This is a genomic window from Spirosoma utsteinense, assembly GCF_014282275.1.
Classification (GTDB): domain Bacteria; phylum Bacteroidota; class Bacteroidia; order Cytophagales; family Spirosomataceae; genus Spirosoma; species Spirosoma utsteinense.
Genome location: NZ_VFIA01000003.1, coordinates 173,015 through 230,685 on the forward strand (window position 1 = coordinate 173,015; position 57,671 = coordinate 230,685).

General features: G+C 52.7%; 54 protein-coding genes (2 of these 54 running past the window's edge). 28 read left to right on the forward strand and 26 right to left on the reverse strand.

Going from position 1 to position 57,671, the window contains the following annotated elements:
- The 5 genes from FH603_RS03175 to fusA all read right to left on the reverse strand — a co-directional run.
- Positions 1–575, reverse strand: the 5' portion of a protein-coding gene (locus FH603_RS03175) for a rhomboid family intramembrane serine protease (RefSeq protein ID WP_186735999.1). 349 nt of this gene lie to the left of the window's left edge; 575 of the gene's 924 nt are visible here — the first part of the coding sequence; it begins with the start codon at positions 573–575; the stop codon falls past the left edge of the window.
- Between the two features lie 2 nt (positions 576–577).
- Positions 578–1,357 carry a rhomboid family intramembrane serine protease gene (locus FH603_RS03180; RefSeq protein WP_186736000.1) on the reverse strand — a complete coding sequence of 260 codons (780 nt, stop codon included), beginning with the start codon at positions 1,355–1,357 and terminating at the stop codon, positions 578–580.
- A gap of 35 nt (positions 1,358–1,392) precedes the next feature.
- Positions 1,393–3,414 carry a DNA mismatch repair endonuclease MutL gene (gene mutL / locus FH603_RS03185; protein WP_186736001.1) on the reverse strand — a complete coding sequence of 674 codons (2,022 nt, stop codon included), beginning with the start codon at positions 3,412–3,414 and terminating at the stop codon, positions 1,393–1,395.
- A 258-nt stretch (positions 3,415–3,672) separates the two neighbouring features.
- Positions 3,673–3,978 (reverse strand): 30S ribosomal protein S10, encoded by a 306-nt coding sequence (gene rpsJ, locus FH603_RS03190; protein ID WP_077922220.1) that lies wholly within the window; start codon positions 3,976–3,978, stop codon positions 3,673–3,675.
- A 110-nt stretch (positions 3,979–4,088) separates the two neighbouring features.
- The gene (fusA, locus tag FH603_RS03195; protein ID WP_186736002.1) at positions 4,089–6,206 is read right to left on the reverse strand and encodes an elongation factor G; all 2,118 of its coding nucleotides are present in this window, start codon (positions 6,204–6,206) and stop codon (positions 4,089–4,091) included.
- A gap of 269 nt (positions 6,207–6,475) precedes the next feature.
- Here fusA and FH603_RS03200 point away from each other — a divergent pair, with 269 nt between their 5' ends.
- Positions 6,476–8,284, forward strand: a complete 1,809-nt coding sequence (locus tag FH603_RS03200; RefSeq protein ID WP_186736003.1) for an ABC transporter ATP-binding protein — start codon at positions 6,476–6,478, stop codon at positions 8,282–8,284.
- 43 nt (positions 8,285–8,327) lie between these two features.
- Here FH603_RS03200 and FH603_RS03205 read toward each other — a convergent pair whose 3' ends face one another.
- Positions 8,328–9,038, reverse strand: coding sequence for a LexA family transcriptional regulator (locus FH603_RS03205; RefSeq protein ID WP_186736004.1), 711 nt, complete (start codon positions 9,036–9,038; stop codon positions 8,328–8,330).
- Positions 9,039–9,160: 122 nt separating this feature from the next.
- Here FH603_RS03205 and FH603_RS03210 point away from each other — a divergent pair, with 122 nt between their 5' ends.
- Positions 9,161–10,426 carry a DNA polymerase Y family protein gene (locus FH603_RS03210; protein WP_186736005.1) on the forward strand — a complete coding sequence of 422 codons (1,266 nt, stop codon included), beginning with the start codon at positions 9,161–9,163 and terminating at the stop codon, positions 10,424–10,426.
- 56 nt (positions 10,427–10,482) lie between these two features.
- Here the strand turns inward: FH603_RS03210 and FH603_RS03215 are convergent, their stop codons facing one another.
- Entirely contained in the window at positions 10,483–11,337 is an 855-nt protein-coding gene (locus tag FH603_RS03215) for a pirin family protein (RefSeq protein WP_186736006.1), read from the reverse strand.
- An 80-nt stretch (positions 11,338–11,417) separates the two neighbouring features.
- Positions 11,418–12,239, reverse strand: a complete 822-nt coding sequence (locus FH603_RS03220) for an Fpg/Nei family DNA glycosylase (protein WP_186736007.1) — start codon at positions 12,237–12,239, stop codon at positions 11,418–11,420.
- A 336-nt stretch (positions 12,240–12,575) separates the two neighbouring features.
- On the opposite strand from FH603_RS03220, the gene FH603_RS03225 reads away from it, so the two are divergent.
- Positions 12,576–13,511, forward strand: a complete 936-nt coding sequence (locus FH603_RS03225; RefSeq protein WP_186736008.1) for a hypothetical protein — start codon at positions 12,576–12,578, stop codon at positions 13,509–13,511.
- 75 nt (positions 13,512–13,586) lie between these two features.
- Here the strand turns inward: FH603_RS03225 and FH603_RS03230 are convergent, their stop codons facing one another.
- The 3 genes from FH603_RS03230 to FH603_RS03240 all read right to left on the reverse strand — a co-directional run bounded on the left by FH603_RS03230 (position 13,587) and on the right by FH603_RS03240 (position 15,372).
- Entirely contained in the window at positions 13,587–14,024 is a 438-nt protein-coding gene (locus tag FH603_RS03230) for a hypothetical protein (protein WP_186736009.1), read from the reverse strand.
- A 4-nt stretch (positions 14,025–14,028) separates the two neighbouring features.
- A complete protein-coding gene (locus tag FH603_RS03235) occupies positions 14,029–14,907 on the reverse strand; it encodes a transglutaminase domain-containing protein (protein WP_186736010.1) in 879 nt (292 codons plus the stop codon).
- A gap of 78 nt (positions 14,908–14,985) precedes the next feature.
- Positions 14,986–15,372 (reverse strand): hypothetical protein, encoded by a 387-nt coding sequence (locus FH603_RS03240; protein ID WP_186736011.1) that lies wholly within the window; start codon positions 15,370–15,372, stop codon positions 14,986–14,988.
- Between the two features lie 389 nt (positions 15,373–15,761).
- On the opposite strand from FH603_RS03240, the gene FH603_RS03245 reads away from it, so the two are divergent.
- Positions 15,762–16,376, forward strand: coding sequence for a hypothetical protein (locus tag FH603_RS03245; protein WP_235985223.1), 615 nt, complete (start codon positions 15,762–15,764; stop codon positions 16,374–16,376).
- A 24-nt stretch (positions 16,377–16,400) separates the two neighbouring features.
- On the opposite strand, the gene FH603_RS03250 is transcribed toward FH603_RS03245, so the two are convergent.
- From FH603_RS03250 to FH603_RS03265, 4 genes are all read right to left on the reverse strand, one after another.
- The gene (locus FH603_RS03250; RefSeq protein ID WP_186736014.1) at positions 16,401–18,029 is read right to left on the reverse strand and encodes an OmpA family protein; all 1,629 of its coding nucleotides are present in this window, start codon (positions 18,027–18,029) and stop codon (positions 16,401–16,403) included.
- 92 nt (positions 18,030–18,121) lie between these two features.
- Entirely contained in the window at positions 18,122–18,337 is a 216-nt protein-coding gene (locus tag FH603_RS03255) for a type II toxin-antitoxin system HicA family toxin (protein ID WP_235985240.1), read from the reverse strand.
- A complete protein-coding gene (locus tag FH603_RS03260; RefSeq protein ID WP_186736015.1) occupies positions 18,324–18,563 on the reverse strand; it encodes a type II toxin-antitoxin system HicB family antitoxin in 240 nt (79 codons plus the stop codon). The genes FH603_RS03255 and FH603_RS03260 overlap by 14 nt, the downstream gene beginning before the upstream one ends.
- Before the next feature lie 38 nt (positions 18,564–18,601).
- Entirely contained in the window at positions 18,602–20,896 is a 2,295-nt protein-coding gene (locus FH603_RS03265) for an ATP-dependent helicase (protein ID WP_186736016.1), read from the reverse strand.
- 461 nt (positions 20,897–21,357) lie between these two features.
- On the opposite strand from FH603_RS03265, the gene FH603_RS03270 reads away from it, so the two are divergent.
- The 3 genes from FH603_RS03270 to FH603_RS03280 are packed head-to-tail and all read left to right on the forward strand — an operon-like array spanning position 21,358 to position 23,632.
- On the forward strand, positions 21,358–21,933 hold the full coding sequence (locus FH603_RS03270) for an RNA polymerase sigma factor (RefSeq protein WP_186736017.1): 576 nt from the start codon (positions 21,358–21,360) through the stop codon (positions 21,931–21,933).
- A 12-nt stretch (positions 21,934–21,945) separates the two neighbouring features.
- Entirely contained in the window at positions 21,946–22,590 is a 645-nt protein-coding gene (locus FH603_RS03275) for a hypothetical protein (protein WP_186736018.1), read from the forward strand.
- A complete protein-coding gene (locus tag FH603_RS03280) occupies positions 22,574–23,632 on the forward strand; it encodes a hypothetical protein (RefSeq protein WP_186736019.1) in 1,059 nt (352 codons plus the stop codon). The genes FH603_RS03275 and FH603_RS03280 overlap by 17 nt, the downstream gene beginning before the upstream one ends.
- A gap of 17 nt (positions 23,633–23,649) precedes the next feature.
- On the opposite strand, the gene FH603_RS03285 is transcribed toward FH603_RS03280, so the two are convergent.
- Both FH603_RS03285 and tpiA read right to left on the reverse strand, forming a co-directional pair.
- A complete protein-coding gene (locus FH603_RS03285; RefSeq protein ID WP_186736020.1) occupies positions 23,650–24,159 on the reverse strand; it encodes a cupin domain-containing protein in 510 nt (169 codons plus the stop codon).
- Positions 24,160–24,262: 103 nt separating this feature from the next.
- The gene (tpiA, locus tag FH603_RS03290) at positions 24,263–25,027 is read right to left on the reverse strand and encodes a triose-phosphate isomerase (RefSeq protein ID WP_186736021.1); all 765 of its coding nucleotides are present in this window, start codon (positions 25,025–25,027) and stop codon (positions 24,263–24,265) included.
- Between the two features lie 236 nt (positions 25,028–25,263).
- On the opposite strand from tpiA, the gene FH603_RS03295 reads away from it, so the two are divergent.
- Positions 25,264–26,526 (forward strand): aspartyl protease family protein, encoded by a 1,263-nt coding sequence (locus FH603_RS03295; RefSeq protein WP_186736023.1) that lies wholly within the window; start codon positions 25,264–25,266, stop codon positions 26,524–26,526.
- Positions 26,527–26,536: 10 nt separating this feature from the next.
- Here FH603_RS03295 and FH603_RS03300 read toward each other — a convergent pair whose 3' ends face one another.
- Both FH603_RS03300 and FH603_RS03305 read right to left on the reverse strand, forming a co-directional pair.
- The gene (locus FH603_RS03300; protein WP_186736024.1) at positions 26,537–27,571 is read right to left on the reverse strand and encodes a sensor histidine kinase; all 1,035 of its coding nucleotides are present in this window, start codon (positions 27,569–27,571) and stop codon (positions 26,537–26,539) included.
- Positions 27,572–27,698: 127 nt separating this feature from the next.
- The gene (locus tag FH603_RS03305) at positions 27,699–28,406 is read right to left on the reverse strand and encodes a response regulator (protein ID WP_186736026.1); all 708 of its coding nucleotides are present in this window, start codon (positions 28,404–28,406) and stop codon (positions 27,699–27,701) included.
- A 305-nt stretch (positions 28,407–28,711) separates the two neighbouring features.
- Between FH603_RS03305 and FH603_RS03310 the strand changes: the two genes are divergently transcribed.
- Positions 28,712–29,863 (forward strand): AI-2E family transporter, encoded by a 1,152-nt coding sequence (locus tag FH603_RS03310; protein WP_186736027.1) that lies wholly within the window; start codon positions 28,712–28,714, stop codon positions 29,861–29,863.
- 81 nt (positions 29,864–29,944) lie between these two features.
- On the opposite strand, the gene FH603_RS03315 is transcribed toward FH603_RS03310, so the two are convergent.
- From FH603_RS03315 to FH603_RS03335, 5 genes are read right to left on the reverse strand one after another with little or no spacing between them, the layout of a single operon-like run.
- Complete coding sequence (locus FH603_RS03315) at positions 29,945–30,574, reverse strand: LON peptidase substrate-binding domain-containing protein (protein ID WP_186736028.1); 630 nt, start codon at positions 30,572–30,574, stop codon at positions 29,945–29,947.
- A gap of 20 nt (positions 30,575–30,594) precedes the next feature.
- Entirely contained in the window at positions 30,595–31,380 is a 786-nt protein-coding gene (locus FH603_RS03320; RefSeq protein ID WP_186736030.1) for a cysteine hydrolase family protein, read from the reverse strand.
- 7 nt (positions 31,381–31,387) lie between these two features.
- Entirely contained in the window at positions 31,388–32,503 is a 1,116-nt protein-coding gene (locus FH603_RS03325; protein ID WP_186736032.1) for a phosphotransferase family protein, read from the reverse strand.
- A gap of 36 nt (positions 32,504–32,539) precedes the next feature.
- Positions 32,540–33,784 (reverse strand): acyl-CoA dehydrogenase family protein, encoded by a 1,245-nt coding sequence (locus FH603_RS03330; protein ID WP_186736034.1) that lies wholly within the window; start codon positions 33,782–33,784, stop codon positions 32,540–32,542.
- A gap of 31 nt (positions 33,785–33,815) precedes the next feature.
- Positions 33,816–34,022 carry a hypothetical protein gene (locus tag FH603_RS03335; RefSeq protein ID WP_186736036.1) on the reverse strand — a complete coding sequence of 69 codons (207 nt, stop codon included), beginning with the start codon at positions 34,020–34,022 and terminating at the stop codon, positions 33,816–33,818.
- 269 nt (positions 34,023–34,291) lie between these two features.
- On the opposite strand from FH603_RS03335, the gene FH603_RS03340 reads away from it, so the two are divergent.
- The 19 genes from FH603_RS03340 to FH603_RS03430 all read left to right on the forward strand — a co-directional run bounded on the left by FH603_RS03340 (position 34,292) and on the right by FH603_RS03430 (position 50,979).
- Positions 34,292–34,765, forward strand: a complete 474-nt coding sequence (locus tag FH603_RS03340; RefSeq protein ID WP_186736038.1) for a DUF2141 domain-containing protein — start codon at positions 34,292–34,294, stop codon at positions 34,763–34,765.
- A 176-nt stretch (positions 34,766–34,941) separates the two neighbouring features.
- The gene (locus FH603_RS03345) at positions 34,942–35,808 is read left to right on the forward strand and encodes an SDR family oxidoreductase (protein ID WP_186736039.1); all 867 of its coding nucleotides are present in this window, start codon (positions 34,942–34,944) and stop codon (positions 35,806–35,808) included.
- Positions 35,809–35,910: 102 nt separating this feature from the next.
- Positions 35,911–36,498: a gluconate 2-dehydrogenase subunit 3 family protein gene (locus tag FH603_RS03350; protein ID WP_186736041.1), complete on the forward strand. Its 588-nt coding sequence runs from the start codon at positions 35,911–35,913 to the stop codon at positions 36,496–36,498.
- Between the two features lie 27 nt (positions 36,499–36,525).
- Entirely contained in the window at positions 36,526–38,067 is a 1,542-nt protein-coding gene (locus FH603_RS03355) for a GMC family oxidoreductase (protein ID WP_186736042.1), read from the forward strand.
- Between the two features lie 86 nt (positions 38,068–38,153).
- The gene (locus tag FH603_RS03360) at positions 38,154–39,485 is read left to right on the forward strand and encodes a family 1 glycosylhydrolase (protein ID WP_186736043.1); all 1,332 of its coding nucleotides are present in this window, start codon (positions 38,154–38,156) and stop codon (positions 39,483–39,485) included.
- Entirely contained in the window at positions 39,485–40,267 is a 783-nt protein-coding gene (locus FH603_RS03365) for an alpha/beta fold hydrolase (RefSeq protein ID WP_186736044.1), read from the forward strand. The genes FH603_RS03360 and FH603_RS03365 overlap by 1 nt, the downstream gene beginning before the upstream one ends.
- A 231-nt stretch (positions 40,268–40,498) precedes the next feature.
- On the forward strand, positions 40,499–41,938 hold the full coding sequence (locus FH603_RS03370; RefSeq protein WP_186736045.1) for an anthranilate synthase component I family protein: 1,440 nt from the start codon (positions 40,499–40,501) through the stop codon (positions 41,936–41,938).
- A gap of 93 nt (positions 41,939–42,031) precedes the next feature.
- On the forward strand, positions 42,032–42,598 hold the full coding sequence (locus FH603_RS03375) for an anthranilate synthase component II (protein ID WP_186736046.1): 567 nt from the start codon (positions 42,032–42,034) through the stop codon (positions 42,596–42,598).
- A gap of 49 nt (positions 42,599–42,647) precedes the next feature.
- A complete protein-coding gene (gene trpD, locus FH603_RS03380) occupies positions 42,648–43,634 on the forward strand; it encodes an anthranilate phosphoribosyltransferase (protein ID WP_186736047.1) in 987 nt (328 codons plus the stop codon).
- A 93-nt stretch (positions 43,635–43,727) separates the two neighbouring features.
- Positions 43,728–44,534, forward strand: a complete 807-nt coding sequence (trpC, locus tag FH603_RS03385; RefSeq protein WP_186736048.1) for an indole-3-glycerol phosphate synthase TrpC — start codon at positions 43,728–43,730, stop codon at positions 44,532–44,534.
- An 11-nt stretch (positions 44,535–44,545) separates the two neighbouring features.
- Entirely contained in the window at positions 44,546–45,190 is a 645-nt protein-coding gene (locus FH603_RS03390) for a phosphoribosylanthranilate isomerase (RefSeq protein ID WP_186736049.1), read from the forward strand.
- A 56-nt stretch (positions 45,191–45,246) separates the two neighbouring features.
- Positions 45,247–45,465, forward strand: coding sequence for a hypothetical protein (locus tag FH603_RS03395; protein ID WP_186736050.1), 219 nt, complete (start codon positions 45,247–45,249; stop codon positions 45,463–45,465).
- The gene (locus FH603_RS03400; RefSeq protein ID WP_186736051.1) at positions 45,462–45,854 is read left to right on the forward strand and encodes a PIN domain-containing protein; all 393 of its coding nucleotides are present in this window, start codon (positions 45,462–45,464) and stop codon (positions 45,852–45,854) included. Before FH603_RS03395 ends, FH603_RS03400 begins: the two co-directional genes overlap by 4 nt.
- 4 nt (positions 45,855–45,858) lie before the next feature.
- Complete coding sequence (gene trpB / locus FH603_RS03405; RefSeq protein WP_186736052.1) at positions 45,859–47,058, forward strand: tryptophan synthase subunit beta; 1,200 nt, start codon at positions 45,859–45,861, stop codon at positions 47,056–47,058.
- Between the two features lie 30 nt (positions 47,059–47,088).
- Complete coding sequence (trpA, locus tag FH603_RS03410; RefSeq protein WP_186736053.1) at positions 47,089–47,928, forward strand: tryptophan synthase subunit alpha; 840 nt, start codon at positions 47,089–47,091, stop codon at positions 47,926–47,928.
- A 101-nt stretch (positions 47,929–48,029) separates the two neighbouring features.
- Positions 48,030–48,650 (forward strand): bifunctional phosphoribosyl-AMP cyclohydrolase/phosphoribosyl-ATP diphosphatase HisIE, encoded by a 621-nt coding sequence (gene hisIE, locus FH603_RS03415; protein ID WP_186736054.1) that lies wholly within the window; start codon positions 48,030–48,032, stop codon positions 48,648–48,650.
- 74 nt (positions 48,651–48,724) lie between these two features.
- Positions 48,725–49,060 carry a phage holin family protein gene (locus tag FH603_RS03420; protein ID WP_186736055.1) on the forward strand — a complete coding sequence of 112 codons (336 nt, stop codon included), beginning with the start codon at positions 48,725–48,727 and terminating at the stop codon, positions 49,058–49,060.
- 160 nt (positions 49,061–49,220) lie between these two features.
- On the forward strand, positions 49,221–50,582 hold the full coding sequence (locus FH603_RS03425; RefSeq protein ID WP_186736056.1) for a flavin monoamine oxidase family protein: 1,362 nt from the start codon (positions 49,221–49,223) through the stop codon (positions 50,580–50,582).
- Positions 50,575–50,979: a RidA family protein gene (locus tag FH603_RS03430; protein ID WP_244967985.1), complete on the forward strand. Its 405-nt coding sequence runs from the start codon at positions 50,575–50,577 to the stop codon at positions 50,977–50,979. Before FH603_RS03425 ends, FH603_RS03430 begins: the two co-directional genes overlap by 8 nt.
- A gap of 7 nt (positions 50,980–50,986) precedes the next feature.
- Here the strand turns inward: FH603_RS03430 and FH603_RS03435 are convergent, their stop codons facing one another.
- Positions 50,987–57,418, reverse strand: a complete 6,432-nt coding sequence (locus FH603_RS03435) for an alpha-2-macroglobulin family protein (RefSeq protein WP_186736057.1) — start codon at positions 57,416–57,418, stop codon at positions 50,987–50,989.
- A 172-nt stretch (positions 57,419–57,590) separates the two neighbouring features.
- Positions 57,591–57,671, reverse strand: the 3' end of a protein-coding gene (locus FH603_RS03440) for a PVC-type heme-binding CxxCH protein (protein ID WP_186736058.1). The gene runs 3,195 nt beyond the window's last position; the window shows 81 of its 3,276 coding nt (coding positions 3,196–3,276); its start codon lies off the right edge, out of view; the stop codon is at positions 57,591–57,593.

Here is a 57,671-nt window from a genome sequence, read left to right on the forward strand (position 1 = left end):
CCCGCCGACTGGGCGATGGACATGACAATGAAAAAGAAGACGATGTACTTGATCCGTACAGGACCAAAAAACAGTAAATGAAAGGTATAATTGGGTAGCAGCGTAGCAGCACCCACAGCTACCGAAAACGCGGCTGCCGACGCACCCAGCATACGGGCGGAGTCAGAGGTGTTCTGAAAATAAGGGACCGTATTATACATCAGCAGGTAAAGCAGGCCACCGGCCAAACCACCCATGATATACAGACCAACCAGCCGTCGGTTACCCAGGTACTCGTCGATCAGGCGACCGAACCAGTACAGGAAGAGCATGTTGTACAGGATGTGAAAGATCTCATCATGCGCAAAAAAGTAGGTAAATAACGTCCAGGGTTTGTGGAGAAAATCTACGATTCCTCCCGGAATCATTAGCTGAGCCCGAATGAGGTAATAGGTATCCAGTTGCCCGCCCATGGTAAAACCAACTTTCGCCAGCAGCAGGACCAGAAACACAACCGTATTAACCAATATTAACTGCACCAACGTGTTGTTGGGCTTGTTGAATTCGCTCCGAAAATCATCGAACAACCCGCTCATCACTAATAAAACGTTTTCCGTTGTGAACCCCAGTACTTAATCAATATAAACGCGAATAACATGCCTCCTATGTGGGCGAAGTGCGCTACATTATCGGTTTGTGACCGATAAATGCCTGTATAAAGCTCGTAGGCTCCGTAGAAGATAACGAGGTATTTAGCCTTGACCGGTATAGGAGGAAACAATAAAAATAACTGAGTGTTTGGAAACAATAATCCAAAGCCCATGATTACTCCAAAAATTGCGCCCGATGCCCCAACCATTGGTTGACTTATCTGGTCGGTATAGTAACGATTGACAATTTGAAGGCTCCCATCAATCAACTGTGGATTGGTTGGCTGCGCATCGAACCGGTCAATAAAGCCTGCTAACTGATCATATAACGAACCACCGTGCTGCGTAAAAAAACCAACGAAATTCTCAGGTGTTGGATCATTTCGGTAGTCCCGAACGGCTTCGTACACCTGGCTCATCTCGAAATAATTAATTCCCGAAAAGAGGAACGCTGCTCCCAGACCGCAGAAAAAGTAAAAGAACGTAAACCGACGTGGTCCCCAGAAACGCTCCAACATGGGCCCAAAAACGATTAGACCTATCATGTTGCTGAATATGTGGCCGAAGCCGCCATGCAGAAACATGTGTGTGAGCAACTGAATCGGATTAAATTCGTCGGACAAAAACGAGTGCAGACCAAACTGCTGAATCACGCTTTCATTGGTGACAAAGAAAACCAGTACGTTTATTATCAATAAGACTCGGACAACCGGGGTAAGAGCAAACATTTTGTTTCGACAATTTACTCTCTTTAACCCAATTCCTAACGAAAAAGTCCCGCAATCTTATCCAATGTCATTACCACCGTCACTATATCGCCTGTTGGCGTATAACTGGGGTTCGCCGAAGCGAATAACTGATCGATCAGGGCCTTTCGCTCCGTAGCGGTCAGTCGGGTTACATGGCGCATTGACGACCGCCGGGCCAGCGACCGGGCTAACGATTCAGCCCGATCCAGTTTCAGCCGACCCGTGTCGGCCCGTAGCTGAGCCAGTAAGTTGGCGAACAATTCCTCTTCGTTTTCGCCCATGGTAAGGGTTGGAACGCCCCGGATCACAAACGTATTCTGGCCCAGTTCATCGAACTCAAAGCCCAGATTTACCAGATCATCCCGTAGTTCGGTAGCCAGCTGAAAATCGACAGGACTGAGCGTAACCGTTTTGGGAAACAGTAATTGCTGGGAAGCCCCGTTGCGGGTGGTTAGCGATGCATGGAACTGATCGTACAGGATCCGCTCGTAGGCCCGTCGCTGATCGATTACCAGCATGCCCGACTTCACGGGGGCAATCAAATACCGGTTCTGCACCTGCACGATACTGTCCTCATCGATAACAGCCTGCGTAAGCGTCTCTGCCGTTTCAACGACTTCTTTCCATTCATTGACCCGGCTACCCAGTGTAACCGATTCACTTTCGGGTGGCAAGGAAGCAGATGAGGGCGGGGGCGTTCGGGCGGGGCCGAGCCAATCGCCACCTTCCTCCTGCCGATCTGTCGTCGGCGCAGGACGCTCCGTGTCGGCAACCCCTTCGAACAGAGCCTGCCAGTTATTGACCGAAGGTCGTTTTGGTAGGTCGAAGCTTTTTCCGGCAGCCCCATCCAGGGAGTCAGTTCGGGAGGGCAGCCGTTCTTTGGTCGGCACTGGGGCCGTAGTTCCCGCCGATCCACCTGTTGCCCAGGCAGCCGTTATCGGTTTGGCATCAGGACGGTTATCGCCCCCCGTGGGCTTACTGGTGCTGTTACCCCGCCCCCCCGACAGAAAATTGACATCTGATTCGAAATCGAGCGAGGGCGACAGGTTATAAACCCCTACGGCTTTGCGAACAGCGGCCATCATAATAGCATAAACCGAGCGTTCGTCGTCGAATTTGATCTCGGTTTTAGTGGGGTGAATATTGATGTCGATGTGGGACGGATCGATCTCGATAAACAGCACATAAAACGGATGACTTCCCTCGGGCAGGGTTCCCTCATAAGCACCCACGACGGCATGGTGCAGGTAGTTATGCTTGACAAACCGGTTGTTGACGAAAAAGAACTGCTCGTTGCGGGCCTTTTTGGCTGATTCTGGCTTGCCGATATAGCCATGTACCGTTACATAAGGCGTCTGTTCGTCGCAGTGGTTCAGCTGTTCGCGGTAGTTCTTGCCGAACATGTCGATGATGCGACGGCTAAGCTTTCCGGCGGGCAGGTTATATATTTCCTGATCGTTGTGAAACAGCGAAAAGGCCACCTCTGGATTGGCCAGGGCAACCCGCTGAAATTCGTCCAGGATATGCCGCATCTCCACCGAATTTGATTTCAGGAAGTTACGGCGGGCGGGCACATTGAAAAATAGATTTTTGATAAGCAGGTTCGTGCCGGGTAGGCATGAGATCGACTCCTGCGCTTTTATATCAGACCCCTCGATACGAATAAGTGTTCCGAGTTCTTCTTCGGCCCGACGGGTACGCATCTCAATCTGGGCCACAGCCGCAATAGACGCCAATGCCTCCCCCCGGAAACCCATTGTCCGGATACGGAACAAATCATCTGACGTACGAATTTTGGACGTGGCATGCCGTTCAAAGCTCATGCGGGCGTCGGTCTCGGTCATACCCGCTCCATCGTCAACGATCTGAATCAGATTACGACCTGCTTCCCGAATAATAACCTGTATGGATTTCGCTTTTGCATCGACCGAGTTCTCCAGCAGCTCCTTCACAACTGACGCTGGCCGCTGCACTACCTCACCGGCGGCAATCTGGTTGGCAATCGAGTCGGGTAGTAGCTGAATTACGTTTAACATAGCGGGGAAAGTCTCTTCAGTACGGCCGTTCGCCGTGTTTTACTAATATACGAAGAAAACGGGAAGCCCGTCCGTAAAATTCAGATAAATGCCAACAGAGACCGAGTTTATTTCACTAGTTAAACCAGCCTGTGTCGTTAGCTTTCCCAGGCCGTCGGCGTGTTACAAACCGACCTGAACCCGTACAGCAAAAGCCGCAAAAGCGAAACAGATATGTCTCCCTTTTGCGGCTTTTAATGCCTTTGCCTGTTCGAGCCGTTAGACTTTGATCTCTACATCGACACCACTCGGTAACTCGAGTTTCATCAGGGCATCAACCGTTTTAGCACTGCTGCTATAGATGTCGACTAACCGCTTGTAGGTACAAAGCTGAAATTGCTCCCGCGCTTTCTTGTTCACGTGGGGCGACCGCAGGACGGTGTAGATCTCTTTGTCGGTCGGCAGGGGGATTGGACCGCTGACGATGGCACCCGTCGATTTGACGGCTTTGACAATTTTCTCGGCCGACTTGTCAACCAGCATGTGGTCGAACGATTTCAGCTTGATGCGAATTTTTTGGCTCATTGTGTTGTGGTTCGTTATGTGAAAATGCCTGCCGAAAGAACCATTTACTCCAGCGACACAAAAAATGGGCAGCGAGTCGATATAACTCACTGCCCAATGGGATTAGAGGCTTACGCCTTCACAGTACCTTTTTCTTTAGCAACGACGCCTTCCGCAATGTTGTTCGGCACTATTTCGTAGTGCGCAAACGTCAGGTTAGCCGTAGCCCGGCCCGACGACATCGTACGCAGATCGGTAACGTAGCCAAACAACTCCGACAGAGGAACATCGGCCTTGATCACCTGCGATCCGGATTTGGTATCCATGCCTTTCATTACACCCCGGCGACGGTTCAGGTCACCCGTAATTGGGCCTGTATACTCTTCTGGCGTCAATACTTCAACGGCCATGATTGGTTCAAGCAGTTTCGGACCAGCCTGGCGGGCCGCATCGCGGAAGCCCAAACGAGCCGCCATTTCGAACGAGAGCGAGTCGGAGTCAACGTCGTGGTACGAACCATGAACCAGCCGCACTTTCATGCCCTGTAAGGGGAAGCCAGCCAGCGGACCATTTTTCAGCGATTCGTTGAAGCCTTTTTCAATGGCCGGAATAAATTCGCGGGGAATTACCCCACCAACAATGCCATTTACAAACTCGAGGCCGGGCTGAATAATGCCAGCTTCGTCTTCGTCACGTGGTCCGAGTTCAAACACGATGTCGGCAAACTTACCGCGACCACCCGTTTGCTTTTTGTAAACCTCGCGGTGCTCGACGTTCTTGGTCAGTTTCTCTTTGTAAGCCACCTGTGGCGCACCCTGATTCACCTCTACTTTAAACTCCCGACGCATCCGGTCGATAATGATCTCCAGGTGAAGCTCGCCCATACCACGGATAATGGTCTGGCCGGTTTCTTCGTTCGACTCAACTTTAAGGGTTGGGTCTTCTTCGATCAGTTTACCAATTGCTTTCGAGAAGTTGTCCTGATCGGCCGATTTCTTTGGTTCGATTGCATAACCGATAACAGGCTCCGGGAATACCATCGATTCCAGAATGATCGGGTGCTTCTCATCCGACAGCGTATCGCCGGTTTTGATGTCTTTAAACCCAACTACAGCACCGATGTCACCAGCCTCCAGACGATCGATCTGGTTTTGCTTGTTGGCGTGCATCTGGAAAATCCGCGAAATCCGCTCTTTGTTGCCCGACCGGTTGTTGAGTATGTAAGAGCCTGACTCTAGAACGCCCGAGTAAGAACGTACGAAGCAAAGGCGACCAACATAAGGGTCAGTAGCAATTTTGAACGCCAGACCAGCAAATGGTTCGCTGGTAGATGGTTTACGCGAAATTTCTTCGCCCGTGTCAGGGTTCGTGCCAAAAATGCTCTCTTTGTCCATTGGTGACGGCAACAGCGCCATCACATAGTCGAGCATGGTTTGCACACCTTTATTTTTGAACGACGAACCACAAAGCATCGGCACAATTTTCATGCTGATGGTAGCTTTGCGAAGAGCCGCCAGAATTTCATCTTCCGAGATCGAAGACGGGTCATCGAAATATTTTTCCATCAGCGAGTCGTCGAATTCGGCTACTGCTTCAAGAAGTTTTTCGCGCCACTCCGTTGCCTCGTCCAGCATATCGGCCGGAATAGGAATTTCGGTAAAGGTCATCCCCTTGTCCGTCTCGTTCCAGATAATCCCCCGGAAGTTAACGAGGTCAACGACGCCTTTGAAGTTATCTTCTTCGCCAATTGGCAGCTGAAGCGGAACAGCGTAGCTACCCAGCATTTCCTTCACCTGCTTACACACGTTCAGAAAATCGGCACCAGAGCGGTCCATTTTATTAACGAAGCCTAAACGAGCTACGTTATAGTTATTGGCCAGGCGCCAGTTCGTCTCCGACTGTGGCTCTACGCCGTCAACGGCACTGAACAGGAATACCAGACCGTCAAGAACGCGCAGCGAACGGTTTACTTCAACGGTGAAGTCAACGTGACCTGGTGTATCGATGATGTTAATATGGTACTTCTGGTCGCGGTAAGTCCAGTCGACGGTTGTAGCAGCTGAGGTGATCGTAATCCCCCGCTCCTGCTCCTGTTCCATCCAGTCCATTGTGGCAGCTCCATCGTGGACCTCACCGATCTTGTGACTTACCCCGGCGTAATAGAGAATACGTTCGGTAGTGGTCGTTTTGCCCGCGTCGATGTGGGCAGCGATACCGATGTTTCTCGTCAATAATAAATCGCGAGCCATTAGCTTGTTATACTGAAAGTTATGTAAATCTAAAACAGTGGAAAGGGGCCGGATAGTTCGGCAGATGTCCCCTCTCGGGAATCAGGTCGCAAAATTACTGAAAGCCAGCCATAAAACAAATGAGAGCGAGAGATTTATACATTAACTTAAAAATCTCATTAAATCTATCTACATACTTGGTTTATTGATCTGCCGGTTATCAACCTATCAAAATAATTGGCCAGATTTGCTTCAAAGGTCCTTATCGTACCTTACCGTAACTTACAATCATGCAAAATCCATACCTCGCCCTGCTCCGCACGGCCTGGCAGTACGCCCAACAGGACAAACGGCAGTATGTGCTTATTTATGTCCTGTTCATGCTGGCCAACATCGTTACGGCCATGCACCCGCTCCTCTTCGGGTGGTTTATCGAGTCTATCCAGCGAAAAGGCACCGTAGCATTGGATACCGCCGGTTGGTTTGCCGGCGGGTTTGTGGGTTTGAAAGTGCTGGAATGGGCCTTTCATGGCCCCGCCCGCGTCATGGAACGGCGGCTTGCGTTTATACTTAGCCGTAACTACCTCGATGAACTGTATCACCAGACGCTTCACCTACCCGTTAGCTGGCATAAGGATCACCATAGCGGCTCAACAATCAACCGGATCAACAAAGCGTATAACGCCCTCAAATCGTTTTTTCAGAACGGCTTTGTGTACCTGCATGCGCTCTCCAAATTCGTCTTTTCATTTGGGGCAATGCTTTACTTCTCCCCCACTTTCGGCCTGATCGGCGTTGCCCTGGGCGTCCTGACAGTTTATGTGATCCTGCGCTTCGACCGGCCGTTTGTCAAGGCGCTGGAAGAAACGAATGAGCACGAGCACATAGCCTCTTCGACTCTGTTCGATAGCTTGTCCAACATCAGCACGGTCATTGCGCTCCGGCTGGAGAAACGGATAGAGGCTCGCTTTGGAGAAACCATAACGGCTATTTTTCCGCCTTTTATGCGGCAGGTACGCATCAACGAATGGAAATGGTTTGTAGCCAGTATGCTTGTAGCCCTGATCTATGTGATTATTGCCACGGGTTATGTGTACCAGCATAGCCTGCCCGGTACAGTCTTTTACATCGGTGGCCTGGTAACCTTGCTTGGTTATGTGAACCAGTTTACGAGTGTCTTCAACGACATTGCGTTGCAGTACACCCAGATTGTTCAGTTCAATACCGATGTTCAGACAGCACGGAGCATTGGGCAGGCATATACCCGCTATGAACAGCCTGACTCCAACACAACCCTGCCTGATACATGGCAAACCATTACGTTGTCGAATCTGAATTTTTCATACAATCCCACAGATACGGACCAACCACGCAAAGCGATCCTGCGCAACGTGAACATTACACTGAGTCGGGGCAAACGAGTGGCGTTCATTGGCGAAAGCGGCTCCGGCAAGAGTACGCTCCTGACCTTACTGCGGGGACTGTATACCCCTGAGCCGGGATTTTCCATTCAGGTCGACGGTCAGCCTGGCTCCAGCCTGAATGCGTTGGCCAACACGGTAATGTTATTCCCGCAGGAACCGGAAATTTTCGAGAATACAGTTGGCTATAATATAACCCTTGGGCTTCCCTTTACCGATGACGAAGTGATGCAGGCTTGTCGGACGACTCATTTTGCCGAGTTAGTCAATCACATGCCCGACGGGCTGGACACCAGCATACAGGAGAAAGGACTGAATCTGTCGGGTGGTCAGCGGCAACGCTTAGCCCTGGCGCGGGGGGTGCTGGCAGCTCAAACCAGCCACGTTGTCCTGCTGGATGAACCTACGAGCAGCGTAGACCCCAAAACGGAGTTCGATATCTATCACAAGTTATTACGCGCCTTCGGCGACAAAGCGGTGGTTTCGACCCTTCACCGGCTACATCTGCTTCCTATGTTCGACTATATCTATATTCTCCGGGAGGGGGAGGTCGTTGACGAAGGTAGTTTCACGCAGCTGCGTCAGAATAGTACGCTTTTCCAGGCAATGTGGGCCCACCAGAAGGAAGTGGTGCGCGACGAGGGTGCAGAACAGAAAAAGCTCCAGCCAATCCACTAAGGGGTTGGCGGGAGCCTTCTTATTACTAGTGCCTGGAAACGGTTTATTCCACCGGGGCTTCAACGATCGTTACAATTTTCCACAGACCCCGAATATCCTGTAGGGGCACGGTTACGTTGCCGCCATTGGGATTGTCGGAGTGAAGCGTAAGGTATCTGCGGGTGATCAGCTCATTGTCCCGAATGCGCTTGACCACGAAATAATCCCGGTACATAACCGCAAAAACGCCCCCCGACTGATATTCCCAATCGCTCTGGTTGATGGGTACGGCCAGCACCTTGGCACCATGGGCTAGTTGAGGGCTCATACTATTACCCGAAATCTCCAGCACAACGGCATGTTTATGGCCTTTGGTAACAGGTTTCCGTACCCGGAACATTTCGGCATCCGTCGTACCAATGCCATCGGCGTAGCTTTCGACAAAGGTGGCATAGAAACGCACCGGGACAAACGGTACCTCCATCGTATCCTCGTCTGAATTACTCATCACTGCATTGGCCTCGGGCGAGTTCAACACGGGCAGAATACCCCGAATCAGGTAGTCGGCACTGATTTGTGGGTAGCAGGCCAGCAAACTCATAATCGTATCGTATGACGGTTTTGCCCGGCCATTCAATATGTTATAAAACTTTGACGGATTTTCGCCCAACTCCTTGGCAATCTGATAGATTGTGATGCCCAAGGCATCGAAAACCTGTTTTAGCCGACTTTGAATGCTCACGGTTCCGTCAATTTTGTTCAAACATTTTTCCATTATTATCGTACAGATAATAGACATTATAATACAAGTAAAATATATTGCGCTTGTATTACGCAAACATACTACTATTACAGACGAATAGATATGACTTTTGTTACTTTCTTATTTAACAATTGATGGATCGGAACCGACTTGTCGAACATGTTCATCCCACCGTGTTATTCGTTGATATGAATAGCTTCTTTGCCTCCTGTGAGCAACAGGTTAATTTCTGGTTGCGGGGGCGGCCGGTGGGCGTGTGCGTCTATACCGGCAGGCAGGGTTGTATCATTGCGCCCTCAGTTGAAGCGAAAAAGCAGGGCGTTAAAACAGGTATGCGGCTGGACGAAGCTATGGTCATTTGTCCCGATCTGATCCCCATAGAGACACACCCCAGCCGCTACCGCGAATATCACGTCAAAATCATAGACGTGCTCAAAAAATTCTCCGACGATGTTGTCCCTAAAAGCATCGATGAAGCCGTTGTCGATCTGACCAATTATCAACTGGCTTATAAAGACATGAGCAAAGTGGCGAACGACATAAAGCAGGCGATCCGGCAGGAAGTGGGCGACTACCTCCGGTGTTCCATCGGCATTGCACCCAATGTTTTTCTGGCGAAACTGGCGTCAGACATTCAAAAGCCTGATGGACTCACCATTATTACTCCCGAAACGATCGACGCGGTGTTAGGCTCTCTACGCCTGACCGATTTGCCGGGTATTGGCCAGGGCATGGCCGCACGGCTACAGGATGGCGGTATCCATACGCCCCTGGCCCTGCGTTATGCCACCCCCGATCACCTGAAAGCCGTTTGTAAAAGTATCGTTGGCTGGCATTGGCACTTGCGACTAAATTTTAAGGGCGAAGTAGATCTGGACACCAACGACACCTACAAAAGCATGTCGGCTATGCGAACGGTATCGGCTGGGCAGCGCAGCACACCCGAACGGCTGGATGAACTCCTGTTGTCCCTTTGCCTGACGCTTGAACGGCGCATGGTCCGGCAGCAGGTATTTTGTCAGGAACTTTCGTTTTCCTGCCGCTATCAAAGCGGGAAGACGTATAACTACGAAGTGCGCTTCTCTGATCCGAAGCAGGACGGTCCCGAACTATACGAGATCATCAGCCAGCGGCTGCTTACCTTTCAGCAAGCGCACCAGTGCGAACCGGTGCTCAACGAACACCTGAGAAGCATGTGTGTAGCTGTTTTCCGTTTCATTCCCGCCGAAGCCCTGCCGTTGAGCCTGTTCGACGACAACTCCCGGAAAGACAAGCTCCGGAAAACATTGTACAGTATGAAGACGAAGTTTGGTGCCGACAAACTTCTGCGCGCTACCGAACTGCGCGACAACCCTGCTTACCGGGATGTAATCGGATTTGGCAACATCAAAGATCTGTAGCCAATTGTGTTCGGGTGCCGGTAATGCCCCTACCGCGCGCACTCAAATTCCATTTTTTACTTCAGCACGCCCATGCGCCCATTTTGAAAATCGTCGAAAGCGGCTAGGATTTCCTCCCGGGTATTCATCACAAAGGGACCGTAAACGGCCAACGGCTCGTTGATTGGCGCTCCGGCCAGGATAAGCACTCTGGTATCGTCCGATGCCCCTACCGCGATCGTTTCGCCGTCGGAATTGGTCAGCGCAATCTGCCCGCGCAGGAGAGGTTCACCATTAATAGTCGACGAACCACTCAGGACGTAAACCATCAATGAAAAATCGAGGGGAACGGCAAGTGTTTCTGTTTGTCCACCAGCCAGCGTCAGATCGGCCACGACAACCGGACTGAACGTATGTGCCGGGCCTTGCAGGCCGTTCAGTTCACCCGCTATAACGCGTAACTGGCCACCTCCGGGCAAAGTGCCGGTGGGAATACGGGACGAACTTATATCCTGATAGCGGGGTGGACTCATCTTGTCTTTGGCAGGCAGGTTGACCCATAGCTGTACAAAATCCAGTTGGCCGCCCCGGCGGGAAAACTCCTGCTCGTGTTTTTCTTCGTGAATGATACCCGATGCGGCTGTCATCCACTGTACATCGCCCGCAAACAATTTGCCCCGGTTGCCCGCCGAGTCGCGGTGTTCCAGCGCACCTTCATAAACGACTGTAACCGTTTCAAAGCCCCGGTGTGGATGCTCATCAACACCTTTAGGCTGGTCTGACGGCTGAACCTGCATCGGTCCGTGATGGTCGAGTAATAGAAACGGATTAAAAGGCCTCGATCCCTGTGGATGAAACGCATTTAACCCAATAAACCCATCGCCAACACTGTTTGGCGAGGCTGTGCGAATAGCTGCGATTGTACGTTGCATCGTTCTTATTACATGTATCTACATTTAATACAATAACCGGTAATTAGTCTGACAAGTTCACCACCTGCACCATCTTCAGGTTACGCGTTTATCACCTGTTCTTTCGGACAGAAAAATGTTGTACGACCGCCTACCGTTGCGCGCTCGATACGCGTCCGACAACGGGGACAATAGTTGTGTGCTTCCACATCGTCGTAAGGCGAATCATCCCACTCACGAACATGAATCAGGAAATTATTGGGAAAATCGCGGTAGGTAGCCTCATAACGAATGGCCGTTTCGAGGACCAGCTGTATCGCCTGGTGCAGTTGAGTCATCTGACCATCGGTGAGCGTATCGGCACGCTGTTCAGGATGTACGTACGCCTGAAACAGAACTTCATCCACGATCCAGTTACCCAGGCCGGCTACGACATGCTGGTCGAGCAGAACCGGTTTGATGAGGGCTTTCTTACGGCGGACCCGATCAGCCAGGGTATCACGCGTTATATCCAGGCCATCCTGACCGATTTTTTTCTCCAGCAAATACGCATCGATATCACTGACCAGACCAACCCGCTCAAATTTTCGGGGACATAAGAAGCCGAGATTATACCCTGTAGCAAACTCAAACACGATCCTGGCAAAGCGGGGCCGGTTGAGCGAAGCGTGGTAATATTCCAGATCGCCGGTCATACCAAAATGCATTCTAACGATCACGGCAGGATCGTCGGTTAGGATGAACAGGTTCTTTCCTACCCGGCGAGTGCTCACGAACTGACGCCCTTCGAGGGCATTGATCAGGGTGCTGTAATCCGTTGTCAGTAATTTTTTATCGTCTACTTCTATGTGTTGAATAGTTTGAAACAGCGACGAGGTTTCCAGGTATTGACGGCGAATTTCGACTTCGGGCAGTTCGGGCATAAATACATTTATTTCTTACATAAACGCAGTAAATGGCTCGTTGTTAATTAATTCCACAAGTGGGTCGTGGCAGAAATACAGCCGGGTTTTACTCAGCATATATATTGACTATATGGTTGATCGACTTGTTTGTCAGGACTTTGTTTTTGAACTTTGTCCGAAATCTACCCGTTCCGTCAAACAATACGGCCTGTATGTAGTACGTTACAGTACTGCGTTTATCGCTAAATACACAGACCCTATAGCCAAACTATACTCTTGTCCTGAACCATTCAGATGTGACAACCTCTACACAAGTAGAAAGTGCATGTTCAATCGTTAAACTGAAAATTTGTTATGGAGAATAATCCACAAAAACCCAAGACCAACGGTGCCCTGTTAGCTGCTCTGATTATCATGACTGGTTTGGCAGGTGTATCGAGTTATCTGTATTTCGATCAAAAGAAAGTTTCAGAGAATCAGGAGGTAACTATCTCTGAGCGCGTTGAAGAACTCTCGACAACCCGCGTTAAACTGGATTCGATTTCGACGGCTCTGGACGCCAAAATCGCCGAGGTACAGAAGTTGGGTGGTGACGTTACGGAACTGGAAAAAATGAAAGTGCAGCTGGAGAACGACAAAGCGTCGCTTCGTAAAGGCAGCCGCATTTCGCTGGCCCGTTATGACGCCAAGATTAAGCAATATGAAGCGTTCCTGGTGGAAAAAGATACGCTTATCGCCAATCTTCAGCGCGAAAACGTAACACTGGCGACGAACGTCAAAGTGCTGGACGAGGAAAACACCGGCCTGAAAACGGAACGCCAGAAGCTGACTGATTCGGTAACGACGGTCGTCACACAAAATCAGGAACTAAGCACCAAAGTGACGCGGGCTGCTGCGCTGAAAGCACAGAACGTGAAAGTATTTGCGGTCAACGCAAAAGGTAAAGTAAAAGAAGACGATGCTTACAAAGCAAAGCGGCTCGATAAAATCAAACTGGTTTATACCCTGCTGGACAATCCGCTGACGCGTGAAGAGCCGAAGGACGTATATGTCCGGGTGTTGGACCCACAGGGAGCAGTTGTCTCGGATATGGCAAACGGTTCAGGAACGTTCAGCGTAGATGGTAACGAAACCATTTACACCACCAAGCAAACGGTCAACTACACCAGCAACGGCCAGAATGTAGAACTGCTTTATACCCGTGGTATTCCTTACAAGCCCGGCAAGTATACGGTTGAACTGTATGCAGAAGGCTTCCGCATCGGTGCGGGTGAGTTTGCCATCCGGTAAGCCAGATAAGATCCAACAGAAAAAGCGCGATACCCAACGGTGTCGCGCTTTTTTTATGTATAGCAGCCAGGTCTGTTACTTAAACCCAGCGAAGTACAAAGACCGTTTTGGATCACTCTGAACCGAAACCCGGAGTAGCTTACCCTGCTTCTCCATACCATTGTTCGTAAAGATACGGTCGGTTTGCAGCGTGCCGATACTGGAATCGGCCACGCGCAATTGAATAGCGTCGGCCTGCCGGTTCAGGACAACGTTTGAAATACGCTCGCTGCTTTTAACCGGATATAATTTCGTGTATACCAACGTAACGGTGCTATCAGACTCCGTTGTCAACTCCGCATAGGGCATTTGGCTGGCCGACAGCGCGACGCTGGATGGGTCGAGATAGGCGTTGGTCTGGTAGGTACCAGCGACTTCACCTGCCAGCGTTTGGGCACTGGGTTGAATGTCAGCCTCGCGCTGGCAAGCCGTGGTGGCAGCCAGCAAGGCGAGTAGAAGAAGTCGTGGATGCATAGTCCTATTCAGTTTGATCATTAGACCCTATAGAATTGACGAGGGTTGGTACGTCTTCCGAGTTTTTTTCAGCGTCGGTCATCGCGTTTTCTCCTTCGTCCGGGCCAACCGTATCTACCCAGACCTTCATTTCGTTGAGCGTCATTGGCCCAAACTGAGTTGTAAAAGCAACATCGGCCGCGTCGCGTCCGTAGGCCACTGTAATCCGGTTACCGCGCGCCTGCTGCTGCGTGGCGTCAAAGGTAAACCAGCGGCCATCTACATAAGCCTCGAACCAGGCATGCAAATCCATGGGATTGAGTTGGTAAAGATAGCCAACGACCATCCGGGCCGGAATATTAAGTGCCCGGCAAAGCGATATACCCAGGTGCGTAAAGTCACGGCAGACGCCCACCCGCTTATCGGCTGTTTCTACGGCAGAAGTACTGGCATCACTCGTTCCGTATTCATACCGAACATTTTCATTAATCCACTTCCGAATGGCTTCGGCCTGGTTATAACCGGGCTCGGTGTTTTCGGTAATCTGAGCGGCCAAATTTCCCAATTGGTCAGACTGACAGTACCGGCTGGGTAGCGTATAATGCAGTACGTCATCGGGCAAATCCTCGACGGGTGTATAAGGTGCGCCCGGTGATACGTCGATGAAATCGGCGGTTTGAACGGTAGCCGAAAAATGAATGGAGAACGGCCCTTCCGGCGCAACCACCCGCTGGCAAAGGTTACCGTACATATCAGTGAACTCGGTAACGTTGACGGCAGGTGTAATTTGGTATTCTTCGCGAATAATCCACTGCCCTGCCCCGGAACGGGGACGTAACATCAGGATGAGCGGAGTAGGTCCTTGGGCTTCGAACAGCAGTTCACACCCGGCGTTAAGATGCATAATGGTCTAGAATGTTAGCCAGATAAGTTACAGCCCTTCAAATTAGTTTGGAATCGATACCTGAATTTTGGCTCACTGCTATTCCAGTGGTTTGAATAAGAACGTTTCAACTTTCCCTTGCTTGTTCTGACTAATATAAAAATCGAGCGGAGCAATGGCAAATGTTGCCTTATAGCGGGCAATCCCATCCTGAACCCCGCGCGATTCGGTAGTTGTCCACTTACCTAACTGGCCGGTCAGCTGCCCCATCACTTCCTGCAATTTCGTTCGCGAGACCTGCTGTTTGAATGCATCGCCCATCAGTGCGTAGAGCGAATCGGCCTGGTTATTATTGATAAACTGCTGGGCCAGTTTGGTAAGCGAATCCAGTGGGGCAGTAGACGACGCCGTAACCGGTGGCTGGGTTTGGGCTAGTGTGGTAAATGACATAAAGCCCAGACAAATAATAAAGGCGATGTTCCTCATAGGTGAAGACAGGTTAAATTTCACATAAATGTATTCACTCCAGTAACCTCTGTCAATCAGAGATGTATTAACGGTTGCAGCAGTTTGCCAAAGGAGTTTCGCCAAATTCGGAGAACGAATGCAGGAGCCTTCGTCTTTATGAACACTACGTATACCAATGAATAAAAATCTTAACTATACTAACAATTTATTTTGCCTTTTCGTATATTCACCAAATAAAATTAATACAGATCGAACATTTTCCGATGAATGAGCAAAATGGACTGATTCCCAATATTTACACGTACTGCGATAGCTGGTGCGAACGATGTTTGTTTACCAGCCGATGCAATAGCTTTCAAATTCAGTTGGAAGCGGGTTTGATAGCCCCGGCTGCTAACGGAGACAACATGGCCCAACAACTCACGGCCGCACTAAACCTGACCAAACAATACATCGACCGGTTGGCTCAGTCGCAGGAACCAACGGGTGCTCAGGCACCAGACAACGCACAGGCGCAGTTGCTCGAAGAAATACCAGTGCGTAGCAGCCAGCCTCAGCCAGACCCGGTCCTTATACTGGCTAATGAGTATCTGAAACAAACAGGCTTGTGGCTCAAGGCCGAAAAACAGCTGCTGGGAAGAGCCGGGCGGCAACAGCTGCTGGAAGTACGGTTAGGCCTTCGTACCGAATTGGAGGTCATGCCCATACTATATGCCCTGAAAGACGCCTGGGAGATGATTCGCTGGTACCGAACGCTCATCCCGGTAAAAACTCAGGCAGCGCTCCGCTCCCTGACCGAACCTACCAACGACCCTTATTTCGCGGTATACTACCTGGGGAAAGCAAAGCTCGTGCTGGTCAGTATCGACCAGTCATTGCGGGCCTGGGAAACGATACTTCATCATTTCCCCGAAAAAGCCGACGACCTGCTCGACCTGATGGCCATGCTAAGCCGGATGAGCCGGGAAATGGATGTGCTGTTTCCGCAGGCACGGGCCTTCCAGCGACCGGGGCTCGACTAAGTGTACGCCGGCAGGTGCCTGCTGTTACTTCTTGAGAATGACGAATTCTACCCGACGGTTCTGCTGGCGTCCTTCATCGGTGTCGTTGGTGGATACGGGTTTGGTTTCGCCAAAGCCTTTGCTGGCCACACGGTCAGGTTCAATCCCTTTGCTAACAAAATACTCCCGCACTGCATCAGCCCGGTCCTGCGAAAGTTTAGCGTTGATCTCATTAGAGCCGGTATTATCCGTGTGCCCGCGGACCTCGATGGTCATCTTGGGCGACTCGTTGAAGGTGACCACCAGCCGGTCGAGTTCGGGGCCGGACTCGGGACGAAGCTCTGACTTACCCGTATCGAAGAAAATATTGTTCAACCGGATCGACCGCCCTACTTCGATAGGCACCAGTTTGAGTTCTTTTCCTTTTATTTCCTGAAAGCCTTTGGTCTGGGTCAGATCGACGTTGTCGCCTTCAGCAATAAAGTCTTTGGCAATCGCCCGCATCGAATACTTCTGGCCGTAAGGCAACACGATCTTATACTCGCCCGTGATCGGATCTGACGTGGCCTCGCCCGCTTCAGCGCCGTCGGGCAACGTCTGGTAAATGATTTTAGCTTCTATGGGCTTGCCGGTCGTCTGATCGATAACCCGGCCGCTGATGAGCGCAACCGGATCGGGCCGGGTAGTGGGATTGTTGGCCACGTCTCCGCTCCCACCCACTTTACCCGGCTGGTCGGCTGGACGATCGTCGGTAAGTTTAACCCGAACAATATCCCCTTTGCCCAGCGTATTTTTGAATGTTGTCAGATAGGCATAATCGCCCGATGCCGATAAGGTGTAGTAGGCATCATAGCCGTCGGTGTTCACGGTTGGTCCCAGATTAACGGGTTTCGACCAGTGTTTCCAGGTTTTGTCGACCCGCTTACAGACGTAGATGTCGTTGCTGCCCACCCCACCATCGCGGTTGCTGGAGAAATAAAGCGTTGCGCCATCGGGGGCCAGGAAAGGCGTCGTTTCGGTAAATTTCGTATTTACCTCGATACCCAAATCCATAGGTTTGCTCCACGACCCGTCTTTCTGCCGGAAGCTCACGTAGATATCGTCTTCTTTGCTGTTTTTCTTCTCGCTGAAGGCCATCAGCAGCACCTTACCATCGGCCGACATGAACCCGCAGTCGAACTGGCCCTTGCTCATGCTGACGTAGCCCGGGATATCCATCTTCTGGGGGGGCGACCAGCCGTTGGCGGTCTTCTTGCTGATCGAAAACCCGCGCGTTTCGTAGTTCCCGTTGCTATAGGAGCCTTTCACCAGCATTGTTTGCCCATCAGGCGTAATGCTGTATGCACAGTTGTATTCGTCTTTGTTGAGCGGGAAACCCATGCGCCGGGCGGGCCCCCACCGTTTGCCGCCCTCGTCGAAGTCGGAGTACCAGATATCCTGGCTTCCCTTATCGCCGTGGGTATTGTTAGGGTGGCTTATCCGGGCAAAATACAACGTACGCCCATCGGGCGAAATCATGGGGTTGATCTCGTTGTATTCTGAGTTAACCTGATTACCAAGGTTCTCTATTCTACCTCCTCCCGATTCGGTTGAGTCTTTACCTGGCTGGCTATTTGCAGCAAACGAAGCAAGCAGCAAAAGCAAGCTGGCGGTTATGGCACCATTGGCATTCATTGAGGACGCGGGATAGTGAGATACTCTCTGAAAGAACGAAGGAGAGCCGTTTTGTATTTTCCAGGTGTTTGTCTTACCGCTTCAATCAATTATTAGTCCAGATTTGACGTGTCGATACCTGCATCTTTTAGTATGCCCAGAAACGTACCTTTTTTCATATCCTTCGTGTGGATAGGAACAGGAACCGTGATTTTCGAGTCAGAATTGTAGTAATATGATGACTGCTCTTTCCCATACGTTTTAGGTAAAAACCATTTTGCTCCAAAAGTTGGACCAACCGTTTTGGTGACAGGTTCATACCAACTCAGTCGTCATCGTTAAGGAATACTCTAGCGTCTGGCTATCGTCTGGGGGAATTGGTTCTCCCTCCTCTTTCAATACCTCTAAACAGCCCTCAATAGCATCTTTTGCCATGGCTATCGCTTCTTCAATTGTTTCACCATATGTAATGCACCCCCGAATAGCCGGCACTTTGACCGTGTAGCCGCCTTCAGGCTCAGGTGTTAGAATCAGACGGTATTGTAAGGTTGTCATAGGGTCATGAACATCAATTAAATCTTACACATCCTGGTTTAGACAACCACGCGCAACTTGGCGAAGCTGAGCAACAGCACCTTCTCGCCCGCTTTTTCGAATACGATGGTAGCTTTTCGTTCCGTACCGTTCACGTCGACAGCCTTCACGGTGCCAAAACCAAACTTGGCGTGTTCAACGCGCTGCCCGGCGGCCAGTTCGGCGGTGCTGGTCGGCGCAAAGTCGGCGGAGGGTGTGTGCGAAACCAGTGGCTGCGGAGCCTGCGACCGACCCGTTTTCTGGGCCAGCGACCGGACAAAGGCCGTAGAACCCGTTGACGTGGTCTCGCTCCGATCCCGCTCCGGCCGCTCAAAGTCCATCCGGTTGGGGGCAGCCCGGTGTTTCGATGCCGTCAGGTACTTCTGGTCTATTTCCATCAGGAACCGGCTCGGCTCGCACATTTTCAGACGGCCGTAATGGTACCGCGTTTCGGCGTAGGAAACCGTCAGGCGTTTCTCGGCACGGGTGATGGCTACGTAGAACAACCGTCTTTCTTCTTCCAGATCGTTACGGCTTTCGAGCATCATCTGGCTCGGAAACAGGTCTTCTTCCAGCCCAACGATGTTGACATGCTTAAACTCCAGGCCTTTGGCGGCATGGATCGTCATCAGCGTCACACGGTCGTTGTCGCCGTCGTCTTCTTTTTCGTCGGCCGTAGTCAGCAGCGATACCGACTGCAGGAACGCGCCCAGGCTCTTTTCTTCGTTGTCGGGGCTATCGACAAATTCCTTGATGGCGTTCAGCAACTCCTGTACGTTTTCGTACCGGGCCAGCCCTTCAACGGTTTTATCGTCATACAATTCTTTGAGCAGGCCCGATGATTTGGCAATGTGGGAGGCCACCTCAAACGCGTCTTTTTTATCGAGCAGCAGTTTGAAACTTTTGATCAGATCGGCAAACGCTTCGATGGCCAGCGCCGACCGGCCCGTAATGTGCTTATTGATCTCGGCAACGATCTCCCAGACAGAATCTTCCTTCTCGGCCGCAATCACGCTGATCTTGGCCACCGTCGTATCGCCAATGCCCCGTTTAGGCAGGTTGATGATGCGTTTGAAGGCTTCCTCATCCTGCTGGTTTACGGTAAACCGCAGGTAGGCAATCAGGTCCTTTATTTCCTTACGCTGGTAGAACGAAAGCCCGCCAATGATCCGGTATTTGATACTCACCTTGCGCAGGGCTTCCTCAAAGGCCCGTGACTGCGCGTTGGTTCGGTACAGAATGGCAAAGTCGTTATTTACGAGCGACTCGTTCATCTTGGCCTCGAAAATCGACGAAGCCACCAGCCTCCCTTCTTCGTTGTCCGACGAGGCCTTGATCACGTCGATCAGCGGCCCATCTTCGTTAGAGGTGTAAACGTGCTTTTCCAGCTGATTTTTGTTGCGGGCTATGATCGAGTTGGCCGCCTGCACAATGGTATTGGTCGAGCGGTAGTTCTCCTCCAGTTTCACGATTTTGACATTCTCTTTGCCGTAATCGCGCTGGAAGTTCAGGATGTTTTCGATGTTGGCCCCCCGGAAGGCGTAGATACTCTGCGCATCGTCGCCCACGATACAAATGTTCTGATGAACAGCCGCCAGTTTGCGCGTGATGAGGTACTGCGATACGTTGGTATCCTGAAACTCATCGACCATCACGTGCTGAAACTTGTGCTGGTACTTGTTCAGTATGTCCAGGTGATCGCGGAACAGAACGTTCGTATTGAACAGCAGGTCATCGAAGTCCATGGCATTGGCCGCGAAGCACCGTAACGCATACTGCTTATAGATCCGGCCGGTATGAGGCATACGGGCCGCTTCGTCATCGGCCTGAATGACCGCGTTATTGATGTAATCGTCCGGGCCAATGAGTCGGTTCTTGGCCCCGGATATGCGCCCGAAGACGCTGTTGGCCCGGTAAACCTTATCGTCCAGCCCCATTTCCTTCACAATACTCCGTATCAACGACTTGGAGTCGTCGGTGTCGTAGATTGAGAAATTGGAGGTATAGCCAATGGCCTTGGCTTCGATACGGAGAATCTTGGCAAACACGGAGTGAAACGTACCCATCCAGATATTGCGGGCTTCGGTGCCCACAACGCTCTCGATGCGTTTCCGCATTTCACCAGCGGCCTTGTTAGTGAAAGTCAACGACAAAATCCGGAACGGATCGACGCCATTTTCAATCAGGTGCGCAATGCGGTAGGTTAGTACGCGGGTCTTACCCGAACCGGCACCGGCTATAATCATCAGCGGTCCGTCGCCGTGCATGACGGCTTCGCGCTGGGGGTCATTCAAACTTGATAAGTAATCGATCATCAACGTCGCTTCTATCCTTCTACAACAAGTAAAAGTAGGAAAAAATTTGGTCGGGGTCGATAGGAAATTGGCGGGAACGGCATCACGATGTATAGCAGAAAGAGGGCGAAACCTGTCACACCATACCACCCATCTCTACGCGCATAAGCTCGGAGTAGGACGAGGCCGTAGCCACACCCCATCTCACTTCCGGTACCGAAGCCAGCCGCGGGTTTTATTGTTGAATACACACCCCTCCATACCGCCGTAATTATCTTCTTCAATCAGACGGATGACCTGATGAGCAAAGAAAGAATTGGTACCATCGTTATGAACCAGAAAGAGCAAACTAGCTTTCTACTTGTACATACTGTGTATCTTTAGGTAAGTTACAGAAAATCTTTGCGCCCTGGTGCAACGCTGGAGCCGTTGGTATTGTCTTTCCCCTGACTGCCACCTAAACCACCTTTGATCTGAACCTGTTGGACTCTAAACCGTACCCAGACCGCCATAGTGATCTGGTTAAACGCTGCCAGCAAGGCGAGCGACGGGCTCAGTATGACCTGTATCAGCAGTATGTGAAGGCAATGTATAACGTGTGCCTGCGCATCGTGAATCATGAAGCCGAAGCTGAAGATGTGTTGCAGGAAGCGTTTATTGATGCCTTCAGCCATATTGGCTCGTTCCGGGGACAAAGCACCTTTGGTGCCTGGCTGAAGCAGATCGTGGTCAATCGGGCGATCAACCACCTGCGCGGCCGACGGCTGGATCTGGTCAATCTGGATTCGGTTCAGTTTGGAGGAGAAAATGGTGATTCGGCAGACGGGCCTGATTTTGCCGATGTTGAGCCGTACGATGAAGAGGGCGTCCAACTGGAAGTAGAGCGGGTACGGCGGGCTATGACCCAGTTGCCCGAAGGTTACCGCGTGGTTCTCTCGTTGTACCTGTTTGAAGGCTACGACCACGAAGAGATAGGTAACGTGTTGAACATAAGCGAAACAACATCCCGCACCCAATATCTGCGGGGTAAGAAACGACTGCTTGACTTATTGACGTAAACAACAAAACAAATGAAAAAGGATAATTTAGAACGCTTCGTCCGCGACAACCAGGAGGCCTTTGATCAGGACCCACTTAATGACCTTTGGCGAAAGATCGAGGCCGGGCTCGATAAACAGCAGCCTGACCAGGCAGCGCCCGGCCTGAATGGGTCAACTGGTCCGGCAAATGCATCACCATTCCAGCAGATTCATCGACCCCAGGATCAGTCCACCAGCGCAAAAACCGGCCGGACGGGGTGGTTCTGGCAGACGCTGGACTGGCGGGTAGCCGCTTCTATTGCCGTACTTATACTGGCGGGCAGTTTTCTGTATGTCAATCAACAGTATGGTGTAGCGCACCAGCCCGATGTGGTAGCAGCCAGCCCATTATATGCCCGGGAGGTCGTGCAATACACCCGGCTGATCGATAACAAACGCGCCGAACTGAAACAGATGACCGAAGACAACCCCGCCTTATACCGGGAGTTTGCTACGGATCTGGACCGGCTCGAAAAATCGTATCAGTCCCTGAAGGCTGATCTGCCTCAGAACCCGAATCAGGATGTGCTGATTCAGGCCATGATTCAGAATCTGCACTATCAGATCAATCTGCTTAATGAACAGTTGCGTGTTATCCAGCGCATCAACCGACAGACCAATGAAAATCCTGTATAGCCTATTGCTGTGTGCGCTGCCCTTGCTGACCTGGGCCGAAGATCCTATTATCGTAGGTGGTGTCGAGAAGAAGAAGACGATTATTAAACTGTTCGATGTAGATGCAAACGACGCCCTCACGGTCGATAATCAGTTTGGGCAGGTGACAGTCGCGATCTGGGACAAGAAAGAAATTCGGGTTCAGATCACCATCTCTGCCAACTCCGATTCCGACGAGCGGGCACAGCGATTTATGGATGCGGTAGACATCGACGAGAAACGAACCGGCAATCAGATCGTTATCCGCACGAATTTCAGCCAGAGCAGTACGACGAACTGGAGTCTTGGCAACTGGAAAAATGGGAAAGAGCGCAACAACGTTCGCATCGACTATTCGGTATCGATGCCGCGCCAAAACGCCCTGACAGTCCGCAATAAGTTTGGAAACACCAGCATTCCGGCTTTCTATGCACCGCTGACCGTTCATAACCGGTATGGCAATTTCAACGCGGATGATCTGGCCAACCGCGTAAACGACATCGATGTTGCCTACGGTCAGGCAACGATTCGTACGCTCGATCAGGGGAAACTGGATATTGCTTACGGCGGACTCGATCTGGAAAAAGTCAATGTGCTGACGCTGGTAAACAAGTTCGGGAAAATGCGCATTGGCGAAGTAGGCCGGCTCACGGCCGATATCGACTACTCCGGCGCAACGATTGGCACACTGCGGGAGTCGGGCCGGATAAAGCTGAGCTTTTCAGGCGGTTTCCGAATCGACCAAATGCCCAAAACAGCCGATAATCTCGATATCCAGGCCTCCTATTCGTCAGTAGCGATACCAATGGACAGCAACACCGACTCTGACTTCGATGTGACGGTTAGCTACGGGAATTTTAATTATTCGTCCGGCCCTTCGTTTCACTTTACCCTCAATCCCGACGATAAAACGGAGAATAACCGGGGGGCTCGACTAACGAAGCAGTATGTCGGCAAGATTGGGCGTGGCACGGGCACCAAGGTCCGGGTTGTCTCAAAGTTCGGGAATGTAAGCTTCCGGTAACGCTGGAAGTTGACCGCCTACGTAAGCTGTTCGATCAAAGCCCGATGCTGCGGAAACCGGGCCAGGAGCCCATGCCGGTCGGCTAGTTCGAAGTCGGCAAAATCGAAACCTGGTGCAACGGTACAGCCAACGAGACAAAACGTGGTAGTAACGGCAGCCGAATCCACGGCGGGCTTCGAGCCAAACCAGCACCCGGCGGGCACTACGGCCTGGAAGACCTCACCCCGCTCAGGATTGGGTCCTAGCCGGATAATGGTCAACGCGCCATCGGCCTCGATAACAAAAATTTCGAGCGGACCACCGGCGTAGAAATGCCAGACCTCGTCAGACTGGATCCGGTGCAGTGCCGAGCAATTGTGGCTTTCGAGCAGGAAGTAAATGGCGGTTCCAAACGAACGCGCCCCACCAAATCGCTCCGGCATAGCAGACTGCGGGATCATTTCCGCCGAGCGGTAGGTCTCGGCGAAGTAGCCCCCTTCCGGATGAGGTTGCAGGCCAAGTGCCTGGATGTAGAAAGCGGCTGTCATAAGGTAATGTTGACTGAGTGAATGATAGAATGAGTGACTAGGTAGCGCAGCACTGTCATTGCACTAGCTCTATCATTCTGTCATTCACTCAGTCAAAATTGATCTACTGCACTGCTTTCACGACAATCGTGAACTCGCGCGATTTGAGGGAAGCACCACCAATCAGCCCGCCGTCTACGTCGGATTGAGCAAATAGTTCGGCCGCATTTTTCTCATTGGCGCTGCCACCATACAGAATGCTGGTATCCTGCGCTACGGTATCGCCGTATTGACCGGCGATATGCCGACGCAACTCAAAATGCATATCCTGCGCCTGCGCCGACGAAGCCGTCAGGCCTGTGCCGATAGCCCAGATAGGTTCATAAGCGATAACGACGTTGCCAAAGGCCTCAGCCGAGAGATGGAACAGACTTTCGGTAATCTGATTCTTCACAAAGGCATCGTAATCGCCATTTTCGCGCAGGTCACGTGATTCGCCACAGCAGAAAATAGGCGTCAAGCCGTTTTCGAGGGCTATGTTCACTTTTTCGGCCAGTTGCGCATTGGTTTCGCCGAAATACTGGCGCCGTTCGCTATGGCCTAAGATGACGTACTCGACACCGATGGACTGGAGCATGGGAGCCGAAATTTCGCCCGTATAGGCACCTGACGCTTTTTCGTGACAGTTTTGAGCACCAAGCGAAATTTTGCCGCCCGCCGTGAGGTACTGCCGCGACGTGGTCAGGTAGAGCGCAGGAGGACACAGCACCACCCTGACATCACTCGTCACTTCGTCTTTAATCATGTTGACAACCTCCGACAACAAGGCCGTTGCTTCATCGGCTGTCTTATTCATTTTCCAGTTACCGGCAACAATTTTTTTACGCATGGCAAATTAATAATGTGTTCAAAATCAGTTCGGAAGAATTAGACAAACGAGCCAAAAATCCCATCCACGGGCGAAATTAGGTCTTTTCACCGGAACGCTCTTGCTCACCTCCGGCTAAATTTTCCCCGACCATCTATAGATTATGCATACCGTTCGTACAGCAGGTAAACCTGTTTTGTAAATTTTGTGTTATTCGGATAAAAAATACGTAGATTTCAATGTTGTAAACAACTACTATGAAAACGCTGGTTCTGATCATCGGACTCCTAAGTACCGGTTTGGTCGCACGTGGGGACGATCACCTCCGTACGCCGGATAAAGATCGATACGGGTTTTTCATCGCCGGAAACCGCTCCTGGACGCGGATTCCGTTTCAACTGCATTCCAACCTGATCATTGTTCCCGTCCGGATCAACGAGTCGGATACCCTCCAGTTTATTCTGGATACGGGCGTCAGCAACACCATCATTACCGACCCGGCTGCGTTTCGCCAGCAGCCACTCCGGCTCACCCGAAAAATCAAACTCGCCGGAGCCGGTGAGGGCGGGGCCCTGACGGCCTCCGTTGCAATCGACAACAGCATCAGCATGGGTAACCTGAAAGCGTCGCATCATAACCTCGTTATCCTGGATGAAGATATCCTGAAACTGTCGGAGTATGTTGGTACGCCGGTCCATGGTATTTTTGGCTATGAGATCTTTGCCAACTTTGTCGTGAACGTCGATTTTCAGCGTCGGGAAATCATGCTCATGGACCCTAAAAAGTATCATTACAAAAAGCGCAAAGGTGACCGATACCCCATTACCATTCAGGATACCAAAGCCTATACGGATGCGCTTTCGGTCTTCGACGGCGAAAAATCGTTGCCGCTGCGGGTTGTCCTCGACACGGGTGCCGGTCATGCCCTGTTACTCGACCGGTCGCGGAGCACGGCCTCGATGCCGCTACCCGTAAAAATTATCCGGGCCCAGCTGGGGCGGGGGCTCAACGGCGTCATCAACGGCAGTATGGGGCGTATTCAGAAAATCCGCTTCGGACGCTATGAGTTGGATAACATTCTGGCATCCTTTCCCGATAGCATGTCTTTTGGCATGAAGCTGGTCGACATGCCCGAGCGGCAGGGCAACGTAGGCTGCGAGTTGTTAAGGCGATTTAATGTCACCTTCAACTACCCCGACCGGTACATCGTCATGAAGCCCATTAAACGGCTGATGCGGGAGCAGTTCGAGCACGATATGAGCGGTATGGAGCTTCGGGCTAAAGGAGACCAGTTCCGCACCTATTATGTCGATAAAGTCGTAGACGGTTCACCGGCTGCGCTGGCGGGTCTGCGCGAAGGCGATGAGTTGTTGTTCATCAACAACAATTCAGCCAATGAACTGTCAATCAGTGATATTTACAAGGTACTTCAAAAAGGGGAAGGTAAAGAAGTGTCGCTGTTGGTCCGGCGGAGTGGCCAGATCATCGTTGCCAGTTTTGCGCTGAAACGAATTATCTAGCAGGGTTCTACTAGTCCACTTTTTCGAGTTTGAAACGAAACGTAGTGCCTTTTTCCAGCTTGCTCATGACGGTAATCTTGGCTTTGTGTGCATTCAGTATGTGCTTCACAATGGCCAGCCCCAGGCCGGTTCCGCCCCGATCTTTGGAACGGCTTTTCTCAACCCGGTAGAACCGCTCGAAGATGCGGCTCAGGTGCTCGGGCGGAATACCGGGCCCGTCGTCCCGGACAGATACCACAACCTGTTTTTTATCGTCTTCCAGGGCAACCAGCACCCGGCCATCTTCATTGCCATACTTCACGGCATTTTCGATCAGGTTGGTCATTACCTGCGCAATACGCTGTGGATCGGCTTTAACCAGAATAGGGCCAATATGGGCGGCTTTAAGCTGTAGCGAAATTCGTTTCGTATGGGTTATCTTCTCCAGTTGCTCAAAAATATCCTGCGTTACGTGTCGCAGGTCGACCCGGTCGAAATTCATCTTCACCTCGCCCGTTTCCAGTTGCGAGAGCGCCACCAGGTCTTTTACCAGTGCATCGAGTCCGTCGAGGCTTTTGGCAGCTTTGGCAAGAAACTTATCCCGAACGTTCTCATCGTCTACCGCCCCATCGATCAGGGTGTGTATAAAACCCTGGGCGGCAAAAATAGGCGTTTTCAGTTCGTGGGAAACGTCGGCCAGGAACTCGCGCCGGAACTGCTCCAGCCGCTTCAGCTCGTCGATTTCTTTCTGCTTTTTGGCGACATACACAAAAATCTCGTCGTTCAGTTTCTTGAACGGATTCGTGTTTTTGATAATCGTTTTACGGGAAATCGTAAAGTCGCGAATCTTCAGCTTATGAATGGTTTTATACATTTTGTTCACCTCTCGAAACACAAGCAGTTCGATAGCGTACAGAACCAGGAAGAACGAAACGACGAACGATGAAATACCAACGACGAACAGCATGGCGTTCGTGACTCCTTCCACAAATGTCAGAAACGCGACAGTCAGCGCCGAAATCAGGCAAGCCAGTAAAAGGGCAATAATGCGGGGACTCAATGACATTTAGTGAATGATTGAATGAGTGATTGAGTGAATGGAAAATTCAATACAATCACTATTACCTAAACCAATTCGCTCACCAAAACGTCTCACCGTCACCAATTTACTCACTGATACGTTAGACCGTCGCTCATTCATTTTGGTCGGTGAACATATAGCCCACACCTTTAAGGGTTCGGATGTGGGTGTCGCCGATTTTCTCCCGGAGTTTCCGAATGTGAACATCAACGGTGCGTTCGAGCACGTAAATATCGGCACCCCATATCTTCTGTAGCAGTTCTTCCCGACTAAATACTTTGTTGGGATGCTGGGCCAGAAAAAACAGCAGTTCAAACTCTTTCTTGGGGAGAATTACCGACTTTTCACCCTGGGTGACCGAATAATTTTTTCGGTTGATGTTCAGGTCGGCAATAGCGATCTGTTCGCCGGGGTCGGCTTTTTGTGCTTCGCGCCGGAACAGTGCATTGATGCGGCTCATCAGCGCACGCGGCTTAATTGGCTTGGTGATGTAATCGTCGGCACCAACGTCGAAAGCAGCCACTTCAGAATATTCTTCCGAACGGGCAGTAAGGTAAAGGATATACGTCTGGCGCATCTCGGGAATATCGCGCAGTTGCCGACCGGCCTCAATACCGTCCAGGTGGGGCATCATGATATCCAATACAACCAGTTCGGGCAGGTACGTCCGGGCTACTTCGAGGGCTTTGCGCCCATCGGTAGCGGTGCGAACATCGTAGCCTTCTTTGGTGAGATTATATTCGAGCATCTCGACAATGTCGGCGTCGTCATCAACGACTAAAACTCGATGCAATGGTTGAGCAGCTTTTGCAGCACTCATACGAAGCGAGGTTGGTAAGTAAAGCCTGCCTACTGGCTGGCTGCCCGAAGTTACACTGCTTATCCACAACGTTATGACACGTATACGTATCCTTAACAAAAACTTAACAGCTCTATAGGCTATACGCCCTAGTCGTTTAGTCTGAAAATGAACAGGTTAGCATAGACAACCGCTTCGTTAGGTCCCAATACCCGTTAACGAGTTCCTACCTACCGGATCGACAACCAGTAACTGAGTAAATAGTACTAGTGCCTATTTTACTATAAACATAACGATTAAGCCCATACGGGTGTTAAGCCAACATCATGGACTTACGACCCCGGGAAATACAGCTCCCCTCCTACGCCAGAGTAACCTGCGTGTTACTATCGCTGGTGATCATCGTTTACGGATTACATGCGTTACAGGGCGTGCTTATCCCGCTCGTCTTCGCCATCTTATTTGCGGTGTTGCTGTTCCCGCTGGCCCGCCGGCTCGAAAGCTGGAAGATCCCGCGTATTCTAGCCATCATCATGTGCCTGATTTTAACGCTGGCCGTTATTACGGGTATCCTCTATGCCGTTTCGGTCCAGATCAGCAGTTTCGCCGAAGTTATCCCGCAGTTGATAGAACGGGGTAACAAGTACCTGGACCAGATTCAGACGTTTGCCGACGAGAAATTTAACATTGACCGGCAGCGGCAGCTTTCCGAGGTCAGAAAATACCTCAATCAGGCAATGGCCGAAGGGGGTGCCATTTTAACCTCAACCTTACTGGCTACGACGAGCACACTAACCGATATTTTTCTGGTGCTGCTGTTCATCTTCTTCTTCCTGCTCTACCGCGACTTTTTCCGGTCGTTTTTCTACAAAGCGTTCGACGATACCCGCAAGTCGAAAATCGATGCGGTCATGCAGGGTATCTATACGGTTGTCAAGGATTACCTGGCGGGTCTGGTACTGGTTATCCTGATCATTGGCACGTTGATGACCGTTGGGCTGCTTATCCTCGGGATCGATTATGCCGTATTCTTTGGCTTTTTTGGGGCCTGTCTGGTGCTGATACCGTATTTCGGCATTTCGCTGGGCTCGTTGCTACCTGCAGCGTATGCACTGGTTACGGAAGATAACCCGCTGAAGGCGTTGGGCGTTATCGGTATTTTTCTGTTTGTTCAGACGATAGAAGGCAACTTCATTACGCCTTACATTGTGGGCTCCAAAGTAAGTATCAACCCCTTGGCAGCCATTATTGTCCTGATTCTATGGGAAAACGTCTGGGGCTTCCCCGGACTGATTCTGGCCCTGCCCATGACAGCGATCCTGAAAGTTATCTTCGACGCCGTCGATTCACTCAAACCATACGGCTTCCTGATCGGTGAGGCCGAAAAACCACGACCACCCATCAAAAACTTCCAGGATTTCGCCGACCAGCTTCCCAAACGAGCCAAGAAAATTGGGGATGTGGAGGAGAGGCACTAGTTTTTAATTTTGAATGAGTGATTGATGAATGAATAGCTGTCGCATGCATTATTCACTCATTCACCAATCACTCACTCAAAATTAAAAATTAAGCGGGTCGAGGTTTTTGAAATGGCCGTTCATACGGATGCGCTGTTTGGTACGCTCCATGTCTGACACAACGGGTAGTACGTTGTTGAGGTGCTGGATCAGGAAGAGCTGGCGCTCGGCTTCGCTTTCCAGTGTTAGCAGTTCGTACTCCTGCTCGATCGACAGCCCCACTTTGTGAGCGACCCGATACGAGAAGTTTTCGACGAGCGGATCATAGTCCGTTTCAATTTGCAGCAAATTATAGAGTCGTCCTACGCGCTCAGCGAGGGCATCGACATGGGCGCTGAACCCATCGCCCGACTCTACCAGTTCGACATCGCCACCCGCGTAGAGCTTACCCGCTACCGGATTCTCGAAATTAACCAGTTTAAAAATGCCTAACCCTTTCGACTTTACGTCCATACGGCCATCGTCGTAGCGTTTGTGCAGCGTTGTCACGTGCATCTCAGTACCGTAGCCAGGTAATTTGTTGTTAATGAAGGCCGGAATACCAAACGTACGTTCCTCTTCAATGCATTCGCTGATGAGTTGGCGGTAACGCGGCTCGAAGATGTGCAGGTTCAGATCCTCACCGGGATAGACAATCAGGTTGAGCGGAAATAGGGGAAGCGTCTTTTCCATAAGCCGAAAAGTACGAGTTTTCAGCTAAAGATTGCAGCAGAGTCCATAAAACGGACGTTACGGCTCCGGGCTTCCGCGTAGATGGAGTCGGCCAGATGGCCAAGGCCCGTCACATCGGACGTGCAGTCAGTCACGAGCACGAGTTTGGGAACGAGAGCCGGGGCAAAATCCAGCAACTGTTTCAGGCTATTGGCCACGCAGTGCGATTTAGCCTCGCCCATCAGGTAAATGGTATCGAACTGATCCAGATCGGCAATGAGCGCCGTGTTCAACTGCGTCTCCGGCACCGCCGGATCAGGAACCTGCGCCTGAAAGACCCCGAAGTGTTCGGTTAGCGGATAGAGCCCTTTTTGCACGGCTACATAGTCGCGGTCGCGCTGCTGCGTCCAGTACGTCAGCGCGTCGAACAGGGTATCGTGCAGCCCCGCCCCGCGCGACCCGATCAGGCAGTGGGCCGGCCAGATGAAATGCTGAAACTGTCCGTCGGCTTCGAGGTTCTGGACATACGTTCGGGTTTGGTCGGCGGCAAACCGGGGTATCCACCGATCATTGACTACGTCATCGGCCGAAATACGGGTGAAGGGCGCGGGATGCTCCCCTTCGGCATTGATCCAGAACATCGGATGGGCGATATCGAGCCGGTGATGGGTATCGAGCGTAACGACGATATGGTCAATACGGTCGGCGTAGCCGCGAATCAGCGAAGCCATCCGCTCAACGTCCTGCTCGGCCCCCGGCACGAACAAAGCGCCATTGGGGTGGCAGAAATCGAACTGGGTATCGATAATGAGAAAAGCGTTTGTCACCTGGCGTTTAGTATTTATTCGTTTCCACGGATTTGACCCCTGCCTGCGACAGGGTTTGGACACCGGTGAGCAAAGCAGCAAAGCGCGGGTCGTTCGTCAGTCCTTTTTTGTACCGCCCGTAAATCTGCTGGATAACGACGGCATTCTTGAACAGCCCAAATATATAATAGTAAAGCAAATTGGAAATATCGCGACCACTGCCTTCGGCGTAGCGCTGGGCAAACGCATGCCGGGTAAGGTTACCAGGGAGGTGCGTTAAATTAAACGTTTTCCGGAACGGGTCGTCATCCGCTTCGGCCCAGTACGACAGCGAGGTTCCCACATCCATCAGCGGATCACCCACGGTACACATCTCCCAGTCCAGCACCGCTCGTACATCAGTGGCTGATGGGCCGGTCAACGCATCGACATCGAACACCACGTTATCGTACTTGAAATCGTTGTGAAGCAGCGTTGGTGCGTTATGTCCCGGCGCGTTTTCGTCGGGCAGCGCATCGGAAAGGTAGCGGGCCAGGTCGGTCATGGCGGGAACGTCGTCCGTTTGGGCGGCCAGATAACGTTTGCTCCAGCCGTCAACCTGCCGCTTTACGTAGCCTTCGGGTTTTCCTAGCTGGTTCAAGCCGGTCTGCTGAATGTCGAGCGCGTGCAGCTGCACCAGGTTATCGACCAGCGATTCCGACAGCCGACGCATGGTATCGGCGGGAATAGCCATTTTCGGCGCGGTGTTCGCCCGCAAAATGACGCCGGGCACCCGCGCCATAACGTAAAACGGACAACCCAATATCGATTCGTCCTCGCAGAAAACAACCGGAGCCGGAATTTTTGGGTAGCCTGCATCCCGCAGCAGGCTCAGCACCCGGAACTCGCGGCTCATATCGTGACCACCCTTAATGTCCTTTGCGCCCACCGGTGGCCGACGCAATACGTATTCCTGTTCGCTGAGTCCACTTTTCTGCACACTGAGCAGATAGGTCAGGTTAGAGTAGCCGCCGGGAAACTGGGCTACGTTGGTGATCGTACCGAAGTCCGGGGTGTGGTCATCGAGGTACGTTTGCAGAGCATGAATGTTGAGTTCTTCGCCGGGCCGGGTGGTGGTGGGCGTATCCTGTTTGATTGGGGTCATGTTGAGGAAGCTGGTTGAACGAAGCGCGTTTGCCTGTTACGCCCGGGCGGATGCTACGTCAGCGGGCTTATTCTTGCGCGTGTCGAGTCCGTACTCCTTCAGAATGCTGCGGGCCAGGGCAGTTTTGTGAACTTCATCAGCACCGTCATAAATCCGGGCTCCGCGCTCGTGCCGGTAGTACCAGGGCAGAATCACATCGTCGGTAATACCCATAGCGCCGTAGGTTTGAATAGCCCGGTCAATGACGCTGAGCATAATATCGGCCACGTAGAACTTGATCTCCGAAATCTGGTTGCGCACCGCTGCCGCCCCGAGCTTGTCGATGTTCTGCGCCGTACGTAGCACCATCAGTCGGGACGCATCGATCTGGGCGCGGCTTTCGGCAATCCAGCCCTGCACGAACTGCTTTTCGCCCAGCATCACGCCATCTTCCATCTCGCGGGTGGCCGCTCGCCGACACATGAGGTCGAAGCAACGCTCACTGATACCGATCCAGCGCATGCAATGGTGAATACGGCCCGGTCCCAGCCGCTCCTGCGCCAGAGTGAAGCCCATGCCCTCGCCCCCGATCAGGTTCTCAACCGGCACCCGAACGTCGGTGTAGGTAACTTCGGCGTGGCTGCCCCAGTGGTCGGAGCCGTCGCCCATGATGCTGATATTCCGCACCAGTTCAAAACCCGGCGTATCGGTCGGCACCAGAATCATACTGGCCCGGCGGTGGGGCGACGCGTCGGGGTTGGTCACGGCCATGACCACGGCAAAAGCCGAGCCGTCGGCCGAGGAGGTGAACCACTTGCGACCGTTAATGACAAAGTCATTACCATCACGTACCGCCATCGTTCCCATTCGGGTGGGGTTGGACCCGGCGAACTCCGGCTCGGTCATGGAAAAGCAGGACCGGATATCACCTTCCTTCAGTGGCTCCAGGTATTTGTGTTTGAGGTGTTCAGGCGCGTACCGGTTCATCAACTCCATATTGCCGATATCCGGGGCCTGGCAGTTGAAGGTATAGTGGCCGAAGGGTGTCCAGGCCAGTACTTCGCTGATCTGCCCAAACTCGCATAGGGTTAGTCCCAGCCCGCCTTCGTCGATGCTGTGCTGCAACCCCCAAAGCCCGGCCCGTTTCACCAGCTCCCGCTTCTGATCAAGGATTTTGGCTATTTTCGAGAAGTTACCGGTCAGGTGCTCCGTGGTTTCGAGCGGAATAAGTTCGTTGAGAACGAACTCGCGGATACGGGGCACAAGGGCTTCCGTTTGGGAGGTGGCAAACAGCGGTTCCATGGGTAAGTACGGTCTAGTGGGTCGATTTAGTTTAGCTGTCTTTCCGGTGTGGAATAACGGTGTAATGGGCCACACCCGACAATTCGTTACTTACGATTTCGGCGGCAACCTCTTCCAGATTTTCTTCATTCGTGGTGAAGAACAAACTTCTGGGGCTTTCCGTCTGCGTCGTGCGCAGCTCATAATATTCATTGTGATGCTGGATGTCGCTTTTTTCGACAAGTTGATACTGAGCCATAATGAGTAATTTTATCTGGTAAAGTTAGTACTATTTCAGGACAAACGGGTTCTGAGCAGGCTTCTGCTAAACTACCTGCTCTTGTCCAGTGTTCAAACGAGCCTGTTCACAAACCTCCAAACGCCTTCAAATACACCCAATTGTCCCTTCTCTTTACTGAACAGCCCACCACCGTGCTATTCGTCCCTTTCAGTTGCAACGAACCGCCGTACAGCCCTACGTTTGTACTATCGAGCAACACACAAACGAATAAATCATAACTATCGATCATGAAAAACTTCCTCGTCACACTCGCTATTGGCGCCACCCTGTTTATGACGGTCAACACCCGTCCCTGCCTGGCGCAGACCGCTGTAGCTTCAACCACGGTAGCAGCCGCCGGGCCAACTTACACCCTGACCGTTGTTATTCAAAACGTATCGAAGCGCACGGGCAAGATCCGGCTTGGGCTGGCCAACAATGCCGCCAGCTTCGACGGAGAATCGTTTCGCACGCAGATTGTGGACGTATCCGCTTCGGGGGATCTAGTCGTTACGTTTGATAGTCTGGTGGCAGGCCGTTACGCCGTTCGGCTGTATCAGGATCTGAACGGCAACGAGAAGATCGACTTCAACGGCCCGATGCCTGCCGAACCGTTTGGCTTCTCGAACGTGACCATGCTGATGGGGCCTCCCAACTTTGGCCAGTGTGCTTTCGACCTCGCCGAGAACAAGCGGATTCCGGTAAGTTTGATCGAAATGTAAGCCGGCAATACCACGCCCCTACATAGGCATACTATTCTTTTGTGGAGCCGTCTGATTGTCAGGCGGCTCTTTTTGGTCATTACCAACAAAACGGTTAAACGCCTGTTTAGATAGACTGCAACACAGAACCCATTGGGTAACCAGTCTATTCGTGTTACCCTTCTCAACGTTATATCATGAGTCAATCTGAATTTCGACCAAAAGCCGAAGAAATTCCCGGCCAGCAACTTCCATACCCCGCCCGCCAGTCAGACATGGACCCCGCCCCCGACAGCGACCTGTCGAACTACAAGCCAGCGGGCAAACTCACTGATAAAGTTGCCCTCATCACCGGTGCCGACTCCGGCATTGGCCGCGCGGTTGCCATTGCCTTCGCTATGGAAGGGGCCGACGTAGCTATCGTTTACAACGAAAACACCGACGATGCGAAATATACCAAGCGTCTGGTCGAGTCAAAAGGCCGTTCGTGTCTGGTGATACAGGCCGACGTTCGGCAAAAAAGCCTGTGTGAAGATGCCGTCCGGCAAACGGTCGAGAAATACGGCAAGCTGAATATTCTGGTCAACAATGCCGCGTTTCAGCAATCGCAGGAGAAGCTGGAAGACATTACCGAAGAGCAGCTCCGACGCACATTCGACACCAACATCCTGGCGTACTTCTTCATGGCACAGGCAGCGCTGCCACACCTGAACGAAGGCGACTGCATCGTGAACACGGGTAGCATTGTCGGGATTGTGGGTAACCCGATCCTAGTGGATTATACGGCGACGAAGGGTGCTATCCACGCGTTCACCAAATCGCTGGCTATTCAGCTGGGCGAGCGGAACATTCGCGTCAACTGTGTAGCACCCGGCCCGGTCTGGACACCCAACATACCCGCGACGATGCCCAAAGATGAAGTCAAAAACTTCGGCCATGAGGTAGCGCTGGCCCGTCCTGGCCAACCCGAAGAGCTAGCCCCGGCTTATGTGCTGCTGGCTTCCAGCGATGGCAGTTTCATGACCGGCAGCATTGTGGAAGTAACCGGTGGCAAACTGGGTTAGTGAATGATGAGTGATGTACCTACGGCCCCATGTTGCCTCAGTCTATAACATCGCTCATCATTCACCGCTCATCATTCATCGTTCATCATTCACCATTATACAATGCCCTACCCACCCAACACCGTCCGTGCGCTACTCAATACCGATCAGGTCACCGATATTACCCGGCAGGTGTTGACCGAGCGCCTTAATGCCCCTAGCCGACAGCCCGTTTTCTTTTCTGCCGACGAATACGCCTTACTGGAAGTGGTCTGTAACCGCCTGATTCCGCAGGATGATGGCATGCAGACTATTGAGATCTGGGGCGGCATCGACGACCGGCTTGCCGAAAACAAATCCAATGGCTGGCGATACGACACCATGCCAACCGATCATGAAGCCTACCGGCGCGGATTGACAGGCATCGAAGAAAGCGCCCAGACCCTCTTCCAGCAGCCGTTTCAGCAGCTTGCCACCGACCAGCAGGATCGTATTCTCGGTCTTGTCCAAACGGGTGACGCGCCCGGAGCGATCTGGCAGACTATGCCATCGGAGCGCTTTTTCGAGGAAATGCTCGCCGAAGCCGTCGAGAATTACTACAGCCACCCGCTAGTACAGGAAACAATCGGGTATGTCGGCATGGCCGATCAACCCGCCTGGAACCGGCTGGGATTAAACAACTTAGAAGATCGCGAACCCCGGCAGCTCTAACCTGGCGGGGCGCTGAGTCCACTTACCATGCAACACCATTCAATAAACGAAACCGTCGACGCCGTCATCATCGGTACCGGGGCGGGCGGGGCTCCTTTGCTGGCGCGACTGGCAGCAGCCGGTTTGCGCGTCGTAGCGCTCGAAGCAGGCAAGCAGTGGAATCCCGCCAAAGACTTCGCTACCGACGAACGATCGCAGGAGAAACTGTTCTGGAACGACGAACGGCTCAGCGCGGGGAAAGACCCGATACCCTTCGGCAACAACAATTCCGGTACGGGTGTGGGCGGCTCAACGCTGCACTATACCGCCTATACCCCACGCGCCCAACCCGACGATCTGCAAATCCGGACTGATTTTGGCGTGGGCGAAGACTGGCCGTTTGGCTTTGAGCAGATCGAGCCGTACTACACCGAGGTTGAGCAGTTCATCGGCGTATCCGGTCCATCGCCCTACCCCTGGGGACCAGCCCGCCAAAAAGGGTACGCGCTTGGTCCACTACCCCTCAATGGCGCTGGTCAGCTTATGGAGCGGGGGTGTCGGGATATTGGCCTGAAAACATCGCCAGCGGCCAACGCGGCCCTGTCGGCGGGGTATTACCAGGAGGGCGTCGGCTATCGACACGCCTGTACCAACCGGGGCTTTTGTCAGGCAGGCTGTAACAACGGTGCCAAGGCCAGCATGGACGTGACTTACATCCCGCTGGCCGTTCATCACGGTGCCGAAATCCGCCCCGAATGCTTCGTTACCCAGTTTGTCCGGGATGGGGCGGGTAAAATAACCGAGGTTATCTACATCCGGAACGGGCAGGAAGAGCGGCAAAAATGCCGGTTCGTATTCCTGTGCGCCGGCGCTATTGAAACGCCACGCCTGCTACTCATGAATGGCATCGCCAACAGCAGCGGCCAGGTAGGGCGCAACGTCATGGCGCATACGGGCCTTCAGATATGGGGTGAGTTCGACGAAGACATCAGACCCTACAAAGGTATTCCCGGCTCCCTGATTTCGGAAGACATGCACCGGCCCGACAAGGCCGACTTCGTGGGCGGGTACCTGCTTCAATCCATTGGCGTTATGCCGGTTACCTACGTCAGCCAGATGGCGCGGGGCCGGGGTTTGTGGGGGCAGGACCTGAAACGGGCCGCTGCGGCTTACAACCACGTAGCAGGCATCAATATTCTCGGCGACTGCCTGCCTTACGAGGGTAACTTCCTGGAGTTATCCGACGAGAAAGACATCCGTGGACTACCCAAACCCCGTATCTACTTCTCCAATGGCGAGAGCGAAGAGCGCATGACGGCCCACGCCGACAAGGTCATGCGGGAAATCTGGGATGCCGCCGGGGCTAAAAACGTCTGGGCCTTTCCGCGGAATGCGCACATCATTGGTACCTGCCGGATGGGCAACGACCGCGAATCGTCGGTTGTGGACGCCAATGGGCAGTCGTATGATATTCCTAACCTATACATCAGTGATAACTCAACCTTTCCCAGTGCATTAAGCGTGAACCCGGCCCTGACTATTATGGCCCTGGCGCTCCGTACGGCAGATAAATTTCTAAAAAAGTCGTAAGTCTGTAAGTCGTAGGGTCGTAAGTGCTTCCCTCATCGACGCTACGTACGACTTACCCACTTACAGACTTACGACTACCTTCAGACATGAACTTCCTTCAGCATATCAAGAAAAAATACGGTGATGGCAACTATGCCGGTGACCAGTTCGGTGGCGCGGGTGGCCACGATGGCAGTGGCCTGCCCGCCGATAATCCGGGGAATTTCATGTTCGCTACGGGCATCGAATGCTCGTATCCAACGATTGAAAAAGGAAAAGTCAGACGCGATCAGTTGCGCGAATGTGGCCATTACGACCGCTGGAAGGAGGATTTGGGGCTGGTGAAAGAAACCGGCTTGCGGGTTTTGCGCTATGGACTGCCCTACTACAGCATTCATAAAGCACCGGGCAAGTATGACTGGAGCTTTGCCGATGAGGTGATGAACGAGATGAAACGGCTCGACATTGTCCCCATTCTGGACCTGATGCACTTCGGCGTGCCCGACTGGATCGAGAACTTCCAGAATCCCGAACTCCCTGTTCATTTTGCCGACTATGCCGGAGCCGTGGCCAAACGCTACCCCTGGGTACGGTATTACACACCCGTCAACGAGATCTACGTGACCGCCCGGATCAGCGGTAAAGACGGCGTCTGGAATGAGCAGCTCAAAACCGACAAAGGGTTTGTGACGGCCATGAAACATGCCGCAGCGGCCAGTATTATGGGGACGCAGCAAATTGCTCAATACCGGAACGACTGTGTGATCGTACAGAGCGAAAGCGCCGAATTTACCCACGAACTCTGCGCCACCCCCTCAGCCCAAACGTCGCTGGACAACGAACTACGGTTTCTATCCCTTGACCTCCTGTATGCCAATGCGCCTTCGGCAACGGTACTCATGTACCTGCTCGACAACGGCATGACCCGGAAGGAATATGACTGGTTCATGGCCGGAAAACCACCCGGCTACCAGATCATGGGCAACGACTACTACGGCCGAAACGAACGAATTAAACTGCCGGACGGTAGCATTCAAACGTCGATGGACGTACTGGGCTGGTATGAGATTACGAAAGACTATTATGAGCGATACAAGCTGCCCGTGATGCACACTGAAACGAACGTGTTCGAAGCCGATCAGGCCGTTATGTGGCTCCACAAACAGTGGATCAGCATCATGCGGATGCGCCGGGATGGTATTCCGGTGTTGGGGTTCACCTGGTACAGCCTGATCGACCAGATCGACTGGGACATTCAACTTGCCGAAGTGAAAAACCACGTCAACGAGTGCGGGCTGTACGACCTCGACCGGAAGCCGCGTCCGGTATGCGAAGCCTACAAGAACCTACTGCAGGAATTCGGCCAGATCACGATCGTGCCTCATGCCGAAATGCTCGAAATAACCGACCGCCCCGCCCGGCTTAAAGTGGCAATGTGATGACCGAAACCGTAAGTCGTATTTCTCTGCATACACTCGAACAGGGCAGCGGCCCGCTAACGCTGGTATTCCTGCACTATTTTGGCGGGTCGGCGCAGGAGTGGCTCGGTGTGATGAGCCAGCTATCGGACCAGTACCGCTGCATTGCTATCGACCTGCGCGGTCACGGCGGCTCAGATTCACCCGCAACCGGCTACACGGTTGATGATATGGCCGACGATGTTACCGACATCCTGCACCAGTACGAGGTTCAGGACTTCGTGCTGGTGGGTCACTCTATGAGTGGCAAGGTAGCGCTGGCACTGGCCAGTCGGCAACCAACCGGGTTACAGTCACTGTTGCTGGTTTCGCCTTCACCGCCCGTTCCCGAACCCATCCCCGATAAGGAGCGTCAGAAACTACTCACTGGCCACGGCCAGCGATCGGCCGCCGAACAGACGCTCAAGAACATTACCGAAGTAGCCGTTTCGGAAGCTGTACGAAAGCAGATCATTGCCGACGATCTGCGAACGGGAAAATCAGCCTGGGATGCGTGGCTGCTGGCGGGTAGCAAAGAAGACATTTCAGATCGGATGGCTGCGGTTACCATTCCGGTTCATATTATCGTGGGTTCGGAAGACCGAGCCCTCCCGCCCGATGTGCAACCCAGACTGACACTCCCCTATCTGCCAGCCGCTACGCTGGAGATCTGTAGGGGTGCGGGTCATTTGCTTCCGTGGGAAGTGCCGTATGACCTAGCGAATTTTATTAGCAAAAAATTAGTGGTCAACGTATCCAACTAGAAAAACAATCACTTTATCTTTGTGGCCGAAGCCAAGGTGTAGCGCGCTGCGACACAAGCATCAACGAAGACAAAAACATAAGAAAACGTGAATAACTCAGTAAACATGATTTGGTGGTGGCATTCTTCTCATTTGGGATGAAGGTTGCCGCTATTGTTGTTTACCAACATATATACAAAGGCTCACCGTCATCCCGGTGAGCCTTATTTTTTGCCTTTTAACAACGAAAATATGACTACCTCTGCCCCTGCCTTAACTACCTACCGGGTTGTCAGCCGCCACAAACGGATGCTGGCCGACATTATCACGCCGGTTAGCATTTACCTCCGTATCCGGGACCGCTACCGTAACAGCATCCTGCTCGAAAGCTCGGACTACCACGGTAACGACAACAGCTTCTCGTACATCGCGTTCGACCCCGTCGCGCAGTTTTCCTACGAGGGACATAAACTGACGGTCAGGATGCCGGGTCAGCCGGAAGAGATCACGGATGTCCGACCAGGCGAAATGCTGGCCGCTCTACAACAATTCAAAGACAGTTTCGATCACGAGAAAGCACCGTTTCCGTTCATCAACAATGGTTTGTTCGGCTACTTTGGGTACCCGGCGGTGCAGAGTTTCGAGGATATTACGTTGCATGCGCCCATCCCCGAAGAGAACCAGATTCCGGCAGCGGTCTTCACCGTTTACCGCTACGTCATCGCCATCAACCATTTCAAAGACGAGCTGTACCTCTTTGAGCACAGCTACCTCAGCAACGGTGATGCCCAGCCCGACAGCACGCTCGACGATATCAGCGATATGATTACCGGTCGCAACTACCCGACTTACACCTTCAGCCCCACCGGCCCCGAACAATCCAATTTTACGGATGACGAGTTTCGCGCGGTCATCCAGAAAGGGAAAGACCACTGCCAGCGGGGCGATGTATTTCAGATTGTCCTCTCCCGGCGCTTCGAGATGCCGTTCATGGGCGACGAATTCAATGTGTACCGGTCGCTGCGCTCGCTGAACCCATCACCCTACCTGTTCTACTTCGATTACGGCAACTACAAGATTTTCGGCTCCTCGCCCGAATCACAGATCGTCGTCAAGGATCGCAAAGCCACGATCTACCCCATCGCGGGCACCTTCCGGCGTACCGGCGACGATATCCGCGATGCCGAACTGGCCCAGAAGCTATATGATGATCCGAAAGAATCGGCCGAGCACGTCATGCTGGTCGATCTGGCCCGCAACGACCTGAGCCGCAACTGCGACGTAGTGAAGGTCGAAACCTTCAAAGAGGTTCAGTATTACTCACACGTCATTCACCTCGTATCGAAGGTCGTTGGCGATCTCACGCCCGAGGCAGATCCCCTTCAGATCGTTGCCGAGACGTTTCCCGCCGGTACGTTATCCGGTGCACCCAAGCACAACGCCATGCAGCTTATCGATCGATATGAGAGCTTAAGCCGCTCGTTCTATTCGGGAAGTATCGGCTACATGGGCTTCGATGGTGAGTTCAACCACGCCATTATGATCCGCACATTTATGAGCAAAGACAACACCTTGTATTACCAGGCTGGCGCGGGTGTGGTCGCCAAATCGGTCGTGGAAAGCGAATTACAGGAAGTACACAACAAACTAGCCGCCCTACGAATGGCGATTGAACAGGCAAAATTGATTTAAAAGGAGCATGGAGGAACGGTGAAAAGGAGAAGAGTGATGTATACATAAGCATCCCTTCTCCCTTTCCTCCCTCCTCCACCTCCTCCCCCTTTTATGAAACTTCTCGTTTTAGACAATTACGATTCGTTCACCTACAACCTCGTCTATATTTTGCGGGAGTTGGGCTATCGGCCGGATGTGATCCGGAATAACAAAATTGAGCTGGAAGACGTCGCGCAGTATGACAAGATCATGCTTTCGCCCGGTCCCGGTATCCCCTCCGAAGCCGGAATCATGCAGTCGCTGGTGGCTGAGTACGGCCCTACCAAGAGTATTCTGGGTATTTGCCTCGGTCATCAGGGCATTGGCGAAGTATATGGTGCCAGGCTCGAAAACCTCGGCGATGTGCTACACGGGGTTGCCCACCGGACCACCGTTACGGACCCGTCTGAACGGCTTTTCGCCAATATCCCCGACGAGCTGACCGTTGGGCGTTACCATTCCTGGACGGTTATGCCCGATTCAATGCCCGCCGAGCTACGCACTACCGCCGTCGACGAGCAGGGCCGCGTGATGGCCCTCGCCCATACGAGGTTCGACGTGCGGGGCCTTCAATTTCACCCCGAGTCGGTACTGACCGAAAACGGGGTAAAAATGATCGAGAACTGGCTGTCGATTTAGTTTTCTGTAGAGACGCGACCCTTCGCGTCTCTACCAATAAAAACACCTCATGAAAGCAATCCTTAATCACTTGTTCGAATACAAAACCTTGTCTAAAGAACAGGCCAGGCAAACCCTGATCGGCATTGGACAGGGTGCTTACAACGCATCGCAGGTTGCGTCGTTTCTGACCGTGTACATGATGCGGAGTTTACGCGTCGAAGAGCTACAGGGCTTCCGCGACGCTATGCTCGAACTCTGCCTGCCCGTCGACCTGGATGCCTACGACCCGATGGACCTTTGCGGCACCGGGGGCGATGGTAAAGACACCTTCAACATCTCGACCCTATCGTCCTTTGTGGTCGCCGGGGCGGGGCAGCGAGTGGCCAAACACGGCAACCATGGCGTTTCGTCGCTGGTTGGATCTTCTACGGTGATGGAGCATCTGGGTTATCGGTTCACGAACGACGTGGGCGAGTTACAGCGCAAGATGGAAACGGCGGGTATCTGCTTTTTACACGCTCCTTTGTTTCACCCCGCGATGAAGAACATTGGGCCAATTCGGAAGGAGCTGGGTGTGAAAACGTTTTTCAATGTGCTCGGCCCGATGGTGAATCCCGCACGTCCTCAAAAACAGCTTGTTGGCGTATTCAACCTTGAATTGGCTCGATTATATGCGTACCTTTATCAGCAGACAGACAAGCAGTTTATGATCCTGCATGCGCTCGATGGGTACGATGAAATTTCATTAACAGGGGCTTTCAAGGTCATCAGTAACCACACGGAGTTACTTTTGGAACCAAAGGACTTGGGAATGACTAGGTTGAGTCCCGAATCGCTGGCAGGTGGACAGACGCTGGACGAGTCAGCACAGATATTCATGAATGTGCTGAACAACCAGGCAACGACCGCTCAAACGCAGGCCGTGCTGGCGAACTCGGCGATGGCGTTACTGGCTGCGGGCAAAACCAGCGACCGGGACGATGCGGTGTCGATGGCGCGTGAATCGCTGGAAAGCGGACGAGCGCTGAACTGTTTTAAGACGTTGCTGAAGTAAGAACGTGCCACTGGCCGTTCGGCCAGCTGGCAACTGGCTTTATATTGACAATTAGCCTCAGGGCTCGGCGGACCGTAGTCCGTGATACATATTATGACCATTCTGGACCAGATAGTTGCCCAAAAACGAATTGAAGTCGCCGAGCGAATGGCGGCCACCCCGATATCGGCGCTTGAACTGATGCCTGACTTTAAGCGAATGCCTCTGTCAGCGCGTGACGCGGTTCAGAGTTTTCGTTCGACGGGTATCATTGCCGAGTTCAAGCGTAAATCCCCATCCAAAGGTATCATCAATGACCAGGCCGACGTAGCGACTACTACCCTGGGCTACGTAAAAGCGGGCGCAGCTGTGTTGTCGGTGCTGACCGATGAGCCGTTTTTCGGCGGTACGCTGGCCGATTTGCAGGCGGCTCGCCTGGCTAACCCTGAGACGCCCATTCTGCGGAAAGATTTCATCATCGATGATTACCAGATTCTGGAAGCCAAAGCGTGGGGAGCGGATCTGGTGTTGCTCATTGCCGCCTGCCTGACGCCCCAGCAGGTAATCGACCTCAGCGAACTGGCGCACAATGTGGGGATGCAGGTGTTGCTCGAAGTCCACGACGAGGACGAACTCGACCGCACACTGACGCATACGGTCGATCTGGTGGGTGTCAACAACCGAAATCTTAAAACATTTGTTACATCGATTGATACGTCCATGCGACTGGTGGAGCGCATTCCCGATACGTTCGCCAAGATCACCGAAAGTGGTCTGCACGACGCCCAAACCATGCGGGCGCTGTTCCAAGCGGGTTTCGATGGATTCCTCATCGGCGAAGCATTCATGAAAACACCTGACCCGGCAGCTGCTTTGGCGGACATAGTCGCTCAGTTTAACTCGACAACCATACCTATCTAACTCGTACAATTATGAAAATCAAAGTGTGCGGTCTGCGCGATGCTGACAACCTGAAAGAGATTGCCGCCCTTGATCCCGACTTTATTGGGTTCATTTTCTACGATCAGTCGCCCCGCTACGTGGGTGATGAGTTGGATGAGGAGGTCGTTAAAGCGTTGCCCCGTTCGATCCGGAAAGTGGGCGTGTTCGTGAATGCCAGCCCGGAGTTCATTTTGCGTACCGTGAAGAAATACGACTTTCAGTACGTTCAGCTCCACGGCAACGAAACCCCCGATTTTTGCCGGAGCTTACGCAACCGGGGCATCAACCTCATCAAGGCGTTCCGGGTCGATGCGACGTTCAACTTCTCGATGCTGAACAACTACAAAGCCCAGTGCGACTTTTTCCTGTTCGACGCCAAAGGCGACCAGCCCGGCGGTAACGGCCATACGTTCGACTGGAGCATTCTAAGCCGCTACGACAATGAAAAACCCTTTTTCATCAGCGGAGGAATTGGCCTCGACAACCTCGACCAACTGGCAGCCCTCAAAGGCATGAAACTGTACGGCGTCGACGTGAACAGCCAGGTAGAAACGGCCCCCGGCGTTAAAGACGTTGCCAAGGTGAAGGAGCTGATCGCCCGCCTGCGGCCTGTGGAGGAAGAGGAAACGGCTTAGCGAGAAGAGGCACTCTCTTTAGCTCGACTGTGTTCAAGTAACTAATAACGCATCTTATGGAGCAGATGAATGTATTGACCGACAATATCCCCCCCATGAAAAAGGGGCAACTCAACATTTACAAGCCAAGTGACATAAAGCGTTGGGGTACTGAGCGTTTTCTGGAAACGACGGCGGCTAAAGAACCTTTCATACTCCAGTTTCCGGAATTCTCGGAAGTAGAGAATCAGCGGATGGATGACTTGATGGCTGAAGGAGATCAGGGCGCTGTATGATTTATGATACGAACCTTTTGATCAATCACATACGAAAAGGCAGTCTACCAACTGTTCAAACTATTATTCCGATAGTAGTAGGTGGTGAACTTGAAGCGTTTTCATTAAAGGCCGATTGGGGCGCTCAGAAAATTAACTTCATGCGTTACCTCATTGATCGTTATCCAATAGCTGATATTGAATCTACTATTATTCCTGATTACGCGCAGATTGACGCGTTTAGTCAAGGCAAACTACAAACAGCACCGCTAAAATCTTCAGCCCGGAATATGGGTAAAAATGATATCTGGATAGCAGCCCTCGCGTTATACTTAGACCTGGAACTGCATACGACCGATAATGATTTTGACCATTTACCAGCTCTGGGCTTACGTTTAGTAAAGCATTAATCTTATGCAAGCCACAATCGAACCAACCACCTCTTTTGAGGTATCAGATAAAGGATTTTACGGCCATTTCGGCGGAGCATTCATTCCCGAAATGCTCTATCCTAACGTAGAAGAACTTCGGCAGAGCTACCTCAATATTATTGCCGATCCGTCGTTTCAGGCCGAGTTCTGGCAGTTGCTGGAAGATTACGTTGGTCGGCCAACGCCGTTGTTCCTGGCGAAGCGGCTCTCCGAAACGATTGGTGCGACCATCTACCTCAAACGCGAGGACCTCTGCCATACCGGTGCGCATAAGATCAATAACACCATTGGTCAGATCCTGGTTGCGCAGCGGCTGGGCAAGAAACGTATCGTCGCCGAAACGGGTGCCGGGCAGCACGGCGTGGCAACGGCAACCGTTTGTGCGCTGATGGGCCTCGAATGCATCGTGTACATGGGCAGCATCGATATGAAGCGGCAGCAGCCCAACGTAGACCGCATGCGGATGCTGGGAGCCAAAGTCGTTCCGGCTACGTCGGGTAGCCAGACGCTCAAAGATGCGACCAACGAGGCCATGCGCCACTGGATCAACAACCCCGTAGATACGCACTATATCATCGGCTCGGTGGTGGGACCCCACCCGTATCCCGACATGGTGGCGCGGTTTCAGTCGGTTATTTCAGAAGAGATCAAGAAACAGCTGTTCGCCAAAACGGGCAGCGAAAACCCGGATTACGTGGTTGCCTGCGTAGGCGGGGGCAGTAACGCAGCCGGTGCTTTTTTCCACTACCTGCACGAACCATCCGTTCGGCTGGTAGCCGTTGAAGCGGCCGGCCATGGTGTGGCATCGGGCCATTCGGCGGCAACGACCGTCCTTGGCAAACCGGGTGTGCTACATGGTAGCCGGACCATCCTGATGCAAACCGAAGACGGTCAGGTAACAGAGCCGTATTCGATCTCGGCCGGGCTCGATTATCCGGGTATTGGTCCCCTGCATGCACACCTGTTCGAATCGGGCCGTGGCGACTTTTACGCCATCACCGACGAAGATGCCATTGCTGCCGGTTTCCAGCTCAGCCAGCTCGAAGGCATCATTCCCGCCATCGAAACGGCGCACGCCCTGGCCGCACTGCCGCACATGAACCTCAAATCCGACGATGTGGTCGTCGTTTGTTTGTCGGGTCGTGGCGATAAGGATCTGAGTACCTATTCCCAGTATTTGTAAAGCCGGCCGAGACGGTCAGCGGTGACGATCATGATAGAGCAACCCGTAATAGACATACCGACCGAAACGCACGGTACAACGTCAAATCGCATCAAAAGCCTCTTCGCGCGTAAAAGCGAACGGCTTCTCAATATTTATTTTACCGCCGGATTTCCGCATCTGGACGATACTGTAGCGATCCTGCGTGGTCTGCAACAGGCGGGGGTGGATCTGGTCGAGATTGGCATGCCCTATTCGGACCCCGTTGCCGACGGCGAAACGATTCAGAAGAGCAACGGCCGGGCGCTGGACAACGGCATGTCCCTCAAAAAGCTGTTCGACCAGTTAGCGGCTTGCCGTACCGATTCTACAGGCGAGCCAATCACAGTACCGATCCTGCTGATGGGGTACATCAACCCGGTTCTGCAGTATGGTGTCGAGAATTTTTGCCGGATGTGCCGCGAGGTGGGCGTCGACGGGGTTATTCTACCCGACCTGCCGCTCGATCTGTTCCTGGACGAATATGCATCGACGTTCCGTGAATACGGCATTCTGAACGTTAACCTGATTACCCCGCAAACAACAGACGAGCGCATCCGGCTTATCGACCAGGAGTCAGAGGGATTCATTTACATGGTATCGTCGGCCAGCATTACCGGGTCTGTTACGGGCATCAGCGATCCCATGCGGGCCTATTTCGAACGCATTCAGGCCATGAACCTGCGTAACCCCCGGTTGATCGGGTTCGGCATCAACAACCACGAAACCTTCGATTCGGCCTGCGCCAACGCCAACGGTGCCATTGTCGGTAGTGCCTTCATCCGGCATCTGGACGATCACGGCACGTCGCCGGAGAGCATCCAGGCCTTTGTGGAAACCATTCGGGCGTAAGTCTACTCTTTACTCGATAATCGGAAGGAAGTGCGCTATAGGCTGTACGTTGACGTAGAGCATATGGCGCACTTCCGACTATTGGGCTGTACCTTTACCGCATGAATTCCGAGATCAATTTCGATAAATCACCCGACGGTCTGATCCCGGCCGTTATTCAGGACGCCCAAACGGGGAAAGTCCTGATGCTGGGCTACATGAACCGCGAGGCTTACGATAAAACCGCAGCCGACAACATTGTCACATTTTTCAGCCGGAGCAAACAACGGCTCTGGACAAAGGGCGAAACCTCCGGTAACTTCCTGCACGTACACGAGATTCGGGTCGACTGCGACGGCGATACGCTGCTCATTAAAGCCAATCCCGACGGACCAACCTGCCACACCGGTGCCGACACCTGCTTCAATGAAGTAAATCGGGGAAAAGCTTATCCAGGCCGGGCCCTGTTTCTGAACCATTTGCAGGGTATTATTCACGATCGGAAGGTGAACCCAAACGAGACATCCTATACGGCTTCGCTGTTCAAAATGGGCGTCAATAAGATCGCCCAGAAAGTAGGAGAGGAGGCTGTTGAGCTCGTGATCGAAGCGAAAGACGATAACGACGACCTGTTTCGGGGCGAAGCCGCCGATCTGTTGTTTCACTACCTGGTCCTGCTCGAATACAAAAATATCGACTTGGATGAGATTGTTACGGTCCTCGAAAGCCGTCACGCGAAGTAAGCCCATTTGAACAAAGCCGATTGTGTGTTGTTGGTGTCTCTGAAGTTTAACTGTTCACCAAACAAACATTACTCATGGGTCTAATTATTCGCATTCTTATCAGTGCGGTGGCCGTTTATGTCGCCAGCCTGTTCATTCCGGGCATTTCTGTTACGGGTGGCGTCAGCACATACCTCGTTGTAGCCATTGTACTGGGTTTGTTAAATGCCTTCATAAAGCCAATTCTGACCATTCTTACAATTCCAATCACGATTATTACACTGGGACTTTTCCTCATCGTGATCAACGTTCTGATGGTGTATCTGGCGGCTTATCTGGTACCCGGCTTTAGCGTAAGTGGTATCATTGCCGCCTTACTGTTCAGTATAGTCGTCTCCATCGTGACGTCCCTGATCGACGCTGTCGTTTAATTAATACGTTTAAACCGAAACCCTGCCAGTGGTCGCAGACCCTGGTAGTGGTTGAGTGAGCTCTGTTACTAGCTCCTGTTACTCAACCACTACCAGGGTCTGCGACCACTGGCAGGGTTTCGCTTTTTTCCGTAGGTTGCCGTTCTATTCGTAAGCGTTTATGGACGAACCTATTACTACTTATGATGTCATCGTTGTAGGCGCTGGGTACGCAGGCCTGACGGCCACCCAGGATTTGCTTAAAGCTGGCAAAAGGGTGCTATTGCTCGAAGCCCGGGACCGTGTTGGTGGCCGCGTTCATACGCAGCAATTCGATGACGGTTCTTATGTAGATCTTGGCGGGGCCTGGGTAGGACCGTCGCAGGACCGTATCTATGCACTGGCGCGGGCCTATGGCGTCGAAACCTTCAAGACCTTCGATACGGGCAAGAGCACTCAATTTTTCCGGGGTCAGGTGAAACGCTACAAAGGCCTTATTCCTCCACTTCCCGTTGGTGCGCTGATCAGCCTGGATAGAGCCATCAAGAAAATGAACCGGATGGCCAAAGCCGTTGATCTGGCAGCACCCTGGAATACGCCCAACGCCCGGCAACTTGACTCCATGACGCTGGCAACCTGGATGGAGAAGCAGATGCATTTCTCCGTCGCCCGTCAGTTTTTCAAGGTAGCTGCCGAAGCGATCTGGGCCGCTGACCCAGCCGAAATTTCACTCCTCCACGCCCTGTTCTACGTAAAGTCGGGTCGTAATCTGGATACGTTGATGAACGTAAAAGACGGTGCGCAGGAAGAACGTTTTGTTGGGGGTGCTCAAACCGTCGCCAATCGAATGGTGGCTACATTTCCTGAACAAATCGTTTATAACACCCCCGTCAGAGCCATTTTACAAACCGATGAGCAGGTTCAGGTCGTAACCGAACACGTGACCTATAAGGCCCGGTATGTCATTGTAACGGTTCCACCAGCGTTACAAAGCCGGATCGATTTCCAGCCGCTCTTGCCTGCCCAACGCGCTCAACTCATTCAGCGGCTACCCATGGGCGCGGTCTGGAAATGTTACGCGATCTATGATAAGCCGTTCTGGCGCGATCAGGGCCTGAACGGACTGGCCGCTACGCCCGATGGCCCCATCACGGTTACTTTTGACAATTCGCCCAGGGATGGTAGCCAAGGCGTCTTGATGGGATTTGTACTGGGTAATCAGGCACAAGCGTTTTCTATCCTGTCGGACGAAGACCGAAAACGAGCAGCGCTGAACGCGTTCGCCACGTTTTTCGGACCGGCAGCGCGCCAGCCCGTCCGCTACCTGGATCACTCGTTCATGAACGAAGAATGGTCGCGCGGGTGCTATGCCGGTGTGCCGGGACCGGGCTTATGGACTACCCTGGGTCCCGTTCTGCGCCAACCCGTGGGCCGTATTCACTGGGCTGGTACCGAAACCTCCGACGTATGGAATGGTTATATCGACGGTGCCGTTCGCTCCGGTGAACGGGTAGCCAAAGAGGTAATCATTAGTGATGAGTGAATTCTTATTTATCTGGTTCCAAATGACCTTTATCGAAACCCCGAACGCCCCGGTACCCGGCGGCCATTATTCACAGGCCGTTGTTCATAACGGTCTGGTTTATTTATCCGGTATCCTGCCCATTACACCTGCTGGCGAAAAACTGAACGACGCTACCGTTGTCCAGCAAACGGAACAGATACTTGCCAATCTTGACGCTATCTTAGACGAGGCTGGTAGCCAGCGCGATAAAGTACTAAAAGTCAGCATTTTCATCGCCGACATCACGGCCTGGAGTGCCGTCAATCAGGTATATGCCCAGTTCTTCGGCGATCATCGTCCGGCTCGGTCGGTTGTGCCCTGCTCGACGCTCCATTACGGGTTTGGCATAGAACTGGAAGCCGTCGCGGCTGTATGACATAACCTTATTGTTTCACCCTGACCCGCTCACCGGCAGAATGTGCGGAGAACTCCGGCGCATAAAAGCACTGGACCGTAGCAACGCCCGCCGAGAAATCACCCGTCTGGGCCACACGCAGGTCGTATTCGAACACGTGCGTACCAACCGGCAGGTAGCTCAGAAAGAAATCAGTGCTGGCATCGCGGGGGGACTCATAATAACCAAGGCCATTCTGGTATTTGTAGCCCGACAAAGCCGCTACGGGTTCAAAACCCGATGCCCGCCCGTCTTTCAGGTGCACATATTCCATTGCGCGGTCTGTTTTCAGAATAAGCCGCACTTTGATCAGGTCGCCCGGTTTGATCGACGACTGAGATGCGACGGTCGACAGGAGGGGGCCACCGGGTGAGTCGCGCTGGATGTAGAGCGTTTTCTGAACCGATAAACCCGCGCTACCCGGCATCACCTGATCGAGCGGTTCGAAATGCTGCCAGTACAACGCACCCCAGGCCGGGCCATCGCCAATTTTTGTAACTTGAATGACCCCCATCTCCGGTTTGATTTCGCTGGCGGCATACGTCACTTTCCGGTAACCCGTACCAGCCTCTGATGAAGTCACACGGCTTTCGATGGGCTGTCCGCCCAGGCTAACCTGCGTGTTCGTACCCGTACCAAGCCAGTCGCTACCCCGTAACAGCAGTGCATAAACGGCCTCCGTTGTGGCCTTGGTCGATGACCACGCCTGCGTTTGTTTCTGCCGCAGGAGCCAGCGTTTCATATTATCGGCTGTGGCCCGGTCCTGTTTTATTTCGTCGAACGCTTCGATCAGGTACGCCTGTGTTTCAATGGGCGTTTGATACCAGTTCAGCCCGCTCGTGTTATCGGGCCAGTACAAGCCCATCTCCCCGGACTCCCGCGACCGCTCCAACAGGGACCGCAGAATACCTTCGGCCGTTTTTGTGTCGCCAAATCGATGCAGCGCCATGGCTGCCAGGGCCTGACCTTGCAGACTCTGGGTAAGCCACTCAGCCCCAACGCGTTGTTTCAGATACGCCAGCACCGCTTTATCGATAGGTTTATCGAGATAGAAACTGCGGGCGTAGAGGTACTGCGTGGCCGAGAAATACCAGGCACTGGTCAACTTGCTTTTCGTTTTTCCATCGACCTTTTGCTGCTCGCTGACCCAGCGTTTGATTTCGACATCGGCATACTGTAGGGCACTGGCCTGCATCTGGGCTAACGCTGGCTGGACGGCCACAGGAAACGTAACCCCTAACTTCGTCAGATGGCCCAATCCACTCAGTATGTGCAGGGTCATGGGCAAATCAGGCTCCATGCCGCCAAACCATTGAAAGCCGCCCGTTGCTGTTTGCAGCTGCTTAAGTTTATCAACTGTCTGTAGCTGTTCCTGTTCCATACGATTCGCATCCAGCAACTGGCCCAGTTTAGCCTGCCGATCTGCTTCGGAGCGGGCGTCGGCCAGCCAGGGCGAATTCTCCAGCGTAACGGCTTTCAACTCCCCGTTCGATTGCAACGGGCTTTTTGGCGGCACTTTCTGCCATTCCCCGATTAGCTGCCTGAAAGCCGGCTTGCTGGCTACGATGTGAGCGGCCAGACTATTGGCATACAACCGGCTAAATAACTGCTCGGCACATTCATACCGGTACTCCATCAGGTAGGGCAACGATTGCAGCGCATACCAGCTCGGGTTGCTGGTTACCTCCACCGTTAAGCGCTCGTGTTGTACGGGCAATTCAGGAGATAGCTTCGCGAGTGGATCGAGCGTGAAGGCCCTTGTCTCGGAACCATTGACCCAGAATGGTTTCGTGTCGGTTACGAGCATCCGGTTGGGTAAGACGGGCAGTGTGAACTCCTCGCCATCCGTGAACAGGCCTGACTCGGCGGTCAGTCGGCAGGTTACGGTTTCGAGTCCCGAGGGAATAACCAGTGTCCATCCTACCGCCTGTCCGCCACCCGGCGGGATGGACAGTGCGCCCTGACTGTTGAGCACCTTGATTTTCTGACCGAGGGGCTCACCAGTCAGGGCATCGGTCAGCTGAAGGGCAGCCGTGCCGTTGAGTTGTTTTCCGGTCAGGTTGTTGACACGGGCAGTTAGCCGGATGGTGTCGCCTTCGCGCAGGAAACGCGGAGCGTTGGCCGTAATCATCAGCTCTTTCTGGGTAATAATTTCCCGCTCCAGGGTACCCGTTTTCAGGTCTTTCGTATGGGCGAACGCCAGCAAACGCCACCGCGTGAGAGCTTCCGGCATCGTGAATGTCAGCACCACCCGTCCCTGTTTATCCGTCCGGGCCTGCGGCATGAAGAAAGCCGTTTCGTTGAAATTCCGGCGCGGATCGATTAATGGGGCGGCTGGAGCTATCTGTTCCGCAGCTACTGCTCCCCTCAATTCAACAACAGAACCTCCGTCCTGCATTGCTTCGGCCGCACCACCACCACGGCGCTCCTGGGTAGCTACCGCTCCTGTCATCGCTTGCTTTGCCCGGGCTCCGTAGCCGACGACAACCACCTCATTTAAGGCCTGTGCATCGGGCGGCAAGTTGAATGTAAGGGGCTTCTGCTTTATTTTCCGTTCACTCGTTACGTAGCCGGGTGTCGAAAAAGTCAGGCTAACTTCCTCTTTCTGTGAGCTAGCCACCAGCGAGAACTCACCTTTTTCGTTTGTCGCAGTGCCTTCACTGCTTCCTTTCATGAACACCGTTACCCCGGCTACGGCATCGCCACTTTTATAGGTCAGCCTACCCCGGATTACCTTCCCGATCCGACGTACGGTTACCCGTATCGCGTTATCCAGTACGCCAGGTTCACCAGTAAACATGTAGGTAAATGGGCGGCCCCCAAATGGCGAGAATCGATACCCCATCCAACCCAGTTGATCATAGCGCCGTACGGGCACAGGTAGCTCCGGATGATACCGATAGAAAACGGCATTACTCGAACCGGTAGCAAAACTACTGGACTGCCAGCCGTAGAAAGTGGATGTGTAGGGCAGATAAACGGTTGTCGGCCAATCGAGCCGACCGAAAACGTCCAGCGACGCATCGTAAAGCGTAGCCACCATTTCGGCTGGGGTCTTGTTCAGGCCGTCAATCGTTAGCGTCCATGTTTCCCGTTCTCCGGGCTTGAGCTTGTTGCGGAATGTCTGCGTCTTTATCGTCAGTTGCTTGTTGGTGAAGGGCACCGTAACAAGCTGCGTTTTCTGATATAGCCGGCCATTTTGTACCATCGTAAAATGGACCGCAAAACCACCCCGCTGCGTTTCGGCAACAGGCAGGGTCACGCGCCGGGGCCGGCCATCGGTTTTCAGCCATTCCTGCCGAACGATCTGCTGTTTTTCCTCCACCGCCATCAGAACCCAACCAGGCTGAGCCGTTCCAACCCAGAAAACAGCCTCCTCGCCCGGTTCGGCGGTGGCTTTGCGAACCTGCACCCAATCATCTGCACGGGCGGATGCCACGGGTTGTTTATCGTTTACGACGGTAAAGAACGCCCGCTCTTTTATCGACTCGCCCGCAGAGTCGGCAACCGTCAGTTCGGCCACATACTCACCGGGAGTGTAGCGGTTGGGTGCTGGCTTGATGAGTGAATCAGCCGGAGCGGTGATGGCTTGCTGCTGAACAAGTTCGCCTTTAGGCCAGGATTTTGGGTCGTTCTCGGTCGCGAAGAGGTCGTTCGGAAACAGCTTCTCAAACTCCGCCCGGCTTAGCAACTGCCGGTCGGGGCGACTCCACAGCCGGGCCCGCAGCAGTCGGGTCGGTGGTTGTAGCCGATAGATAGCCAGCTCCCCCTTTGCCGGCACTTTCTCGCCCAGCTGATTGGTAATCGTCACCGGAAAAGCCGCCGGTTTATCCTGGTCGATCTGCGCCGGAATAGCCAAACTGACTTGCAGAGCTGCATAGCCAATCTGAATTGTTTGGGTTACGCTTCGGGTTTCGCCCGCCCGGTCGGTAACGTCTATCGTAATGTCGAAGTCAAAGACCGGGTTATCCTGGCGTGATTTCTCCAGATCCGGTGTAGCCGTAAATTTAACAGTGATGTTTCCACTGGCATCCGTTTGGGCGATTCCATTGGCAATTTCTGCCTGACTCATGTTAGGATAACCGCCCCGCCGGCTCGTATACCACCAGTCCCAGCGGGGGCGGAGTTTACGGGTGACCCGGTAACGCACCGCAGCATCATCGACAACGGCTCCCGAAAATGTTTTTGCCGAAGCCAGTACGGTAACGACCTGGCCCAGTTTCACTGATTTTTTTATCGGCTTCGTTGTTACCTCAAATGTCGGGCGTTTATATTCTTCTACCCGGATGGTAGCGCTGCCATAACTCGTTTGCAGCGTCATCATACCCGTGAGCCGCCCAACCGGAGCCGTAAACGTGGCAGTAAACGTACCAAATTCGTTGGTTTTTAGCGTCTGCCGGGCTACCTGCTCACCGTTCTGGTCGAGCAATTCAACCGATACGTCCTGACCAGGTACACTGATATACTGATCATCTTTACCCGCATACAGCAGTCCCTTAACATAAATTAACTGGCCTGGCCTGTAAATGGCCCGGTCGGTGAACAGGCGACTGTAGGTAGGCGTCGTCTCTTCCTGCCGGTTGTCGCCATAATTGAACTGATATTGCTGGCTGGAAAGCAGCGTGTCGCTACCGGTCGTAATTACATACCGAAACCCGGTTTCGCGGGGAAGTAAACCAATCGGTATATCAACCCGGCCGTTGGCATCAGTCAGTAAGGTCTCTTGTTTGGTTGCAGGCAACGCCGGTTTCAGGCTGATCAGTGTCACCTCTGCATTTTTTACCGGCTCACCCGTTTGTCGGTTAGTGACATAAATGATTTCATTTACCATACGCTGTGCGGGTGGCATCTGAACGTAGCCCAAAGCAGACACCGTGAACGTTGCATACTGAACCGACTCGGTTATTTCCCGAAACGTATCATCCTGCGTAGTTAGCATCACATATTGGCCTATGGGTAGCCCGGAAAGCGGCACCTCGACCGAATGGCGGTTCAGGTCACCATCGTCGGGCAGGCTTACGGTATTTTCGAGGGCGATGGGGCGTTTCAGCAGGGCAGCAAAGCGCTTCCGACGCTGGTTTTCGTCGCCTTCGCCGTTTCGGTAGGCCTCCATGTCGGCGATACTTACCCTGACAAGCCGGTATTTAATCACCCTGGTGTTCTGGTAATTCACCAGCATCCGAAATGGCTGACCGGGCGCGTTTACCTGTTCAATTTCTATGGAATAGCTGACTTTCAGCAACCGGGCCAGCAATGACTCCGCCTGTTTCGCCGACAGCGTTCCGGGGAACCGTTTGATCAGATCCCGGCAGATAGCAGCCGCCTGCTTATAGTACCAACGGGCCGGATCGGGCTGACCCAAGCCAGGGTTATCATCCCCCTTGTCGAGTGGCCCACGGTTCTTATCCGAATTGGCCAGAAAATTAGCCAGTTCATACGCATATACTGCTTCGGCAGGTTGATTTTTGAAGGCTGCCATCTGCCCTTCGAGTACCTGCCGATAGAGAGAATCCCGGCCCGGCACTACGCTGTGGCGGTGAACAAATGCCAGTCGCTCAACGTCAGCGTCGGCCAGCGCGTCGGGGCGAGCATCGGCCAGATGGAAAGCCAGCAGTTGCTGAAAAAGTAGCAGTGCCTGATAACGGCCCGATACTGAATCCTGACTTTCAATCTTTAGTTTGGCAAAAATGTCAGGTCCGGTCAGGTATTCAGGCTGGTTGATGGAAAACGTAAAAACAGGCTTTAGCAGGTCGTACTCGGTGTTTTTAAAGAAATCGATAGCCCGATGAGCGAGCAAGTCATATAAAGTTGGACGGAGTGCACGCGCGTCGGCATCGCCGGTATTGAGCAGGACATCATAGTCGGTAACGGGCGTTTTCTGCAACAGGTCTTTGGCCTCAACGGAGGCCAGATAAGCCGTCGTCATGGCTCCCATGAGCCGATGGGCATCCCAGGTTGTAAAATCAGCCGTTGATTCGGCGGGTTTTGCCGGCGGGTTTGCGCCCGCTTTTCCTGTAGTGGCCCGGCCTATGATAGCCCTGTTGTAAAACTTGTACCGGTTTTGCTGAAAATACTCCCAGTATACAGTAGCCAGTACGGATTGTAGCACCGACCTGGCCGGTTCGGGTGTTTCAACGATGTCGGTTCGTAGGGAGCTGACCAGCTGTACGTAGACCTCCTCATCGGAGTACGTCCGGAAGATGGTTTTATACAGGGCCGCCTTCGCTACCTGTGGGTAGTTTCGGGCCACTTTGGCTTCTTTATAGATCCGATCAGCAATAGCCAGCGCTGACTTGGGCAGACCTTTGGCGGCCAGTGAGTCGGCCCGTTTCCAGTCGCGGGCATAGGCGGGTTGCGGGCGATTTTGTGCAGACACCGTCAGGGCTAAAAGCGTAATAAAAAGAGTGAGTAAGTAATTCATCCAGAATAGTGAACGTGTCTGTCGTTGGGATTGATGAATGTATACGCGTTTTTCCACAACGGTTGCTTGTATGATCCAAAAAAAGGGTGAAGGGTTTAATGAACAGACATTCCTATTCATTAAACCCTTCACCCATTCTACATGCCTAACCCGCTTACAACCTGCCTGCTACCTACTGCTTCAGCAAAAACGCTGTCAAATCAGCTATTTGTTGGGGTTTGAGACCCATCGACTCAGGGCGGGGCATAAGACT

What these genes read in the sequence shown, in the direction of transcription:
- FH603_RS03180 (WP_186736000.1), bottom strand. Translation starts at nt 1,357, where the DNA reads ATGTTTGCTCTTACCCCGGTTGTCCGAGTCTTATTGATAATAAACGTA.
- mutL (WP_186736001.1), bottom strand. Translation starts at nt 3,414, where the DNA reads ATGTTAAACGTAATTCAGCTACTACCCGACTCGATTGCCAACCAGATT.
- rpsJ (WP_077922220.1), bottom strand. Translation starts at nt 3,978, where the DNA reads ATGAGCCAAAAAATTCGCATCAAGCTGAAATCGTTCGACCACATGCTG.
- fusA (WP_186736002.1), bottom strand. Translation starts at nt 6,206, where the DNA reads ATGGCTCGCGATTTATTATTGACGAGAAACATCGGTATCGCTGCCCAC.
- FH603_RS03200 (WP_186736003.1), top strand. Translation starts at nt 6,476, where the DNA reads ATGCAAAATCCATACCTCGCCCTGCTCCGCACGGCCTGGCAGTACGCC.
- FH603_RS03205 (WP_186736004.1), bottom strand. Translation starts at nt 9,038, where the DNA reads ATGGAAAAATGTTTGAACAAAATTGACGGAACCGTGAGCATTCAAAGT.
- FH603_RS03210 (WP_186736005.1), top strand. Translation starts at nt 9,161, where the DNA reads ATGGATCGGAACCGACTTGTCGAACATGTTCATCCCACCGTGTTATTC.
- FH603_RS03215 (WP_186736006.1), bottom strand. Translation starts at nt 11,337, where the DNA reads ATGCAACGTACAATCGCAGCTATTCGCACAGCCTCGCCAAACAGTGTT.
- FH603_RS03220 (WP_186736007.1), bottom strand. Translation starts at nt 12,239, where the DNA reads ATGCCCGAACTGCCCGAAGTCGAAATTCGCCGTCAATACCTGGAAACC.
- FH603_RS03225 (WP_186736008.1), top strand. Translation starts at nt 12,576, where the DNA reads ATGGAGAATAATCCACAAAAACCCAAGACCAACGGTGCCCTGTTAGCT.
- FH603_RS03230 (WP_186736009.1), bottom strand. Translation starts at nt 14,024, where the DNA reads ATGCATCCACGACTTCTTCTACTCGCCTTGCTGGCTGCCACCACGGCT.
- FH603_RS03235 (WP_186736010.1), bottom strand. Translation starts at nt 14,907, where the DNA reads ATGCATCTTAACGCCGGGTGTGAACTGCTGTTCGAAGCCCAAGGACCT.
- FH603_RS03240 (WP_186736011.1), bottom strand. Translation starts at nt 15,372, where the DNA reads ATGAGGAACATCGCCTTTATTATTTGTCTGGGCTTTATGTCATTTACC.
- FH603_RS03245 (WP_235985223.1), top strand. Translation starts at nt 15,762, where the DNA reads ATGGCCCAACAACTCACGGCCGCACTAAACCTGACCAAACAATACATC.
- FH603_RS03250 (WP_186736014.1), bottom strand. Translation starts at nt 18,029, where the DNA reads ATGAATGCCAATGGTGCCATAACCGCCAGCTTGCTTTTGCTGCTTGCT.
- FH603_RS03260 (WP_186736015.1), bottom strand. Translation starts at nt 18,563, where the DNA reads ATGACAACCTTACAATACCGTCTGATTCTAACACCTGAGCCTGAAGGC.
- FH603_RS03265 (WP_186736016.1), bottom strand. Translation starts at nt 20,896, where the DNA reads ATGATCGATTACTTATCAAGTTTGAATGACCCCCAGCGCGAAGCCGTC.
- FH603_RS03275 (WP_186736018.1), top strand. Translation starts at nt 21,946, where the DNA reads ATGAAAAAGGATAATTTAGAACGCTTCGTCCGCGACAACCAGGAGGCC.
- FH603_RS03280 (WP_186736019.1), top strand. Translation starts at nt 22,574, where the DNA reads ATGAAAATCCTGTATAGCCTATTGCTGTGTGCGCTGCCCTTGCTGACC.
- FH603_RS03285 (WP_186736020.1), bottom strand. Translation starts at nt 24,159, where the DNA reads ATGACAGCCGCTTTCTACATCCAGGCACTTGGCCTGCAACCTCATCCG.
- tpiA (WP_186736021.1), bottom strand. Translation starts at nt 25,027, where the DNA reads ATGCGTAAAAAAATTGTTGCCGGTAACTGGAAAATGAATAAGACAGCC.
- FH603_RS03295 (WP_186736023.1), top strand. Translation starts at nt 25,264, where the DNA reads ATGAAAACGCTGGTTCTGATCATCGGACTCCTAAGTACCGGTTTGGTC.
- FH603_RS03300 (WP_186736024.1), bottom strand. Translation starts at nt 27,571, where the DNA reads ATGTCATTGAGTCCCCGCATTATTGCCCTTTTACTGGCTTGCCTGATT.
- FH603_RS03305 (WP_186736026.1), bottom strand. Translation starts at nt 28,406, where the DNA reads ATGAGTGCTGCAAAAGCTGCTCAACCATTGCATCGAGTTTTAGTCGTT.
- FH603_RS03310 (WP_186736027.1), top strand. Translation starts at nt 28,712, where the DNA reads ATGGACTTACGACCCCGGGAAATACAGCTCCCCTCCTACGCCAGAGTA.
- FH603_RS03315 (WP_186736028.1), bottom strand. Translation starts at nt 30,574, where the DNA reads ATGGAAAAGACGCTTCCCCTATTTCCGCTCAACCTGATTGTCTATCCC.
- FH603_RS03325 (WP_186736032.1), bottom strand. Translation starts at nt 32,503, where the DNA reads ATGACCCCAATCAAACAGGATACGCCCACCACCACCCGGCCCGGCGAA.
- FH603_RS03330 (WP_186736034.1), bottom strand. Translation starts at nt 33,784, where the DNA reads ATGGAACCGCTGTTTGCCACCTCCCAAACGGAAGCCCTTGTGCCCCGT.
- FH603_RS03335 (WP_186736036.1), bottom strand. Translation starts at nt 34,022, where the DNA reads ATGGCTCAGTATCAACTTGTCGAAAAAAGCGACATCCAGCATCACAAT.
- FH603_RS03340 (WP_186736038.1), top strand. Translation starts at nt 34,292, where the DNA reads ATGAAAAACTTCCTCGTCACACTCGCTATTGGCGCCACCCTGTTTATG.
- FH603_RS03345 (WP_186736039.1), top strand. Translation starts at nt 34,942, where the DNA reads ATGAGTCAATCTGAATTTCGACCAAAAGCCGAAGAAATTCCCGGCCAG.
- FH603_RS03350 (WP_186736041.1), top strand. Translation starts at nt 35,911, where the DNA reads ATGCCCTACCCACCCAACACCGTCCGTGCGCTACTCAATACCGATCAG.
- FH603_RS03355 (WP_186736042.1), top strand. Translation starts at nt 36,526, where the DNA reads ATGCAACACCATTCAATAAACGAAACCGTCGACGCCGTCATCATCGGT.
- FH603_RS03360 (WP_186736043.1), top strand. Translation starts at nt 38,154, where the DNA reads ATGAACTTCCTTCAGCATATCAAGAAAAAATACGGTGATGGCAACTAT.
- FH603_RS03365 (WP_186736044.1), top strand. Translation starts at nt 39,485, where the DNA reads ATGACCGAAACCGTAAGTCGTATTTCTCTGCATACACTCGAACAGGGC.
- FH603_RS03370 (WP_186736045.1), top strand. Translation starts at nt 40,499, where the DNA reads ATGACTACCTCTGCCCCTGCCTTAACTACCTACCGGGTTGTCAGCCGC.
- FH603_RS03375 (WP_186736046.1), top strand. Translation starts at nt 42,032, where the DNA reads ATGAAACTTCTCGTTTTAGACAATTACGATTCGTTCACCTACAACCTC.
- trpD (WP_186736047.1), top strand. Translation starts at nt 42,648, where the DNA reads ATGAAAGCAATCCTTAATCACTTGTTCGAATACAAAACCTTGTCTAAA.
- trpC (WP_186736048.1), top strand. Translation starts at nt 43,728, where the DNA reads ATGACCATTCTGGACCAGATAGTTGCCCAAAAACGAATTGAAGTCGCC.
- FH603_RS03390 (WP_186736049.1), top strand. Translation starts at nt 44,546, where the DNA reads ATGAAAATCAAAGTGTGCGGTCTGCGCGATGCTGACAACCTGAAAGAG.
- FH603_RS03395 (WP_186736050.1), top strand. Translation starts at nt 45,247, where the DNA reads ATGGAGCAGATGAATGTATTGACCGACAATATCCCCCCCATGAAAAAG.
- FH603_RS03400 (WP_186736051.1), top strand. Translation starts at nt 45,462, where the DNA reads ATGATTTATGATACGAACCTTTTGATCAATCACATACGAAAAGGCAGT.
- trpB (WP_186736052.1), top strand. Translation starts at nt 45,859, where the DNA reads ATGCAAGCCACAATCGAACCAACCACCTCTTTTGAGGTATCAGATAAA.
- trpA (WP_186736053.1), top strand. Translation starts at nt 47,089, where the DNA reads ATGATAGAGCAACCCGTAATAGACATACCGACCGAAACGCACGGTACA.
- hisIE (WP_186736054.1), top strand. Translation starts at nt 48,030, where the DNA reads ATGAATTCCGAGATCAATTTCGATAAATCACCCGACGGTCTGATCCCG.
- FH603_RS03420 (WP_186736055.1), top strand. Translation starts at nt 48,725, where the DNA reads ATGGGTCTAATTATTCGCATTCTTATCAGTGCGGTGGCCGTTTATGTC.
- FH603_RS03425 (WP_186736056.1), top strand. Translation starts at nt 49,221, where the DNA reads ATGGACGAACCTATTACTACTTATGATGTCATCGTTGTAGGCGCTGGG.
- FH603_RS03430 (WP_244967985.1), top strand. Translation starts at nt 50,575, where the DNA reads ATGAGTGAATTCTTATTTATCTGGTTCCAAATGACCTTTATCGAAACC.
- FH603_RS03435 (WP_186736057.1), bottom strand. Translation starts at nt 57,418, where the DNA reads ATGAATTACTTACTCACTCTTTTTATTACGCTTTTAGCCCTGACGGTG.